This is a genomic window from Sporosarcina sp. ACRSL (assembly GCF_022346605.1).
In the GTDB taxonomy this organism is placed as follows: domain Bacteria; phylum Bacillota; class Bacilli; order Bacillales_A; family Planococcaceae; genus Sporosarcina.
This window is the reverse complement of record NZ_JAKRNT010000007.1, coordinates 173,015-229,613: the sequence shown is the minus strand read 5'-3', so window position 1 is coordinate 229,613 and position 56,599 is coordinate 173,015. Positions and strand designations below refer to the sequence as shown.

72 protein-coding genes (2 of these 72 cut by a window edge) are annotated in these 56,599 nt (G+C 38.8%); 32 read left to right on the top strand and 40 right to left on the bottom strand.

What is annotated here, in order from left to right; all coding sequences use genetic code 11:
* Positions 1-394, bottom strand: the 5' portion of a protein-coding gene (locus MHZ92_RS12350) for a class I SAM-dependent methyltransferase (RefSeq protein WP_239432000.1). The gene continues 233 nt to the left of window position 1, outside the view; the window shows 394 of its 627 coding nt (coding positions 1-394); it begins with the start codon at positions 392-394; its stop codon lies off the left edge, out of view.
* A gap of 35 nt (positions 395-429) precedes the next feature.
* Positions 430-585 carry a hypothetical protein gene (locus MHZ92_RS12345; protein ID WP_239431999.1) on the bottom strand — a complete coding sequence of 52 codons (156 nt, stop codon included), beginning with the start codon at positions 583-585 and terminating at the stop codon, positions 430-432.
* Positions 586-797: 212 nt separating this feature from the next.
* On the opposite strand from MHZ92_RS12345, the gene MHZ92_RS12340 reads away from it, so the two are divergent.
* Positions 798-1,328 carry a hypothetical protein gene (locus tag MHZ92_RS12340; protein WP_239431998.1) on the top strand — a complete coding sequence of 177 codons (531 nt, stop codon included), beginning with the start codon at positions 798-800 and terminating at the stop codon, positions 1,326-1,328.
* 93 nt (positions 1,329-1,421) lie between these two features.
* Here the strand turns inward: MHZ92_RS12340 and MHZ92_RS12335 are convergent, their stop codons facing one another.
* The 4 genes from MHZ92_RS12335 to MHZ92_RS12320 form a co-directional block, all read right to left on the bottom strand.
* On the bottom strand, positions 1,422-1,871 hold the full coding sequence (locus tag MHZ92_RS12335) for a PH domain-containing protein (RefSeq protein ID WP_239431997.1): 450 nt from the start codon (positions 1,869-1,871) through the stop codon (positions 1,422-1,424).
* 85 nt (positions 1,872-1,956) lie between these two features.
* Positions 1,957-2,436, bottom strand: a complete 480-nt coding sequence (locus MHZ92_RS12330) for a GNAT family N-acetyltransferase (RefSeq protein WP_239431996.1) — start codon at positions 2,434-2,436, stop codon at positions 1,957-1,959.
* A 103-nt stretch (positions 2,437-2,539) separates the two neighbouring features.
* On the bottom strand, positions 2,540-3,148 hold the full coding sequence (locus MHZ92_RS12325; RefSeq protein WP_239431995.1) for a hypothetical protein: 609 nt from the start codon (positions 3,146-3,148) through the stop codon (positions 2,540-2,542).
* A 31-nt stretch (positions 3,149-3,179) separates the two neighbouring features.
* Positions 3,180-3,677, bottom strand: a complete 498-nt coding sequence (locus MHZ92_RS12320; protein WP_239431994.1) for an LURP-one-related/scramblase family protein — start codon at positions 3,675-3,677, stop codon at positions 3,180-3,182.
* 229 nt (positions 3,678-3,906) lie between these two features.
* On the opposite strand from MHZ92_RS12320, the gene MHZ92_RS12315 reads away from it, so the two are divergent.
* A complete protein-coding gene (locus MHZ92_RS12315) occupies positions 3,907-4,863 on the top strand; it encodes an acetamidase/formamidase family protein (RefSeq protein WP_239431993.1) in 957 nt (318 codons plus the stop codon).
* Positions 4,864-4,906: 43 nt separating this feature from the next.
* Complete coding sequence (locus tag MHZ92_RS12310; RefSeq protein ID WP_239431992.1) at positions 4,907-5,653, top strand: alpha/beta fold hydrolase; 747 nt, start codon at positions 4,907-4,909, stop codon at positions 5,651-5,653.
* An 89-nt stretch (positions 5,654-5,742) separates the two neighbouring features.
* Here the strand turns inward: MHZ92_RS12310 and MHZ92_RS12305 are convergent, their stop codons facing one another.
* Complete coding sequence (locus MHZ92_RS12305) at positions 5,743-6,759, bottom strand: aminoglycoside phosphotransferase family protein (protein WP_239431991.1); 1,017 nt, start codon at positions 6,757-6,759, stop codon at positions 5,743-5,745.
* Positions 6,760-6,953: 194 nt separating this feature from the next.
* On the opposite strand from MHZ92_RS12305, the gene MHZ92_RS12300 reads away from it, so the two are divergent.
* Positions 6,954-7,844: a DMT family transporter gene (locus MHZ92_RS12300; RefSeq protein WP_239431990.1), complete on the top strand. Its 891-nt coding sequence runs from the start codon at positions 6,954-6,956 to the stop codon at positions 7,842-7,844.
* Between the two features lie 53 nt (positions 7,845-7,897).
* Here MHZ92_RS12300 and MHZ92_RS12295 read toward each other — a convergent pair whose 3' ends face one another.
* The 20 genes from MHZ92_RS12295 to MHZ92_RS12200 form a co-directional block, all read right to left on the bottom strand.
* The gene (locus tag MHZ92_RS12295; protein ID WP_239431989.1) at positions 7,898-8,932 is read right to left on the bottom strand and encodes a copper resistance D family protein; all 1,035 of its coding nucleotides are present in this window, start codon (positions 8,930-8,932) and stop codon (positions 7,898-7,900) included.
* 60 nt (positions 8,933-8,992) lie between these two features.
* A complete protein-coding gene (locus MHZ92_RS12290) occupies positions 8,993-9,550 on the bottom strand; it encodes a copper resistance CopC family protein (RefSeq protein WP_239431988.1) in 558 nt (185 codons plus the stop codon).
* 382 nt (positions 9,551-9,932) lie between these two features.
* Positions 9,933-10,331 (bottom strand): VOC family protein, encoded by a 399-nt coding sequence (locus MHZ92_RS12285; protein ID WP_239431987.1) that lies wholly within the window; start codon positions 10,329-10,331, stop codon positions 9,933-9,935.
* Between the two features lie 29 nt (positions 10,332-10,360).
* Positions 10,361-10,858: an SRPBCC family protein gene (locus MHZ92_RS12280; RefSeq protein WP_239432035.1), complete on the bottom strand. Its 498-nt coding sequence runs from the start codon at positions 10,856-10,858 to the stop codon at positions 10,361-10,363.
* Positions 10,859-10,878: 20 nt separating this feature from the next.
* Positions 10,879-11,256 (bottom strand): ArsR/SmtB family transcription factor, encoded by a 378-nt coding sequence (locus MHZ92_RS12275; RefSeq protein ID WP_239431986.1) that lies wholly within the window; start codon positions 11,254-11,256, stop codon positions 10,879-10,881.
* Between the two features lie 90 nt (positions 11,257-11,346).
* On the bottom strand, positions 11,347-12,276 hold the full coding sequence (locus tag MHZ92_RS12270) for a GNAT family N-acetyltransferase (protein ID WP_239431985.1): 930 nt from the start codon (positions 12,274-12,276) through the stop codon (positions 11,347-11,349).
* 47 nt (positions 12,277-12,323) lie between these two features.
* Positions 12,324-12,857 (bottom strand): lysozyme inhibitor LprI family protein, encoded by a 534-nt coding sequence (locus tag MHZ92_RS12265; protein ID WP_239431984.1) that lies wholly within the window; start codon positions 12,855-12,857, stop codon positions 12,324-12,326.
* A 216-nt stretch (positions 12,858-13,073) separates the two neighbouring features.
* Positions 13,074-13,775, bottom strand: a complete 702-nt coding sequence (locus MHZ92_RS12260; RefSeq protein WP_239431983.1) for an ABC transporter ATP-binding protein — start codon at positions 13,773-13,775, stop codon at positions 13,074-13,076.
* Positions 13,776-13,785: 10 nt separating this feature from the next.
* Positions 13,786-14,562 carry an ABC transporter ATP-binding protein gene (locus MHZ92_RS12255; protein WP_239431982.1) on the bottom strand — a complete coding sequence of 259 codons (777 nt, stop codon included), beginning with the start codon at positions 14,560-14,562 and terminating at the stop codon, positions 13,786-13,788.
* A 3-nt stretch (positions 14,563-14,565) separates the two neighbouring features.
* Positions 14,566-15,855: a branched-chain amino acid ABC transporter permease gene (locus MHZ92_RS12250; protein ID WP_370644699.1), complete on the bottom strand. Its 1,290-nt coding sequence runs from the start codon at positions 15,853-15,855 to the stop codon at positions 14,566-14,568.
* On the bottom strand, positions 15,856-16,842 hold the full coding sequence (locus tag MHZ92_RS12245) for a branched-chain amino acid ABC transporter permease (protein ID WP_239431981.1): 987 nt from the start codon (positions 16,840-16,842) through the stop codon (positions 15,856-15,858). It abuts the gene before it with no gap.
* A 71-nt stretch (positions 16,843-16,913) separates the two neighbouring features.
* Complete coding sequence (locus MHZ92_RS12240) at positions 16,914-18,101, bottom strand: branched-chain amino acid ABC transporter substrate-binding protein (RefSeq protein ID WP_239431980.1); 1,188 nt, start codon at positions 18,099-18,101, stop codon at positions 16,914-16,916.
* 163 nt (positions 18,102-18,264) lie between these two features.
* Positions 18,265-19,659 (bottom strand): S-layer homology domain-containing protein, encoded by a 1,395-nt coding sequence (locus MHZ92_RS12235; RefSeq protein WP_239431979.1) that lies wholly within the window; start codon positions 19,657-19,659, stop codon positions 18,265-18,267.
* 68 nt (positions 19,660-19,727) lie between these two features.
* The gene (locus tag MHZ92_RS12230) at positions 19,728-21,209 is read right to left on the bottom strand and encodes an S-layer homology domain-containing protein (protein ID WP_239431978.1); all 1,482 of its coding nucleotides are present in this window, start codon (positions 21,207-21,209) and stop codon (positions 19,728-19,730) included.
* A 214-nt stretch (positions 21,210-21,423) separates the two neighbouring features.
* Entirely contained in the window at positions 21,424-22,497 is a 1,074-nt protein-coding gene (locus MHZ92_RS12225; RefSeq protein ID WP_239431977.1) for a S26 family signal peptidase, read from the bottom strand.
* A complete protein-coding gene (locus MHZ92_RS12220; protein WP_239431976.1) occupies positions 22,494-22,991 on the bottom strand; it encodes a sigma-70 family RNA polymerase sigma factor in 498 nt (165 codons plus the stop codon). The genes MHZ92_RS12225 and MHZ92_RS12220 overlap by 4 nt, the downstream gene beginning before the upstream one ends.
* A 20-nt stretch (positions 22,992-23,011) precedes the next feature.
* A complete protein-coding gene (locus tag MHZ92_RS12215) occupies positions 23,012-24,277 on the bottom strand; it encodes a polysaccharide deacetylase family protein (RefSeq protein WP_239431975.1) in 1,266 nt (421 codons plus the stop codon).
* Between the two features lie 256 nt (positions 24,278-24,533).
* The gene (locus MHZ92_RS12210) at positions 24,534-25,115 is read right to left on the bottom strand and encodes a hypothetical protein (protein ID WP_239431974.1); all 582 of its coding nucleotides are present in this window, start codon (positions 25,113-25,115) and stop codon (positions 24,534-24,536) included.
* A 32-nt stretch (positions 25,116-25,147) separates the two neighbouring features.
* Positions 25,148-25,744 carry a histidine phosphatase family protein gene (locus MHZ92_RS12205; protein ID WP_239432033.1) on the bottom strand — a complete coding sequence of 199 codons (597 nt, stop codon included), beginning with the start codon at positions 25,742-25,744 and terminating at the stop codon, positions 25,148-25,150.
* Positions 25,745-26,057: 313 nt separating this feature from the next.
* Positions 26,058-26,495: a hypothetical protein gene (locus MHZ92_RS12200; RefSeq protein ID WP_239431973.1), complete on the bottom strand. Its 438-nt coding sequence runs from the start codon at positions 26,493-26,495 to the stop codon at positions 26,058-26,060.
* 180 nt (positions 26,496-26,675) lie between these two features.
* Between MHZ92_RS12200 and MHZ92_RS12195 the strand changes: the two genes are divergently transcribed.
* Positions 26,676-27,596 (top strand): MBL fold metallo-hydrolase, encoded by a 921-nt coding sequence (locus MHZ92_RS12195; protein WP_239431972.1) that lies wholly within the window; start codon positions 26,676-26,678, stop codon positions 27,594-27,596.
* A 79-nt stretch (positions 27,597-27,675) separates the two neighbouring features.
* On the opposite strand, the gene MHZ92_RS12190 is transcribed toward MHZ92_RS12195, so the two are convergent.
* Positions 27,676-28,227, bottom strand: coding sequence for a hypothetical protein (locus MHZ92_RS12190; protein ID WP_239431971.1), 552 nt, complete (start codon positions 28,225-28,227; stop codon positions 27,676-27,678).
* A gap of 251 nt (positions 28,228-28,478) precedes the next feature.
* On the opposite strand from MHZ92_RS12190, the gene MHZ92_RS12185 reads away from it, so the two are divergent.
* The 4 genes from MHZ92_RS12185 to MHZ92_RS12170 all read left to right on the top strand — a co-directional run bounded on the left by MHZ92_RS12185 (position 28,479) and on the right by MHZ92_RS12170 (position 31,788).
* Complete coding sequence (locus MHZ92_RS12185; RefSeq protein ID WP_239431970.1) at positions 28,479-29,492, top strand: C40 family peptidase; 1,014 nt, start codon at positions 28,479-28,481, stop codon at positions 29,490-29,492.
* A 396-nt stretch (positions 29,493-29,888) separates the two neighbouring features.
* Positions 29,889-30,314, top strand: a complete 426-nt coding sequence (locus tag MHZ92_RS12180) for a tetratricopeptide repeat protein (RefSeq protein WP_239431969.1) — start codon at positions 29,889-29,891, stop codon at positions 30,312-30,314.
* A gap of 130 nt (positions 30,315-30,444) precedes the next feature.
* Entirely contained in the window at positions 30,445-31,155 is a 711-nt protein-coding gene (locus MHZ92_RS12175) for a class I SAM-dependent methyltransferase (protein WP_239431968.1), read from the top strand.
* Positions 31,156-31,335: 180 nt separating this feature from the next.
* Entirely contained in the window at positions 31,336-31,788 is a 453-nt protein-coding gene (locus tag MHZ92_RS12170; RefSeq protein WP_239431967.1) for a hypothetical protein, read from the top strand.
* A 119-nt stretch (positions 31,789-31,907) separates the two neighbouring features.
* Here MHZ92_RS12170 and MHZ92_RS12165 read toward each other — a convergent pair whose 3' ends face one another.
* Positions 31,908-32,555 (bottom strand): RNA polymerase sigma factor, encoded by a 648-nt coding sequence (locus tag MHZ92_RS12165; protein ID WP_239431966.1) that lies wholly within the window; start codon positions 32,553-32,555, stop codon positions 31,908-31,910.
* 81 nt (positions 32,556-32,636) lie between these two features.
* Here MHZ92_RS12165 and MHZ92_RS12160 point away from each other — a divergent pair, with 81 nt between their 5' ends.
* A complete protein-coding gene (locus MHZ92_RS12160; protein WP_239431965.1) occupies positions 32,637-33,053 on the top strand; it encodes a VOC family protein in 417 nt (138 codons plus the stop codon).
* A 190-nt stretch (positions 33,054-33,243) separates the two neighbouring features.
* Here MHZ92_RS12160 and MHZ92_RS12155 read toward each other — a convergent pair whose 3' ends face one another.
* Entirely contained in the window at positions 33,244-33,996 is a 753-nt protein-coding gene (locus MHZ92_RS12155; RefSeq protein WP_239431964.1) for an SDR family NAD(P)-dependent oxidoreductase, read from the bottom strand.
* 164 nt (positions 33,997-34,160) lie between these two features.
* Between MHZ92_RS12155 and MHZ92_RS12150 the strand changes: the two genes are divergently transcribed.
* The gene (locus MHZ92_RS12150) at positions 34,161-34,760 is read left to right on the top strand and encodes a TetR/AcrR family transcriptional regulator (RefSeq protein ID WP_239431963.1); all 600 of its coding nucleotides are present in this window, start codon (positions 34,161-34,163) and stop codon (positions 34,758-34,760) included.
* 81 nt (positions 34,761-34,841) lie between these two features.
* Entirely contained in the window at positions 34,842-35,471 is a 630-nt protein-coding gene (locus tag MHZ92_RS12145; RefSeq protein ID WP_370644698.1) for a protein-L-isoaspartate(D-aspartate) O-methyltransferase, read from the top strand.
* 44 nt (positions 35,472-35,515) lie between these two features.
* Here the strand turns inward: MHZ92_RS12145 and MHZ92_RS12140 are convergent, their stop codons facing one another.
* On the bottom strand, positions 35,516-36,067 hold the full coding sequence (locus MHZ92_RS12140) for an NADPH-dependent FMN reductase (RefSeq protein WP_239431961.1): 552 nt from the start codon (positions 36,065-36,067) through the stop codon (positions 35,516-35,518).
* Positions 36,068-36,268: 201 nt separating this feature from the next.
* The gene (locus MHZ92_RS12135) at positions 36,269-36,469 is read right to left on the bottom strand and encodes a cold-shock protein (protein WP_239431960.1); all 201 of its coding nucleotides are present in this window, start codon (positions 36,467-36,469) and stop codon (positions 36,269-36,271) included.
* A gap of 334 nt (positions 36,470-36,803) precedes the next feature.
* On the opposite strand from MHZ92_RS12135, the gene MHZ92_RS12130 reads away from it, so the two are divergent.
* The 7 genes from MHZ92_RS12130 (at position 36,804) to MHZ92_RS12100 (ending at position 40,184) form a co-directional block, all read left to right on the top strand.
* The gene (locus MHZ92_RS12130; protein ID WP_239431959.1) at positions 36,804-37,331 is read left to right on the top strand and encodes a hypothetical protein; all 528 of its coding nucleotides are present in this window, start codon (positions 36,804-36,806) and stop codon (positions 37,329-37,331) included.
* A gap of 57 nt (positions 37,332-37,388) precedes the next feature.
* The gene (locus tag MHZ92_RS12125) at positions 37,389-38,045 is read left to right on the top strand and encodes a Type 1 glutamine amidotransferase-like domain-containing protein (protein WP_239431958.1); all 657 of its coding nucleotides are present in this window, start codon (positions 37,389-37,391) and stop codon (positions 38,043-38,045) included.
* A 78-nt stretch (positions 38,046-38,123) separates the two neighbouring features.
* Entirely contained in the window at positions 38,124-38,525 is a 402-nt protein-coding gene (locus tag MHZ92_RS12120; protein WP_239431957.1) for a group-specific protein, read from the top strand.
* 64 nt (positions 38,526-38,589) lie between these two features.
* Positions 38,590-38,811, top strand: a complete 222-nt coding sequence (locus MHZ92_RS12115; protein ID WP_239431956.1) for a hypothetical protein — start codon at positions 38,590-38,592, stop codon at positions 38,809-38,811.
* A gap of 48 nt (positions 38,812-38,859) precedes the next feature.
* Positions 38,860-39,000 (top strand): hypothetical protein, encoded by a 141-nt coding sequence (locus MHZ92_RS12110; protein WP_239431955.1) that lies wholly within the window; start codon positions 38,860-38,862, stop codon positions 38,998-39,000.
* Positions 39,001-39,458: 458 nt separating this feature from the next.
* Positions 39,459-39,821, top strand: a complete 363-nt coding sequence (locus MHZ92_RS12105; protein WP_239431954.1) for a hypothetical protein — start codon at positions 39,459-39,461, stop codon at positions 39,819-39,821.
* 18 nt (positions 39,822-39,839) lie between these two features.
* Positions 39,840-40,184, top strand: coding sequence for a hypothetical protein (locus MHZ92_RS12100; RefSeq protein ID WP_239431953.1), 345 nt, complete (start codon positions 39,840-39,842; stop codon positions 40,182-40,184).
* A 347-nt stretch (positions 40,185-40,531) separates the two neighbouring features.
* Here the strand turns inward: MHZ92_RS12100 and MHZ92_RS12095 are convergent, their stop codons facing one another.
* Both MHZ92_RS12095 and MHZ92_RS12090 read right to left on the bottom strand, forming a co-directional pair.
* Positions 40,532-41,338, bottom strand: a complete 807-nt coding sequence (locus tag MHZ92_RS12095; RefSeq protein WP_239431952.1) for an aldo/keto reductase family protein — start codon at positions 41,336-41,338, stop codon at positions 40,532-40,534.
* A 116-nt stretch (positions 41,339-41,454) separates the two neighbouring features.
* A complete protein-coding gene (locus MHZ92_RS12090; RefSeq protein ID WP_239431951.1) occupies positions 41,455-42,051 on the bottom strand; it encodes a nitroreductase family protein in 597 nt (198 codons plus the stop codon).
* A gap of 1,248 nt (positions 42,052-43,299) precedes the next feature.
* Here MHZ92_RS12090 and MHZ92_RS12085 point away from each other — a divergent pair.
* From MHZ92_RS12085 to MHZ92_RS12070, 4 genes are all read left to right on the top strand, one after another.
* Positions 43,300-43,812 carry an RNA polymerase sigma factor gene (locus tag MHZ92_RS12085; protein ID WP_239431950.1) on the top strand — a complete coding sequence of 171 codons (513 nt, stop codon included), beginning with the start codon at positions 43,300-43,302 and terminating at the stop codon, positions 43,810-43,812.
* The gene (locus MHZ92_RS12080) at positions 43,796-44,767 is read left to right on the top strand and encodes an anti sigma factor C-terminal domain-containing protein (RefSeq protein ID WP_239431949.1); all 972 of its coding nucleotides are present in this window, start codon (positions 43,796-43,798) and stop codon (positions 44,765-44,767) included. The genes MHZ92_RS12085 and MHZ92_RS12080 overlap by 17 nt, the downstream gene beginning before the upstream one ends.
* Positions 44,768-44,815: 48 nt before the next feature.
* Positions 44,816-45,187, top strand: coding sequence for a topoisomerase (locus MHZ92_RS12075; protein WP_239431948.1), 372 nt, complete (start codon positions 44,816-44,818; stop codon positions 45,185-45,187).
* Positions 45,188-45,454: 267 nt separating this feature from the next.
* A complete protein-coding gene (locus tag MHZ92_RS12070; RefSeq protein ID WP_255723508.1) occupies positions 45,455-46,648 on the top strand; it encodes an ABC transporter permease in 1,194 nt (397 codons plus the stop codon).
* A gap of 240 nt (positions 46,649-46,888) precedes the next feature.
* On the opposite strand, the gene MHZ92_RS12065 is transcribed toward MHZ92_RS12070, so the two are convergent.
* Positions 46,889-47,626: a sulfite exporter TauE/SafE family protein gene (locus MHZ92_RS12065; protein ID WP_239431947.1), complete on the bottom strand. Its 738-nt coding sequence runs from the start codon at positions 47,624-47,626 to the stop codon at positions 46,889-46,891.
* 133 nt (positions 47,627-47,759) lie between these two features.
* Here MHZ92_RS12065 and MHZ92_RS12060 point away from each other — a divergent pair, with 133 nt between their 5' ends.
* From MHZ92_RS12060 to MHZ92_RS12045, 4 genes are all read left to right on the top strand, one after another.
* Positions 47,760-48,332, top strand: a complete 573-nt coding sequence (locus tag MHZ92_RS12060) for a histidine phosphatase family protein (protein ID WP_239432031.1) — start codon at positions 47,760-47,762, stop codon at positions 48,330-48,332.
* Between the two features lie 11 nt (positions 48,333-48,343).
* Positions 48,344-48,838 carry a GNAT family N-acetyltransferase gene (locus MHZ92_RS12055; RefSeq protein ID WP_239431946.1) on the top strand — a complete coding sequence of 165 codons (495 nt, stop codon included), beginning with the start codon at positions 48,344-48,346 and terminating at the stop codon, positions 48,836-48,838.
* Between the two features lies 1 nt (position 48,839).
* A complete protein-coding gene (locus MHZ92_RS12050; RefSeq protein ID WP_239431945.1) occupies positions 48,840-49,190 on the top strand; it encodes a Clp protease ClpB in 351 nt (116 codons plus the stop codon).
* 92 nt (positions 49,191-49,282) lie between these two features.
* The gene (locus tag MHZ92_RS12045) at positions 49,283-49,633 is read left to right on the top strand and encodes a hypothetical protein (protein ID WP_239431944.1); all 351 of its coding nucleotides are present in this window, start codon (positions 49,283-49,285) and stop codon (positions 49,631-49,633) included.
* A gap of 365 nt (positions 49,634-49,998) precedes the next feature.
* Here MHZ92_RS12045 and MHZ92_RS12040 read toward each other — a convergent pair whose 3' ends face one another.
* Positions 49,999-50,487 carry an SRPBCC family protein gene (locus MHZ92_RS12040; protein WP_239431943.1) on the bottom strand — a complete coding sequence of 163 codons (489 nt, stop codon included), beginning with the start codon at positions 50,485-50,487 and terminating at the stop codon, positions 49,999-50,001.
* Positions 50,488-50,608: 121 nt separating this feature from the next.
* Between MHZ92_RS12040 and MHZ92_RS12035 the strand changes: the two genes are divergently transcribed.
* From MHZ92_RS12035 to MHZ92_RS12020, 4 genes are all read left to right on the top strand, one after another.
* On the top strand, positions 50,609-51,439 hold the full coding sequence (locus MHZ92_RS12035; RefSeq protein ID WP_239431942.1) for a DUF2268 domain-containing putative Zn-dependent protease: 831 nt from the start codon (positions 50,609-50,611) through the stop codon (positions 51,437-51,439).
* Between the two features lie 46 nt (positions 51,440-51,485).
* Positions 51,486-51,995, top strand: coding sequence for a GNAT family N-acetyltransferase (locus MHZ92_RS12030; RefSeq protein ID WP_239431941.1), 510 nt, complete (start codon positions 51,486-51,488; stop codon positions 51,993-51,995).
* Between the two features lie 95 nt (positions 51,996-52,090).
* Complete coding sequence (locus MHZ92_RS12025) at positions 52,091-52,486, top strand: VOC family protein (protein WP_239431940.1); 396 nt, start codon at positions 52,091-52,093, stop codon at positions 52,484-52,486.
* Between the two features lie 160 nt (positions 52,487-52,646).
* Complete coding sequence (locus tag MHZ92_RS12020) at positions 52,647-52,907, top strand: hypothetical protein (RefSeq protein ID WP_239431939.1); 261 nt, start codon at positions 52,647-52,649, stop codon at positions 52,905-52,907.
* A gap of 326 nt (positions 52,908-53,233) precedes the next feature.
* Here the strand turns inward: MHZ92_RS12020 and MHZ92_RS12015 are convergent, their stop codons facing one another.
* Both MHZ92_RS12015 and MHZ92_RS12010 read right to left on the bottom strand, forming a co-directional pair.
* Positions 53,234-53,422, bottom strand: coding sequence for a hypothetical protein (locus tag MHZ92_RS12015; protein WP_239431938.1), 189 nt, complete (start codon positions 53,420-53,422; stop codon positions 53,234-53,236).
* 285 nt (positions 53,423-53,707) lie between these two features.
* Positions 53,708-54,223, bottom strand: a complete 516-nt coding sequence (locus MHZ92_RS12010; RefSeq protein ID WP_239431937.1) for a hypothetical protein — start codon at positions 54,221-54,223, stop codon at positions 53,708-53,710.
* Positions 54,224-54,477: 254 nt separating this feature from the next.
* On the opposite strand from MHZ92_RS12010, the gene MHZ92_RS12005 reads away from it, so the two are divergent.
* A complete protein-coding gene (locus tag MHZ92_RS12005) occupies positions 54,478-54,666 on the top strand; it encodes a hypothetical protein (protein ID WP_239431936.1) in 189 nt (62 codons plus the stop codon).
* A 175-nt stretch (positions 54,667-54,841) separates the two neighbouring features.
* Here MHZ92_RS12005 and MHZ92_RS12000 read toward each other — a convergent pair whose 3' ends face one another.
* Together MHZ92_RS12000 and MHZ92_RS11995 are read right to left on the bottom strand one after the other, a co-directional pair.
* A complete protein-coding gene (locus MHZ92_RS12000; RefSeq protein ID WP_239431935.1) occupies positions 54,842-56,437 on the bottom strand; it encodes a long-chain-fatty-acid--CoA ligase in 1,596 nt (531 codons plus the stop codon).
* Positions 56,438-56,530: 93 nt separating this feature from the next.
* A protein-coding gene (locus tag MHZ92_RS11995) for a sodium/solute symporter (RefSeq protein ID WP_239432030.1) crosses the window boundary here: on the bottom strand, positions 56,531-56,599 show its 3' end. It continues 1,494 nt past the right edge of the window; 69 of the gene's 1,563 nt are visible here — the last part of the coding sequence; its start codon lies beyond the right edge, outside the window; the stop codon is at positions 56,531-56,533.

Genomic DNA, 56,599 nt, shown 5'->3' with positions numbered 1-56,599 from the left:
TAATAGGGTCCTTCCAAAAAATAATAGAATTGACTGATAGTACTTTATCAAACAGGAACTCAGATGGTTGTAAACTACTAACTTCCTCAAGTTTCAGAGTGACTTTTCCTTCTTGGATTGCCGCGCTATTTCTTTTTTTCGCTTGCTCTAACATGACATCGGAATAATCAATTCCCACATAATGACCATCGTGAATAAGTTTTGAAATTAATTCCGTTGCAACTCCTGGTCCGAAGCCAACTTCCAAGACATTTTCCGCACTTTGAATATTTAACAACGAAATCGTCCACTTGTTTTTTTCAACACCTGTGGAAGACATTAATTTGCCCGCAATGCTGCCTAAAATGCCTTCTGGCTTCCCAAACTGCAAAGAAAACTTTTTTATAATCCCCACATGTAAACTCCCCTTCAATTCACACTGAAATGTTTTTATTGCTCTCTCTCATGATTCATATTTGTCTGTTTCTCTAGCTCCAGTTTCAATCTCTCAATCTCGAGTTCCTTCAGCCTAACCTGGTTCTTTATTTTCTTCTGGAAAAGGTCATGCGTACACAAGATAGCGACAATCACAATGAAATAAACCATCCCACCTCCCTCCCCCCTGGTTTTATTAAAATCAGCCTCTGCTACGCCCTCCCAATCCGTCTTTAGCTACTACTATACGGCTCACCCGACAGAAAGTTTCGATAATTAAACAATATACTCATTCCCCCAAGACAGGTGCCAATAAAAAATGAAACGTTTTCCGGATATAATACGTAAAATTAGCAAACTGAAAATACAAACGAGGTGAGAGGATGAAGAAAACAATCGCTATATTTCTTACTGCCATCTTTCTTATAAGTGCAGGATGCTCGAAGCCCGATGAGCACGATCAAATAAAGGATACCGTCAAAACGGTTGTCGAACTACAGATGAATGCACCTGATGAAAAAGCACTTTTCCAGAATTATATGTCTGAGGACACAGAGAGCTTCGAGAATGAAGTAGCTCAATACCATTCGTATTTGGAGGAAACGTACGGACCTTACTTTACGGAGAGCACGTTTGAACAATACATTCAAACGAATGAGTTCGTCGTATTCCATTGGGCAGCCAACTTATACGAATATCAGTTAAAGGTAAACGAGGTGAACGTGGAGCAAAACGAAGTGACGCCAACGAATTATAACTTCACTGTGGACCTTGATTATGTGGATAAAAACGGGGAGAAAAAGGAGATCCAAGTAACAGGCGTTGCCATTATGCGCGACGACAAAATCGCGAAAATGTCATACCTCGGGGACAAGCAATTGTTGAGAAGCTTGCTACACGGAGGTTTGGAGTGACAGTATTATGATTATGACTGCCAATCAAGAATGGATGATTGTGAAGCGGTGCTAGGTGGAATTCGAAATCAAATCGGCACCTAGCACATGCATTTACTTACGATCCGTTACATGAACGTCTACTTGAATATGAGGGTTCCTGCTTACTAATTCTCGAATAAACTCATCGACTTTTTTCGGAGATACATTCACTACGTCATATTTGCCGTAAAGGATTTCCAAACGATCCACAGACAAGGACGGAGCAGTAAAGGGACTTGTTGTTTTACGGATTTTCGTAATATCGGAAATGGCTATTTTACTTCTAAATGGGCCATATCGAATTTTCATAATATCCCCTTCAATCCGATAACCCGTGCCAAACCAGACCCACAGAAGCAAAGCTATCATCATGGCACTACCTATATATCCCAAGACACTTTTATACGTGACGATTTGCCAACCGATCGGCTCCCCACCAAAAATATAAATAAAAATAATAAAAAAGATAAAACCCCAAATGGCCAAGAAAAACCAAATGTCTTTTTTACTCGGAAAATACATACCATCACCTCTTTTATAAATGTGGTGCAAAGTTCCCCATAGCTATGCAAAATGGCTACTCCTATTGGAATAGCCAATGCTCCACTTATAAAATCAGCTTCGCCACCATTTCATCCGCTTCTTCATCCATCCCGATCTCCTTAAAACCGAATGTTGCATAAAGACGTCTAGCTGCCTCATTTTGGGGAGCATAGGAAAGATAGACTGCACTCGCTTCTCCCTGTGGGAATGACCGAATATACTCAAGTGCCTTTTGAAGTGCTTTCGTTCCGAACCCTTTGTTTTGATACTTCCGATCTATCATAAAACGAAGGATTCCATAAGCCGCTTCATCGCCATATTCATTCTCTTCAGCAGTGTCATTATACATCATAATAAATCCGATCATCGTTTCATCGTCATAAATTGCAAAAGTCATCGCTGGCCGTTCGTCATTCAGCAAAGCGACATAGGATTGGGCAAGACTATATACATTAGATGCCAAGAAGCCCTTCTGCTCATCTGTCAATTGTAAATGAATGCACTCGTCAAAGTTCTCCCAAGTAATTTTCCGAAATTCGATCATCGTGTACCTCCTGTATAGTTGTTTTTGGCTATATGCGAAAACAAATTACAGGGGGGGCCACGTGAATTGTATCAAGATCAAATCGTCTTAAACACTTGAACTCCTACCTCTCTCTTCTTTTTACTTCATTGTATCGTTCTGAATTCTCAGAATCAACCCATGCATGATTCTCTAATAAACCGGTCAATTTCTCTTTAACCGCTTCCGACGTCACAATACAGCTCACTTCAGTAAACTTCGTCTTAATCTTCAGCTCATGCCCGCTGTTCACTTCAGGAGCATATCCGTAAAAACGGTGATTCGTATCGATCGGCTCGAACTGAAACGATTGAATGCTTTTCCACTGCACAAACCGTCCCCCGCATAACACTCCATCTTCCACGATTGCAAACAGATTCCAAAATTGATTGAAATTGAGCAAAGTAAGGAGAGGGATGATGAAATATGAAGTTTGAATTGTACTGTCAAGCAATATAAAGATAACTACAATTAGTAAAAAGAGAAGCGTCAAACCCATCATTAAAAGGCCAATCTTTTGATGGGAGAGAAGCGGCTTATTAACCGCTTTTTGCGGTTGTGTCCGAATCGCTTTCAGATCTTCCTCCGTGATAGGGAAAACTGCAGGTTGTTTCATTTTTATAGCTAGTCGGAAGAACCGGTAACAGAGATAGCCGAAGACTAACAAAAATAATAGATCCACAATTACTTTCATCTTATTATTCTCCTACCCTCAAAAACTAATTTTACACACTGGACGATGCAGCAGCTGCGTCCTGCTCGGCTTTTGCACAGTCAATCGCCACGACGAGTGCGACGAGAAGCGGTTCCATCTCGTCTTTCGCAATTTGCAGTTCGTAGCTGTCGCCCCATGTAAACCACTTCTTGTGGACAGCTCCGATGCTTTCCCCATTTTGGTACACTTCGAAATTCATGTCCCACCAATTCCCTCGAACTTCTATCCCTGCTGCATCTATCGCATAACGCGCTTTGAAAAAAGAAAATTCCTTCTTGATCATCACTCTCTCCTGGCCGTCCACATCGACAAAGAAAGTAGGCAGGAAGCTGAAGATCTTCTTCGTAATCAACGCCACTTCATGCTGATCCTTGTCCTTAACGGAAAACGTCTTTGGAATTCGCAGAAAGCTCCCTTCGACGAAATACACCTCGTTCTCCCGCTCATCCTTCACTGAAAACTTGCCACTCAAGCTAAACACCTTTTGTTTGATATATAAATAACGCATATAATCACTCCTTTAGTACGGCCACCGCCTATTACTCTTCTACGATTATAACTAAAAAATGTTTCAAAATTGGAAGAACAAATAAAATAGGCGTTCTTCAAAGTAATTTTTTTTACTTTGAAACAAAAAACAATTGACATATTGTGTAATTAGAATTACGCTATAAAGTAATAATGTTATTCTGAATTCTCACTCAGAGTAACTAAACACTATTGTCAGGGGGAATGAAATGGGTGAAATTCATTTTATAAAACCGGATTCAAACACACTTCACGGCTTTTTCAGCAATGAATTGGAACCGGCTTTAGAAATCAATTCAGGGGATACTGTCATTTTTCAAACATTGGATGCTGCATGGGGACTTGAGAAACGCTCTGCATTGGGGAGTGCAAGGAAGAAATTCACTGGATTAAAACCGGATCGTAAAGCTACTGAATTTGGTCACGCATTAGTTGGCCCTGTATTTATTAATCAGGCTAAACCTGGACAGACATTGGAAATCAAGATTAATGAAATCATCCCAGGTTCGTGGGGATGGACGTCTGCAGGCGGATTCCCTAGTTATTGGAACGAGAAGATGGGAATGGTTGAAACGAATGAGGTTCTATTAGACTTTGAACTTGATGTGGAAACTATGGTGGCAAAAAGCCAATTTGGCAATTTCACTTATAGCGTCGGTTTAAAACCTTTTATGGGGATCATGGGAATGCCGCCAAATGAAAAAGGAAGGCATTCGACCGTACCTCCCCGGCCATCAGGAGGAAATATGGACTGTAAAGAATTACAAGCTGGCAGTACATTATTTTTACCAATTCCCGTTGAAGGAGGTCTTTTCTCTACAGGGGACGGTCATGCCGCCCAAGGGGATGGTGAAGTAAGCGGCCCTGCCCTTGAATGCCCTATGGAAAAAGTGAGTTTAACCTTCACAGTAAGGGATGACCTCCAAATCAACATGCCTAGAGCTAAAACAAATGATGGCTGGCTAACGATGGGATTTCATGAAAATCTTGAAGAGGCTATGTGGATTGCTTTACGGGAGATGCTCGATGTCATGTCGTCTTTGTATAACATCTCAACAACGGAAGCTTATGCTTACGCTACCATGGTTGTTGACTTGCGAATCACTCAAGTCGTTAATTCCGTTAAAGGAGTCCATGCATTTCTTCCATTTAACGCGTTGAGGTGACGGAAGATACGATCATAAAAATAATAAAAAGGTGGGAATGGCTATGAGTTACAAAGAGTATTCGGTTGATAATAATGGGGTTAACATACATTTCATCGAAGCATATGCGGGTCTTAAGGAAGAGGCTCCTTTGGTTTTGATTCCTGGACTGTCGGAATCAGCAGAAGATTATATGGCTGTCATCGAAAATATGTCCCCGAGACATTGTATTATTATCACACTCCGGGGGCGCGGCAAAAGCGACACACCGGAAACTGGATATACATTAGCTGATCATGTTAGCGACATTGATGCTGTTTTGAAACACCTAGAATTAAAAGACTTTATCCTATTCGGCTTCTCTAGAAGCGTTTCATATGCATTGCAATATACACTACAAAACAAAAATGCCGTCAAAGGGCTAATCATTGGTGACTATCCCGCCATTCATACACAACTCCCTCAAGGGTGGGTGGAGTTCTTCTCATCCTTACCACCGTGGCGGGGAAAACCACTATCCGAAAGAATGAGTCTTACGGCATTACGCGGTATCCAACAAGAGTCTTCACAAGTAATCTTCTGGGATGAGTTAGCCTTCATTGAATGCCCCGCTCTTATTATCCGTGCCGGAAATCAAGGAGCAGCGTTATCAGTAGAAGCGGCGGAACAATATGTAGAGAAAATGCCTCAAGCAAAGGTAGTTGTCTTCGATGAATCGGATCATAATATATTCGAACCTGATGTAAATAAATTTATCCAAACAATAGAAATGTTTATGGATCAGTGCCAGACAGAAGTTTATGAGAATTGAAGCCCCTTTCTAGGGGTTTCTATCTTTCTGCAGATGTGTTTTATACGTAAAAACAGACCATCGATATGATGGTCTTGTTTAGTTCATTATTAAACCATAATAGGTATGGCTTTCATTTCATAAATTTTTTGGAGAGTCTGTACATACTTCGACTTCTCGTCAGCAGCCTCTGTGTATAGATACCCCTCGATAAGCCTGTATCCAAATACGAGAAGGATGATCTCGTAGATACAATGATCGGAAATATGGGATTCATCCGCATACTCTGAGAAGCCTTTGTAATACGCAGGGATGCATCGTTGGTAGTGTTCAACCATGTTATCGATATCCGGTTCATCCGCGATCAGGCTTGCTAGATCCTCTCCCAAGTACCCCCATCCAGATGTGTCCCAATCGATGAGTGCGATTTTCCCATTGGAATAGATCAGGTTGGTCACCCAGAAGTCCCGGTGGCATAGCACGAGGGGCAATTTTTCAATACGGGCGAATATCTCGTCTGCTTGCTCATCAATGTCGATAAGCATTTGCCGCACGTGCAAGGTCAATTCGCAGTCTTGCGATCGTATATAGTCGTAGACGACCGGCCATGACCGGTAATGCAAATACGTATTCTTCATGAGATCTGGATGGCTCAGGTTTGTCAGGCTCTGCAGCAAGGCTGGTTGCTCCGCATACAGCTTGCCCTGAAAGCGTCCTAACTCTAACGCGGCTTGTTCATACATGTCACTGGTCAAGTCTAAACCGGATACGCCATCGATATATTCCAGCCACAGATAGTATTCATTACCGTTTGGATGGAACTCGGCGTGATAACATTTAGGCCAACGAAGGGCTTGAGAGAAAGTTGTTCCCAATTCAGAAGAATAGAGATCATATTCACGGCGCCATGAATCCGTATCTCCGTAACGCTCCCATTTTTTCTGGATTTTCAGCACTAAACGGTAAGGTAATTTTTCGCCATCCACAGTTTCGGCGGTTCCAGTTACTAGGTAAACATCCCCAACAGTTCCACCTTGTAACGGCGTTGTTTGGTACTCAGTAGAGATAATAGTAGTTTTAAAGTGTTGGTTTAAAGTATAAATTAGCTTTTCAAGTTCGATATTCATGTATTCCTCCATTTTCTTTTTTTGTCGATAAACTAACATTCTGTTATACGAACCACTCTGTTAAAAGTTTCGAAATATTACAGTAATAATGACAAAGTCTATTGTTATTTAGTATAATGAGGACATCTAAAATGGGGAAAGAGATTAAGAATCCGCGAAATAGAAGCTCTTTCGCAGATTCGAAGGAGTAGACAATGACATCTAAAATTCAGTTCTTATTATCAATGATTATCTTTGGCACAATTGGTGTATTTGTAAGATACATTGATTTATCTTCGAGTGAAATTGCATTAGTCCGCGGTTTCATTGGCAGTCTATTTTTAACGGCAGTCATCTTCATCATGAAAAAGAAAATTTCATGGGCAATCGTTAAAGTAAATGCTGTAGTTATCGTTCTTTCAAGTATTGCACTAGGTGGAAACTGGATTTTCTTTTTTGAAGCAATCAAGCATACGACCATTGCTAACGCAACATTGAGCTACTATTTTGCACCAGTGATCGTCCTGATGCTCGCACCGGTTGTACTCAAGGAAAAATTATCAGCTAAGAAAATAATCTGCATTGCTGTAGCCATGCTAGGTATGTTATTAATTGTAGGCAATGGACGTGTCAGTACATCTGGGGTGGATGATTTAATTGGGATTGGTTATGGATTACTCGCAGCTGTCTTGTATGCTTCATTAATGTTGCTGAACAAGTTTATTAAAAACATGGATGGGTTAGCTACTACTGTACTCCAACTCGGAACCGCGACAATCCTTCTAGTGCCGTATGTTTTCTTTACGGAGGGCTTCGGAATTTTGGAGGTATCAAGTTCTTCCATTCCATTTATACTGATCTTAGGGATTGGACACACCGGGATTGGATTCTTGTTATTCTTCTCAGGTATGCAGAAGTTAAAAGGACAAAGCATCGCTGCACTAAGCTATGCGGATCCCATTACATCATTAGTGATTTCTATTATGATCTTGCAAGAACAAACGACATTTGTCCAACTACTTGGTGGAGCATTGCTTTTAGGCTCAACATTTGTTAGTGAAAATAATTCACTGCAGTTCCGAAAAAGATTAAAACCAGTTAACTGACCTAACAAAAACAGTGTGAAGCAATTTGCTTCACACTGTTTGTTTTTAATTAGTTAACGAACCACTACTGTCACCATTAACATCAAATATATACTCGTTACAAATAAACAACTTAGAAGAAAAGACACAGTAATCGATGCTTTTTTGAAAAACGAAATCACCATCAATCCGACCAATAAAATGGAAAGGAAAAAGAAGGCTACCGTACTTATATTCACAACAAAGCCAATTGTGCTACCAGCATCGATGAGGTCATCATGAAACAGACGAAATAAAGGTGACACAGCATCACTCGTCAAATAATGGCCATGTGGTGGTGATTGTATTGCAAAGACAGCTGTGATCATAAAAATCACAAATAAGATAAAGCCTTCTAGTCGAATCCAAGGAATCGGATTGAATGCAGCATCTTTTGATATCTTATATTTCACAATGAACCCATTTACCAATGCATAAAAGACAACTGGCAGTAGGAATAAATGTTTAATTAATAACCCTTGCCCGTACGAAACCATCCACGAATCGATATAGTTATCCACCAATGCATCCGTCATGAGTAGCCCGCTAAATGCAGTCGCGAATAAACAGCCAAAAGCGAGCATGGAGAACCAACTTAAATAGTTAAGCCAATTTTTATGATTGACTGAACACCAGCCAATAATAATCAAAATCCCAACCCAAATACTCACAGCTGCTAAATGAATAAAGTGGCTGATAATCCCCACAATCGCATTAATAGAACTTGCATGACTTGACCAAGCAATTGTTAGCATTATTCCGAATGTTAATAGCGCCCCTAAGATAGCGAAACTGCTCTTTTCAGTAGACCTCGCAAAGGCAATTAATAGTACTAACACAATGGAACCGAGAAGAGTAAAATCCCATGCAGTCCCAACCGTATAGGTTGTTAATACGATTTTTAACGATTCAAATAAACCTAAACGTGGAGCAATATATAACGTAATATCAAGTACAGGAATAAACGCGAAAACAGGCAGCGTAACGGCACTTAATAGTAATAGTCGCTTTGGAATTTTTATGTCAGGACGAGATTTGCTTGGGACAAGTAGAAGAATAAAACTTCCCACTAAGACCGAAAAGCATACATATAAAAGCACCTGACTAATAATCACTAAAATATCCATGTATTATTTCTTTCTTTTGGTAAGGATGACTAAACCAACTGCTACAATTACAGCTAAAAGAACAATGAGAATAACTGTCATAGAAGATGATGTTTCTTCCTCTACTTCTGCTGTTGAAGCTTCTTCTTGACCTTCTGTCGTTTGCGCAGCTTCTTCAGTTGTTTCCGACGGTTCTTCCGTTACTTCTTCCACAGATTCAGAAACAGGCGCATTTACTGCAAATGTGAATTCCCCTTCTAATGGGTGACCGTCTGCACTAATAATACTCCAATTTACTTGATATTCGTCATTTGGGAGTGGTTCAGCAAATGTACCTGTTAAGATACCCTCGCCTATAATAATGTCCCGCACTTCAATTTCTTTCCCACTAGTCGTTGTTACATCTATAAAGCTACCCAGCTCAATTTCACCATCAAATTCAAGTATAATTTCTGTTAATGGCTCCGTTACAACCTCACCTTCTGCTGGATTCGTTCCACTTAAATGCGAGTGAGCAAAAGAGCTAGTAGAAATAGATAATGTAAGTAAAGCTACTACTGCTGCGATAAAAATACGTTTCAAAAATATCTCCTCCTGAATTTATTATTGTATAAAAAACTACTCATTTTCATCTATTAATTTATAATTATAATGTGAAATTGTAATGAAGCTAATAGAGACTGTATTAACTATGTGAATAATTGTTGAACATTTAAAGACAAATAGCCCTCATCCAAAATATTTGACTAGTCTAAGTCTAAACATTAATTCTCTCATCCATTCAATACTTCTAATTTCATTAATAGACCGCCCATTGTAGCTAACAAGGCGGTCTTCAATAGCCGATTCCCTCAAATGGGGCAGTAATCGTTTAAGTCAACAACATATCTCCAAAATAAAAAAGAGCGCTACTCTGTATTCCAGATAAGCGCCACTCAAATATCACACTTCATTTACAACCATGTCACTCCGGCAAGTTCAACTGCCAAGATACGCCAAACCGATCGACGATCCATCCGAATTTTTTGCTGAACCCGTAGTTATTGATCGGCATGAGGGCTGCTCCATCTTGCAGCAGTTTCTCATAAAGGTCGTCAATTTCTTCTTCGGTATCACATGTAAGAAAGATCGAAAAAGAAGGGGTAAAATCAAATTCATGGTCGATATGGCTGTCGATACACATGAACTCCTGTCCCTTTAACGTGAATACAGCTTGTACAACTGTACCTTCTTTGCCCGGTCCATCAGGGCCGTATCGAGAAATGAATTTGATCTCTGAATCCTCGATGAGTGATGTGTAGAAATTCATAGCTTCTTCTGCCGTACCGCCTTGAAACATTAAAAATGGAGTTACCTTTTTCATAAATATCTTCCCTTTCTTCAAATCGGATTTTATCCTTTGTAGCTAATTTCACCAGTCTCTAGTAATTCCTTAAGCCCCATAAACATGTAATACCAGCCATGCTCAGTGCTATCATGCCATTCAACAAGCGCTTTTTTGATGTCCGACTCTGTCCAATTCTCTTCCTCCACAACATGGATGAGTTGTGTGAACGTCATCGCACAGCCTTGCTCGGTTTCTGTTAGCTCAACGGTTATCGTATCTGCTAATTCGCTGAACTGCGGCATTTTAAATGTGAACACTAATTTTTTCGGAGGATCAATTTCAAGGTACTCCCCAATCGCGCGATAATCTTTTCCTTCGCGATGGTCTACAATTTCCCAAGTCCCGCAGACTTGCGGATTGTTTCGTGTTACCTTATTCGTCCCTTCCAATGTGAAAAACCATTTTCGCATCATGTCCGGGTTCAACCATGCGTCGAAAACTCGTTCACGTGTTACAGCAAATTCTCTTTTCATTGTCAAAGTTGTAGTTGAAATATTGTTCATTAAAATGTCCCTTCCACTCATTAGTGTTCCTTCTTTTTGGCTTTCAATAACTCACTTTCCAGAAGATCAAAACGATTGCTCCAAAATTTCTCATAAAAACGGAGCCATTCAGTAGCCCGAGATAACGATTGAGTATTCAGGCTGCAGATGTGCGTTCTTCCATTGACTCTCCTTTCCACAAATCTTGCCCGTTCCAGAACCTTTATATGTTTAGAAATAGCTGCTAACGACATATCAAAAGGCTCTGCCAACTCTGAAACTGTCCGTTCTCTTTCGGCCATCATATGAATGATTCCTCTTCTTGTCGGATCGGCTAATGCATGAAAAATGTCATTTAAGTTATCTTCATATTTGTTAACCATGTAGTTAAATATAGCAGATTGCTCAATTACATTCAACCATTTAGTTAAATATAAAAAACTATACGTAAAAAAATGACCATCGAAATGATGGTCTTTTAACGAAAGAAACTGTTAGGGAATATGCCTTTATTTTTTATTCAATTGATAGTAAGCGTCAAGAAGATCTTCTACTGGAACATTATCTATTTTCATACCAGTCAAATCACTCTTTTGTACTTCCACATTCCTAAGATTACTGTTACTAAATTTACTTCCTTCAAGGTCACATCTTTCAAATGAGATTGGCATATTTTTATCTCCAAGATTTGTATCAATGAAACGAACCCCACCTAAAGTGACAAATATCATCTCACTGTTAGAAAGATTTAAATCGGCATAAAGTGAATTCCTAAGATTTATATTTTGGAACTTTGAGTGGCTAAAATTACAATTGCTAATATGACTTTTCATTAGATTACTGTTACTGAATGAACTTCCTTCTAAATTCACATCATAGTACTCCGTTTTTTCCATATCGCAATTCACGTATTGGGTACTTGAAATGTCTTTATTTTCAACTACGTTTTCTTCTTCTGATGAAGTTTCTATTTTCTTTTGATAACCATATTCATCTTCGGATTCAAAGGTTTTCCGATAACCCATTTTTTCATAAAAATAATGATTGTTCATTTGTTTACTTGATGTCTCAAGGTCCCAAATCCCTACATTAGGAAACTCTTCCTCTACTAAATTTATTATGCGTGAACCAATTCCTTTACCTTGGTAGATAGGGTCAACGAAAATACGGTCTATTCTCCCGAAACTTGTACCAGAAATCGTTATGATAATTCCACCGATAATTTCATTATCCTGTAAGACTTTAAAATACTCCAATTCTCTAATCATATACTTTGTCATTTCAATAGAAGAATATCCTGGCGGTTGAATATTGTAATCAATTGCATCATCTTGATTTGAAAGCCACTTTTTCGCTTCTTCATCAAAAGTCCTTTTCATCATCTCAGTTAATTTTTCAGCATCAGTAATGGTTGCTTTTTCAATAGTTATAAATGACATTAAGTATCCCCCTTGGCCTTCCCCTTGCACTCTTCATTGTTGAAAATTCACTTCATATAAGTTTCAACTAACCCATAGCATCTTTCTTCTGTAAGATTTGCTAGCACAGCCACATATTCTAAATGTTCCTGCGTACCGCCTTTAAATAGTAGTGATGCTTCCAATGCACTATCATCCCTATATTGTATCCATTTCCGTTGTTCCTCTTTTAACTGATTCATCTCTTCCGGCGGCAGTTGCTCCTTTAAAACTCCATAAATTTCATTCAATAATGCATCCCAAACTTCCCATCTATCGTTTTCTACTTTTTTCAAGGTGAATGTAGATGAATCTTCCGCTTCCACTTCTTCCAATTCTTTTTTCGTGTCGTTTAATTTCTTTAGGTAACCATCTTTTTTACTGATCGTAAATTCATTGTCAGAAGTGTTTTCTGTTGTGCTTACTGTTGTATTTTCATTAGAAGAATCCTCTTGAGTCAAATTTGGTTCAGCACTTGACTCATCAGATGTGTTCCCACAAGCCGCCGTTACGCCTAAAGCTAACGTAAACATTACCGTCAAAACGCTTCTGTTATGTATCATTTTCTATTCCTCCTCTAGAAAATTATACCAACACTTTTATGTTCAACCAAGTGATGTAATTAATTTAAAAGGACCGCCCAATGTAATAACATTAGGCGGTCTATTCTCAAGAATAGATTATTTTTTTACGTTCATTTTTCCAATGAATATTTCTTTCCATTCAATTCAATGACTTCCACCGTAGTAGCCGTCAGCTTCATGTCCTTCGCCTGGCTACTAAGCCAAGTAGGCCTCCCGTACCTCTTCATTCTTTATTAAATCAGAGCCATTTCCTTGAAGCTTAATTTCTCCTGTTTGAATGACATATCCTCTATGTGCAATTTGCAGTGCTTGATAGGCATTCTGCTCGACGAGTAGAATCGTGATTCCTTCTCGATTGAGTTCTTTTATGATTTCAAAAATCTGTTCCACGATGATTGGGGCAAGTCCCATCGAAGGTTCGTCCAGCATTAATAAATTCGGCTGCAGCATTAACGCCCGTCCCATGGCAAGCATCTGCTGTTCGCCTCCACTCATTGTACCGCCCTTTTGTTCAATACGATCTTTCAGTTTCGGGAAATAGTGAAAGACCCTTTCCATTCTTTCCTGAACCACCTGTTTATCTTTCACGGAAAATGCACCCATTCGTAAATTTTCCTTGACCGATAGTTTTGGAAAGATCCTTCTGCCTTCAGGGACATGGGCAATGCCTAATAACGTCGTTTCATGGGCGGGTTTGTTTGAAATCTCCATGCCTTTATAGACAATACTCCCCGCCTTTATTTTCACGAGTCCACTAATCGATTTTAGAGTCGTTGACTTTCCCGCTCCATTACTTCCGATCAATGTGACAATTTCCCCTTCATCCACTACGATGTCTACGCCTTTTAAGGCCTGAATCCCTCCATAGTAGGATTCTACATTCGATAATTGCAGCATGTTTCTCCCCCTAACCGGCCTGAACAGCTCCTGATCCTAAGTAAGCTTCGATTACTTTAGGATTATTTCTGATGTCTTCAGGCTTCCCTTCTGCAATTTTTACACCGTGGTCTAAGACAACGATATGTTCAGAGATTTCCATAACGAGCTTCATATCATGTTCAATTAAAATAACGGTCAGATTAAATTCTTGTCTCATCCTGTGAATGAGCTCTGTCAGATCTTTTGTTTCTTTCGGGTTCATGCCTGCTGCAGGTTCATCTAATAATAATACTTTCGGATTTGCAGCAAGCGCTCTTGCGATTTCCAGTCTTCTCTGTGCACCGTAGCTTAAATTAGTTGCTTTTTCATTTAATAGGTCAGCTAGCCCTACATAGTCTAATAAGTGATACGCATGCATTTCCGCCTCTTTTTCTTCTTTTCGGATGACGGGTAGATTGAAGAGAATCCCTAATAGACCTGCTTTTAAATGGGTATGCATGCCGACAAGAACATTTTCCAGCACGGACATTTGATTGAACAAACGAATATTTTGGAATGTCCGTGAAATACCAGCTTTCGAAACATCATGCGGCTTCAATCCGTTTATTTTTTCGTTTTCGAGAAGGATGATGCCCGATGTTGGCTGATAGATTCCCGTAATCATATTAAAGAAAGTTGTTTTTCCAGCCCCGTTTGGTCCAATGACTGCTGTAATGGAGCTTTTTTCTACTGTCATGGACACCTCTTGGGTCGCTGTGAGACCACCAAACTTTTTCGTTAGATTTTGAACTTCCAAAATCGGCAAATGCTACACACCCTTCTGCTCGATCTTTTTGTTTTCCGAAATTGCCTTCCGATTGAGTCGTTGTAATTCCTTCTCATCGAATCGTCGGTTTTTAGCAGGTATTAATCCTTGAGGTCGATATAAAGCAAACGTAATGAGGATCGCACCAAATATTAACCTTTGCATTTTAGCAGGAGAAAGTGCGTATGGAATGGAAATGATCCCCGACAAACTTAGCTGATTCAGCCAATTCGTCAGCTCTGACAATACTTGAAGATTGAGGATTGTCATGACAGAGGCCCCTAGAATGACACCAGGTACGCTTCCCATTCCCCCAAGGACCACCATGACTAAAATCGTAAAGGATTCAAGAAGCGTAAAGCTTGTAGGATCCACAAAAGCTTGTTTTGCAGCGAAAACGACACCCATCATCCCTGAGAATGAAGCACCGATCGCAAACGCTAACAATTTTGTCCGAACTAACGGAATCCCCATCGATTGGGCAGCGATTTCATTTTCCCGAACCGCTTTCCACGATCTGCCGATTTTTGAATGTTCAAATCGACGGACTGTAAAAATGGTAATGAGGAGAATCACAAGGACAATGAAGTAAAACTGGCTCGGATAAAGGAAGTCAATCCCAAATAATCGGGGCGGTGTGACAGAAGGGATGCCCATTGCACCGTTTGTAATATTGACGGGGCGATCTAGATTATTAAAAATGATTCGGATAATCTCACCGAATCCTAACGTAACAATCGCTAGATAATCCCCTTTCACCCGAAGGACCGGTATGCCGAGCAGAATGCCAAATAGAGCAGCTACTAAACAACCAATAACGATAAATATCCAAAAGCTTTCCCCCGATAGCGGGAACGTACCGAATGGCATAAAATGAGAGGCTTGACTAGACGCAAAAATACTATAGGTGTAGGCACCTACGGCGAAAAAAGCGACAAATCCTAGATCGAGAAGGCCCGCCATTCCGACTACAATATTGAGACCTAATGCCATTGCAATGTAGATGCCAACAAGTGTAGATACTTCCATATACGACTGATAAGCATCGCCATGACTTGCAGTGAATGGCAATAAAAACACGAGTACAATTCCTGCAACCAACCATTTTGTCAGGTTCGTAAACTTAGTATAGTAAAGTAGTAACAAAGAAGATAAAAGAAGCAAGAAAGCAGTAACCGACTTTTGTGCCAAGTAGAGACTAAGTGATGTGACGCCAATGTAAATCAGAAGAAAGATTCCATGTGCAAGTTTGTTATGTTCGTATTTTTTCCAGATCTTTTTCACTCTTCTCACCTACACTTTCTCAGTTGCCGGTTTGCCTAATAAGCCTTCCGGTTTAAAAAGTAATACGGTGATCAATATGGCAAAGGCAAATACATCTTTATATTCAGCGCCAAACACGCCACCCGTTAACAGTGTTAAATTAGCAGATGCGAACATTTCCAATACGCCAAGCAGTAAACCTCCGAGCATTGCACCGCGGATATTTCCTATGCCTCCTAATACTGCAGCCGTAAAGGCTTTTAATCCGAGAATAAAACCAATATACGGATCGATCGTGCCGTATTGGACTGCAAATAATACCCCCGTCGCACCACCAAGTGCAGATCCTATAAAAAAGGTAATGGCAATAACTTTATTCACATTCACGGTCATTAAGGAAGCGGTCTCCCGATCTTGTGCGACAGCCCGCATGGCCATTCCCCATTTCGTCCGGTTCACAAATATATCTAGACCAATCATCATGACGACCGCCGTTACGAGAACAATGACAAATGATGCTTTAATAGACGCATCGTTAAAAATGGAGCTGATGGATGATGTTTTGAGTAATAGTTGATTTGTAAAAAGGTTAGGTCCAGTTACAATATAGCTTCCCTTTGATAGCTCTGCTATGAATCTCACAATATCTTGAAGCACAAAGGAAATACCAATTGCAGTAATGAGGGGAATCAACCTTGGTGCATGGCGCAATGGACGATACGCCAACCTTTCGATCCCCATTCCTAATAACCCCGTCAGAACAGCTGTTATAATGAGTACAGTTAGTAACATGACAATGGCAGGCAGCGCCGAAATCCATCCGATCCCCGTAAAGAGGAGCAAGAGGGTTGTCCCAATAAATGCCCCTGTCATGAAAATTTCACCGTGTGCAAAGTTAATGAGTTCCAGAATTCCATAGACCATTGTGTATCCTAAAGCAATGACTGCATATACAGTCCCTAACGTAAGGCCATCTATCAACACTTGCGGGATTGTTTGTATTATTTCGTTCAGCATAAGTTACCTCCTTACTCCAGGGGTATAAGAATAAGGGGACAAGAAATCATACTCATCCCCCTTCCAACTACTTATTTTTCTACTTCGCCTTCTAATTGAGGTGGATATTTTGCTTCATTAAAACTATAAATGAACACTTTTGCATAATCATTATCGCCAATATCGTCAAAGCTCACTTCTGTCAGAACCCCTTTGTAGTCTTTTATTTCACGTATTGCATCGCGAACTTGCTCACGGGTTGGCAACTTGTTGTTATTGGCTTTAATCGCATTTTCGATCGCCTGTAAGACAACGCCCATCGAATCATAGCCGTACACTGAATAGGCTTCTGGATCTTTCTTATTGATCTCTTTATATCTTTGCATGAATTCCTTCCCAGCTTCTGATTTCGTAGAATCCCCAGCTGCGGAAGTAATGTACGTATTTTTTATCGTGTCACCGGCGATTTCAACCAATGTGGAGGCATCCATGCCGTCTCCTCCCATGAATGGGATGTTTATTCCTTTTTCACGTCCTTGTTTAATTAACAATCCACCTTCAGAATAGATGCCGCCGAAATAGACCAAATCTGGTTTTTTAGAGAGTACTTGGTTTAACACACCATTAAAGTCTTTTTCACCAAGTGTAATTCCTTCATACCCAACAATTTCAGCTCCCGCTTCTTCAGCGGCTTTTTTGAATGCATCTGCAATTCCCGTACCGTATGCGGTTTTATCTTGAATGATAAAGATTTTCTTCGCTCCTAATGTCTTCACCGCATATTCCGCACCGGCTGGACCTTGAGAGTCATCGCGAGCGACGATCCGATTCACTGTTTTTAACCCTCGATCGGTAACATCTGTTGCCGTGTTCGCAGGCGAAACCATTGGGAGGTTGTATTTTTCATAGACTTCCGATGATGGAATGGCAACACCGGAGTTATAATGCCCAACAACTGCGAGGATCGCTTGATCTGCACCAATTATTTGGGCATTGGCCACTCCTTTTTTCGGATCGGATTGATCATCGTACGGAACAAGTTGTAATTCAAAACCCATTTCTTTAAACTTTTCCTTTTGATCGTCTAATCCAAGCTGCGCACCTAACTTAATGGCTTCCCCGATGGTTGCACTCCCACCTGAAAGTGGCGTTTGTGTTGCGATTTTAATTACCTGCAATCCATCTTTTGAACCCGTTTTGGACTTTCCACCACACCCAGCTAGCACACCAGCCAATAAGACCCCCGCTGCCAATATCATTAGCGTTTTTCGAAACCTCATTTTGCCCCTCCCCTTTTCAAAACGTACAGTCGCTTATTTAAATGTATTTATCCTACATGAGAAATAGGACACATTATTCTGTTTTATTTTTTAGATGGGTCATATTTCATCCAACGCAAAAAGCAGACATGCACAGCATGCCTGCTCCCCCGATTATTCCTGTTCATTTTTTCCAGGAATGTTTCTTCCCGTTCACGTCTACAATTTCCACCGTCGTATCCGTCAGCTTCATGTCTTTTGCCTGAATGCCAGAAAGCTTTTTCGTTTTCCCGTCCAGTAAGCCGTATGAAAACACGCCTTTTTTATTGAAGTAAAACATAGTGCTCGGATCGAATTTGACGGACTTGTTATTTTGTGAAACATTTGTTGGAAATCTCGTGGATCCTTCCAGTCTTTCAAAAATGACGCGCGCATCGAACTCGATCACTTTCACCGGATCTGCTATGAAAGGACTTTTGTGATAAAGGATTAACGTCTGGTCCGTATTCACGGAATCATCAAAACTGTTATAAGAATACCGGATGTTCTTCTCTACTGTGTAATAGTAGTCATGCCCGTAGACGTTGAAATTCCGTATGCTTCTTATATTGGCCGGATCAATCTCCAATTCGGTATACTTCGTATTATTCTTCCCACCCTGTGTACTCGTCTGGAATACACCATACGCATATGGATAATCCTCCATTTGGTGAACAGCAGCCCAGTATGGAACGTAAATCATGCTGTTTTGAAGAATGATTGGAAATCCTGTTTCTAAGTGGACCTCCCACAATCCATCTTGTGTCGGGAAATCCCGTTCCGTCAGCAGTACGGTCTCTTCTTTAGTCTTTTTATTAATCTTCACGAGCTTTTCGCCTTTGATCGTGTACTGGAACCCATCCTCTTCCACGACGATTCCCTTCTGGCTGACGTAGGAGAATGGATCTGGCAATTTCATCTTGTCATCAATGGCACGTGCAAGAAAAGACGAGAATTGAGCGCGTGTCACAGGATTCCCAGGCTTGAACGTGCCGTTTTGGTAACCGCCCGCAATCCGATTCAGCGCAGCACTATTGATATCCCCGTACGCCCAGTGAGCCGGCGAAACATCTCTGAACATCGGCTTCTGTTCCAAAGGAAGTTCAAATGCCCGGCGCAAGATTGCTGCCATTTGGGCACGCGTCGTCTGCTCCGCTGGTCGCATATAACCGTTATCCCCGCGCAAGATGCCCTTTTCATTAATCGTTGCAAGCGTCCGATAATGTGTCGAACTTTTGGACACATCTTTGAAAGTAGCAGTCGGGTTTTCCTGCACCGGAATGTCCAGCGCTTTGAGGAGCATAGCAGAAGCTTGTGCACGAGTAATCGGTTCATTCGGCCGGAACGTGCCATCCGGATAGCCCCCGATAATCCCCTTTTTGTACAGGAACATGATGTCCCATGAGGCACCATTCCCTTTCTGCAAATCTTTGAAAGGGATCGGGTCGCTATAGGGCGGATATTCCGTCTCTGCCTGGGCTATAGATGCGAACGAAAACAGAAGAAATATTGTTAGCAATGAAACGAGGAACTTTTTCAATGTGTACACCTGCTTTCTATGAAAGTAGTTATTTATTGAAAGACCTTTTCTCTTCTCGTTAAAATCAATCACATATGAGTGTCGATCATTTCATAGATTTGGACATTAATAATAGGTCCCAATGTCTCGACACGGACACCTATTGCTATTAAATCAGTCTTGTTATGGTCCGGCAGTTTAATAGTGAAAGAACCTTTTTTCTTACCCTCAGCATGGAACAAGTTCGTTCCTGGCTCCCTAGTGATTGCTGCAATTTGATCGGCATCTTTTGGCAGTACATGCCTTCCTATGTCGTATGCTGCTCCGAGGTCCACTGAGGCAGTCGGTCTTTCCTCTAGTATCCTCATACTATAAGAAAAATGGGGAGTTAAACTTACCGCTTCGATACCGTACCGCACTTCTTCTCCGTCATCAAAACGGACAGTGGCGATATATTGACCTGGTTTATCAATCATAATACGGACATTATTATACTTTCCTTCACTATCGGTTTGATCGCTATCACGGCAATCGGATGGACTGAAAGAGAGACATTTCCTGAACTCCACATTATCAGATAGCTTCTTTCCGTCCATTGTAGAAAGGGAAATGTTTTGAACCTGGTTTTTCCCCCTTACGTCGAGCCCAGCTGGTGTAGGTAAAATATCTTCTGTCCTTTCTAGCGTCAACTTCAGTTTGCCGTCGACTTCTTTAATGTGTACGAAATATTTCCGATAATATTTCTGATCCGGATTCCCTGAATACACCAAAGCGACTTGGAATGTCCCCTTCCCTTCTTTAAGCGGGACTAAGTGTATTTTATCCACGGGACCACCAAATTTCTCTCTTCCTTCTACCGCATGGAACAAACCAGAATCCCGATGATTGGAATCAAACATCTTAAACTCTTCCCATTGGTAATCGCTTGCCCGTACCGTAACGATCGGCGCCTTTGCTTCCTCTGACGCTTTCAACATTTTGGCCGCTTGCCCTCTTGTGATGGGCGCGTTCGGGCTGAATGTCTCCGGAGACGTCCCTGCCGTGATGCCAAGTCTGTAGATGGAAAGTATGCTTGAATCATGACCTGTCCCTCGTTTCACATCTTCGAATGGACTTTTATACGACGTGAAATTATATCGCGGTAGATCGAACGCTTTCACAATTATCGAAGCCATTTGCCCACGTGTAATCGGATCGTTCGGACCGTAACGTCCATCCCCATAACCACTAATAATGCCTTCTTGCGCCATGGCTGCAATTGCTTCGTAGTAACCGTTCGCCGTCGAGACATCTTTGAAGCCCGGATTTTTCACATTCGTAGTGTCCAAGCCAACCATCTTGGTGATAATAGCGGCCGCCTGCCCTCTTGTGATGGAATTGCCCGGCTTGAATGTGCCATCCGGATAGCCTCCGATAATATTGCGATCTGCCAAGTCATAAACGGCTTCAGCGTAGTGCTTTGATGATGGTACGTCTGTAAATCGTTCCGTGCTTGCGGCGGATGTGCCGGATAAAGGCAGATTGCAGGCGAGCAGCAATGCGCCAAGTACCATCAGTAGTTTCTTTCCCACTTGCGTTCTTCCTTTCTATTTATAGATTGATAGGCCCTAGGTCGCAAAATGACAATACAACTCAGGAAATGATCGATATTAAGTATTCCGCAGCAATACGTGTTTGGAAAACCAGGCTGGCGTCCCTATATAGTCAGCGGTTGGTTGACGGCTTCATTCTGGGAGTGTTACCAACCTGGTTTCCAAACGTCAGGGTTCCCATACCCCTCTTGTATTATTCTGCGATCACCCAACGCCCCGAGTCTGCATCCCGCTTCATCGTAAACACTTGTTCCGCGACACCTTCGCGCCCGTACTCGTAACGGATTTCCACTTCGTTGTCAGAGACAGGAACCGTTCTTCGATACGAGGCCTCTAAAAACAGTTCACCTAATCGGCTAACTTGTGTAAATGCAGGCGTCTCCAGCAGATTGCCGTAGCCTAACAGATCATCATACAAATACAAATCAAAATATTGCTCTGGCGTATAGTCACCCGTCACCTGGCCGGCTAAATAATCCAAGTACATCGATTCGGTGCGTTCCTCGGTTGCTACACCTACCACCTGCCCGAAGATTTTATGCACTGGCGTAATCGTCGCCCCTTGCACTGTCCCACTTGCCGGGAAATGGTTCAACAAGAAATATTCCCGCGCATTCAACACCTGTTCGTACCCACCTAAAATCCTGATTCCCTGCTCTTCATACCGATCCATCAGACCGGATTTCACCGGCTTTCCGTTAATCCGCAATTCTCCATCTCTCAGCACGACACGATCTCCTGGAACTGCAAGCACTTCGTAATAAACATCGGTGTACGTCGGCAAATGGCTAGTCGTATTCGTCATCGTCCGTACGATGTCCCCCGTCTCATACACAACTTCATCGAATAAATTCTCCTTACGTTCAATGACGGTATGGAACGTTTCCGAACTCCCTTCGATCGAAAATGGTACTTTATCGACATAATGCAAGCCGTCCACATTATCGAAATGCGGCAATGTCGCAAATTCTTCGTAATCAACGGCTGACAGCTGCTGCTTTTTTTGCAGTGCTGAAATTTGCGCCAAGTCATCGAGCGGATCATACGGAACCCCGGGTCCCAAATCCGAAGAAAGCTGATTTGTAGGGTTCATTGTGAAGAAAAGCATCAGTGCCACTACAGGAATGGCCGCACTGACAAAAACCACTTGCCAGGAAAACTTTCTCACCGGTGTTTGCAGCTTTTCATGTACACGCTGCTTGATCCGTCTTTCCTGCATCGTCGTATCGCCCATCATTTCGTCGAGCTTACGCTTAAAATCGCTCAATTGTCCTCTACCTCCTCTTCCTCAAAAAATTCCTTCAGCTGCTGTTTTGCCCTTCGCAGCCGCGTTTTCACGGTGTTTTCATTCAACTGCAGATACGTTGCAATATCCGCTATCGATTGCTCGTCATAATAAAATAAGATCAAAGGCTCGCGGTATTTTAACGGAAGCTGAAATAGATTCTTTTCAAGCGAAGCGAGCCGCTCTTGCTCTAATACGACTTCTTCTGTGCCCTTTTCCGAAGCAAAGATCGTATCGAACAAGACATCTTTTTTATGCTTCCACGAGCGCAAATAATCTTTTGCCCGATTGGCTGTTATCTTCGTTAAATACGTCTTCAAAGACGCCTCGCTGCGAAACTGGTCGCTCTTTTGAAAATACGTCACAAACACTTCTTGTACGATATCCTCTGCAGTCGACCAATTTTTCACGTATAAATAAGCGATCCGCACTAAATAACGCGAATGCTCATCCATAATTTTATCAATGCTATTCATTTACGAACCCTCACCCTCTTTCACGGCCACGTCATGTCCCCCTCCACATACGTAACAAATTGCTCAAACGACCTTTTCTCTGTCATTCCAAATCGAGATACTTCGTAGTTGGAAGACTTCATATTGGCATACCCCTCAATGATTGTAAAGCCGATCAACAACCCTGCCTCTTTTGCCGCCTCGATGAAATGCTCATTATAATGCCCATATGGATAGGCGATTGAAACGGCTGCCGGCACTTGCTCCAAGTTCCCTTGTAAATCCAAAAGAATCTCTTCTTGAGAACGTTGTAACGCGACACCCGAATCCCCATTCAATGAATGCAATTCATTTGTATGTGCCTCAAACTGGAACACATCCGTCAGCTCACTTAAATCGGCAGCAGTCAAATACTGCAACGGTCCATCCGCATCAAACAGCTGTGCTCCCTGTCCACGATCTGTACGTGAGGAAATGATGTGCTGAATCGCACTGAACCCGTACCGCTTTAAAATGGGATGCGCATATTCCTTCGTCGATAATAAACCGTCGTCAAATGTAATAAGCACTGCTTTTTGCGGTACGACTAGCCGCCCTTCCAAATAATCATAAAGCTGATGTGCCGTCAGTGTCTTAAATTGGCGGCTCGCCAAGTATTCCATCTGCTTTTCAAACAGCTCCACAGAAATTGTGCTATTCATCGTTGTCATTGATTCAAGCGGCAGGATGTGATGGTAGACAAGCACTGGGATTCCTTCATCCAAAACAACGGACTGTTTATGAATATAGCCCGGCCGTTCTCCTATTGTAAGGATATACCAATCCCCTTCCTCCTGCACGACCGGATAGCGATACCCTTCCTCGAGCTCCAGTATAACGGTACTCTCCATGTTCGCTTCTTCGTAAACTACAGTTTTTTGCAATGAATGAACAGCTGCCAACCGCTCGGTATGTACAAGTGTCGCAAGCTTTTGTTTTTCAACCTTCCCCTGCCCCTTACGGACAAAGGCACTCATATTGCCGAGTCGCATCTCATAATACACCTCATCCTCACCGATGATTGCAACAGGCTGATTCGCAGCAAGCTCGCCAATCTGATTTAACGAAGTGCTTTTCATATAAATTGGCTGGCGCTCCTCTAACGTGAGCACACGGTCAAATTCTCTCTTTGTAATAAACTGCTCACCATCTCCAACTTTTGCGAACGCGATTCCTTCTGACTGAATGAACATCCATATTGCACCGAACCCTAGTAGTAAAACAATCAAACACAGTAACATCGGCGCTTTATTATCTCTTTTTCTCATCATGTACCCCCACTGTTAGCAATCTAGCACCGTACAGACGGAGATTTTCAGAAAAAGTTTCAAAGTTTTTTTAAAAAGTTTTTGAGGTGTTTTTAAAATTCATTCCAGATAGGTATAAAGTAATAAAATGACAATATATCTTGGGAAATGACCGATATCCTTCGCGAATTGACCGATATCTTCCGGGAAATGAACGATAACCCGCAGGAAATGATCGATAAAAATGTTTACACATAAAAAAGAGTAACTATACTGTCTACTTACTCGTAGCAGAGATAGTTACTCTTAATCGTTCATCCAGCAACCCGGTTATCTTCTCCTTCACAACTTCCGACGTAACAAAACATTTGGCGGAAGAATACTTCGTCTTTATCTTTAGCTCATATGCGCAGCTTATCTCAGGTGAATGATACGCAGGGTGATTCGTATGAAGTTCCTCGAAGTGATACGATCGAATTCTTTTCCATGGTAAAAACCGTCCGCGGCATAATACCCCGTCATCGACAATTACAAATATTCTCCACAAGTATTGATTAATCAAGAGTAAATTTGTTACAAACATGGCATAGGGACCCCATCCCACCGCGCTATCGTATATATCCAACACTACTATTAAAAGTAAGAAGAGAAGCAAGACCCCCATCCACATAAAGAACCTTTTTGTTAGGGAGTGGATCGGCAACTCCAGTGCTTTTTTCGAATGATTCCAGATCGCTTTCAGGTCTTCCTCTGTGTCTGGGAAAAAGACTGGTTGCTTCATTTTTCTAACTATCCGAAAGAAGGTAATAAATTGAGAACCCAAGATTAACAACAATACTCCGATCACAATAATTTTCATCTGCGATATCCCCCAACTCTAGCCATGCAGATTTACATTAAATGCTCCAGTTTATTCAGAAACTTGATGACACGCATGTCTTCCCTTTGTTCAAGCAGATGGATTCCTGTATCCCCTGTAAAAAATCTAAAATCGCCGTAGGGCTGTTTGAGAAATGATTTGAGTAGATTGGAAATCATCCCGCCATGCGACACAATCGCAATTCTTTGATACTCCCGATAATCATATAAAATCTCCTGGAAGATCCGTTCGGCTCGATAACGAAATTCAAGTTCGGACTCTCCATCTTGGATTGGTATATGTAACGGCCTGCCCCCTTTCGGCAACGGATACTTGATTGCCGCTTCCTTTCTTGGCATCCCTGCCAACACCCCATTATTCCTTTCCCTCAAATCATCATAAAACCGGATCTCACATCCGATGGCCTCCTGCAATATCCTCGCTGTGCCACTTGCCCTTTTCAAAGTGCTCGACAAGATGATTTCAGGAGGGTATTGTTTCGCAACGGACATGGCCATCTTTCTTGCTTGCGCTTCTCCTAACTCAGTCAACGGGAAGTCCGCCCTTCCTTCATGAACGTCCAAAAGATCCGCCTCCGATTGGCCATGTCTGATGATTAGTATTTCCATCGGATGAGAAGTTGTTGTTTGATTCACCATAGATTCCTCCTGCATTTACATTTATATGTAAATTCTACCTGTATATGTAGTAGTTCACAAGAGCTTCACCCAGCCACCATGTAAAATATAAGATAAGCGGGATGTCAAACAATTTTTATACCCTTAATAAAACTAGGTTAAAAGTCACAAAATGACAATAACACTTGGGAAATGAACGATAACTTTTGGGAAATGAACGAAATCCTTCACGAATTGATCGATAACTTCTGGGAAATGAACGATAACCCGCGGGAAATGTTCGATATAAATTCAGCCTCCCCATTTACCCACCCACCTCCCCAACATAATACGGAAATTGCAGTACCTCTCTCTTGATTTCCCAAAACGACTGCGACCTTTTCGTCACCTCACAATAAATCGACATGACCATCTTGTGGCTCACGTCGTTCACCCGCCTAGCAACCCCACCATATATAGTACGATGCTCTACCCTCACCTCTTCAGGAGTTTCCGCCAAGTAAAACGCAAACCGTTTACCTCCCAACGGCACAACGAACAGCTTGACCGTACACATCCGCAGCCAATTATCGTCCTTCATTTTCGTAATCTCGTCGTAATCCAATTCCTTGTAAGGTATCCGACTTTCAGGATCATCCAGATGCACAAGCCCTTGTTGTAATGCGTAATAAACGGTATGCGCCATTAGAGGCAAATCGTACAAAAACGCGTCATGAAGCAACTCTTTCACTGTCAGTTCCAATTCCCATTCCCTCCCCTATGCTGACCAGACCTTTCATACGTTATATAGGCGGGATTTTATGAAAAGGATACTTTTTGGATAAATTAATTTTAAAAGCATTAAAGCGCAGGTTCACCATGATCGTATTGAGACTGTTTCGCGTGTTAAACTACTAGCAACCATAACCGATGGAGGTACGTCATGTCACGGAAGCATCGTTTTGCAAATCTAGATCAAGTGGAAACGACAAAAACATTTGCGGACTTTCGCCGTTGGCAGAAGGAGCACAGGCAGAATAAAAAGGATCTTAGCATTCGTATCGAGCAAGCGCCGCACAAGGAAGTCGAAAAACTAAAGAACAATCGCACAGGCATCTCAATCACATGGATTGGACACTCTACATTTTTGATTCAGATGAATGGTTTGAATATGCTCACCGATCCTGTCTGGGCAAACTGGATGGGCATTTCAAAACGACTGACAGCGCCTGGAATCGTATTGACGGATCTGCCAGAAATCGATGTTGTCTTCATTTCCCATGGGCATTATGATCATTTGGATTTCCCGACGATAAAAAGGCTGAAAGGAAACCCTACGTATTACGTTCCAAACGGGTTGGGACATGCGTTTAAAAAGCGGGGATATGAAAAAGTGTTTGAGGCGAATTGGTATGATTGGTTCGAGATGGCTGACATGACGTTCTCGTTTGTCCCTGCGCAACATTGGGTGAAACGGACACTCACCGACACGAATACATCCCATTGGGGCGGCTGGATCATCGAAAATGAGGAGCACTCCATTTATTTTGTCGGAGATACAGGATATTTTCGCGGATTCAAAGAGATTGCCGAGAAGTTCAACATCCAAACAGTGCTAATGCCGATCGGGGCCTATGAGCCGGAGTGGTTCTTGAAAGAAAGCCATATCAACCCGGAAGACGCGGTAAAGGCCTTTTTGGAGTTGGAAGCTCATACATTCATCCCGATGCATTATGGCACCTATCATTTGGCGGATGATACCGGCCCGGAAGCCATAGCTAGATTGGATGCAGAGTGGAACAGATTGCAATTGGATCCTTCTAAATTAAAGAAACTGCTCGTCGGGGAGACTTGGTGGATGTAAAAAAATGTCCGGATCTGTTTTCAACCTCAGATCCGGGACATAAACTTTTCGCCAATAATCTTTCATGGTTGTAACCCGTTCATTTACGCTTCACTTCAATTTCTTCATTCTGAAGAGTCTTGCGTATCATATTGTGGAACACGCGCACATTCCGATTTTCGGGCAACGTAACCATATCCCCATCCTTAAAATAGAAATCGAACTTCGGAAACCCTCCCCCTTGCGGATTCTCACGATAAACGACGTGCTGAATGTTGCTCCACGCATAGTGCTGACCTGTCTCTGCCACTCCCCTTTTGAATGAAATACCATCCGTCGACACGCCTATATAACGCGCGGATCCATCCGCCATTAATGAAATCGATAGGAGGACGCATATTGCCGCTAGCCATTTCGATGTTTTATTCACAGACATAATCCAAAGAAAAAAAGTGGCCATGAATAGAAATAGCATACCAAGCCCGTACAACACATACACCTTCGCCGGAACAACAACGACCCAAGTGTTAGTTACTTGGTAAAGATTATTGGCAATAAACGACGGCAACAGCACAAGAAATACAGGAGAAATTACAATAATTCCAAACGAAAAAGCCATGAAAATGTGTCGTGGTTCATTTTTATCTAACAATTCTGCCCACCTCCCCAAATGGTAATACGGAGAGGACAGCACATAGGTTTCGTATTGGTTGTTAATATTTCCATGGAATTCCTATTGTTGGTGTTTCCCCCGGTTCTAGTTGAAAACTCTTAAAATAGTAATTTGGTTATATATTCAGGAAATGGTTATTTTTCATCTATTAACTCTATAAGGCTTGGACATATACTGGTAGTGTATGAGGGATTAATGTGTCAATACCAACTAAAAGGGGGATGGTTGAAATGAAGAAATGCATCAAGTTCTTGCTCGTAGTTGTATTAATTTTATCAGGTTCGTATTTATTCCCAACGGGCGGTGTGTCAGCAGAAAGCAAAGAAGTCGGCGGTATGTACTATATTGATGTTACTGCGGCAACAATTTGGACAGCACCAAATTTACTAAGAGAGGTTGACAAGTATTCCGCGACGAACCCTGTTGATTTAAGAAAATGGACAACCAGTATGACGTATCAAGACAAACTTGGTCTAGTCGGAAAACTGGAAACGCAAGCTTTATACGGTGCCAAAGTAACAGTGCTTGAAAATAATGGTGATTGGGTGAAGGTTGCTGTCCACACGCACCCTACCCCTAAAAGTGAAATAGGATATCCTGGCTGGATGCCCGCAGTCCAATTAGCTAAGGATCCAAGCTTTGAAAACCAGCTGCACCGACCGTTTGCCCTCGTCACTTCACCTACAGCTTGGTTATATAATGAAAAAAGAACAGAGAATGAATTCCTTGAGCTAAGCTTCAACACCAGGTTACCCGTTTTGCAAGAATTCGAAAACGAAGTGTTGGTCGCTACGCCAAGTGACGGCAAGAAGTGGCTAAAAAAATCAGATGTAACTATCTATAATCATGAACAAGATATCCCATCTCCAACGGGTAATGATATCGTCGAGACCGGCATGAAGTTCTTAAACCTTCCTTATTTATGGGCAGGGACATCTGGCTTTGGATATGATTGCTCAGGATTCACACACACGATCTATCATGCGCACGGCATTGTCATCCCAAGAGATTCTTCCGTTCAGGCTACACATGGCACACCTGTCGACAGAGAGGATCTTCAAGCTGGAGACCTCGTTTTCTTCGCTTACCAAGAAGGGAAAGGAAGAGTTCACCATGTAGGTATCTATATTGGTGACGGCAAAATGCTACATTCTCCAAACTCATCAACTCACGTACGTATCGATGTAATCGCTGCTACTGGATTTGCAAAAGAGTATGCTGGTGCGAGAAGATACGTAAAATAAAAAATTCAGAAGAAAATAGCAAGCATTCAAGCCCTTCCACTGTAATATGGAAGGGCTTGAATGCATTCGTGCGTTATTAAAGGTGCAGTTGATTATTTTGTGCTACTAGGTCAAGAGGAAAACCTTACTTTGCAGTTGGCAGACTTCCAGACCGCCCTCCTCGCATCAGGTGAATTCGGAAGGACATCGAAGTAGTTTTTATATGATGTATCAGAAAAGTACTGTTCATCTTTCTTCTTAAACTATGGGAAAGATTACTTCAATAAGAATAATATAATTATAGTTGTAAATATTCACAATAAACTTTACAATAAAGTGGATTAGAGTGAATTAGAGAGAACAGAGGAGATTACTATAAAAAAGAAAAATTTCATCTTTATTGTAGCCTTAATTTCAGTGGTTGGTTTGTATCTTCTATTAGATCTGGAAAAGGATTATAGTCAGCTATCAATTGAAGAATTACATGCTTTGGCACACAAAGAAGATGCAGAGGCACAAGGAATGTTAGCTTACTATTATCAAGAAGGAATACATGTAAATGTTGATTATGAAGAAAGCCTAAAATGGTATTTAGAAAGTGTTAAGAATGGAAATACAACAGCTATGGTCAACTTAGGTTATCTTTATGGATATGGAATAGGTGTAGAAAAAGATTTAACAAAAGCATTTGAATTGAATTTAATGGCTGCGAATAGTGGAGATTTAAGCGGGATGTTTAACGTAGGTAAGAAATACGAGATGGGTATTGGAGTAGCTAAAGATACTGCTAAAGCAAATTATTGGCTGGAGAAATCCGAATCATCAAAGTGGATATTAAATTAATAGTCCTGTTGTGGAGCTGCTTAGATGGCTCTTTTTTCTTGTTCAACTAAAACGGCAGCTTAGTTGAACAAGGTATTAGGTATTTAGTAGAGAATATTAAACTAAATATATTTTTTAGGAGGATTAACGATTGAGTAGAATTGGTTTAATTCGTAAAGAAGAAAAAAAGTATCACGATTTTTGTTATGAAAACTACAAATTATTTGAAGAAGGTTCTTGGTTATACAAACCAGTAAAAACAGTAATGGATTTACTGCCTTTATTTAAAAGTAAAGAAAATATTCGGGTCTTGGATTTAGGTTCAGGAGTGGGAAGAAATAGTATCCCAATTGCCCAAGAGATAAAAGAAAAAAATGGGCAAGTTGTTTGTGTAGATTTATTAGATTCAGCATTAGATAAATTAAAGCTATATAGCGAAGAATATGAAGTAAAAGAAGTGATAAAACCTCAAAAAGCAGATATAGGACATTACAAGATTAAAAAAAATGAATATGACTATATTGTTGCTGTATCGACTTTAGAACACGTTGAATCAGAAGATATTTTTGAAAGTGTAATTAGACAAATGGCATTAGGAACAAAAAATGAGGGAATAAACTGTATTATTGTTAATTCAGAAGTAGAAGAAATTGATATAAAATCCAACCAAAGATTAGATGTTATGATGGAAATCAATCTTAAGACAGAAGATATGATAAATAGATTAGATAGAATATACGATGGGTGGGAAATATTAAATAATTGGGTTAAGCCGTTTGAATATAAAATTGTACGTGATGAAAAAGATGTTTTATTGAAAACAAATGCTATAACTTATGTTGTTAGAAAAATTAGTATTTAACTATTAGGAGCTTGGTTAAGGAACAACTGCCAATTTAGGTGGTTTTGCTTCTTCAACTAATGGGTGCTGTACTTGAAGATCGGAGTTGCTTAGACGGCTCTTTATTTCTTGTCCAACTGACGGGCAATTTTGATTAAGTGTGAACCAATGGAGTGATAAACAATAGAAGGAGGTTACTAAATGGTAAATGAAATAGTTAAACGAATCTTAATAGGAGTTATTGCGACAGTCTTATTTTGTGTTTCGATTGCGATATTTGCGTACACGCCTGTTTCTAATAGAGAACCGAATTCTTCATATATCTCTCTAACAGGAATTTTTGTTATTTTCGCTACATACTCAGGTCCTGTCTTTATTATTGCAGGTGTTATTTGGTCATTTGTGATTGATAAAATAAGCGTGAAATATCAACTTGACTCAAGAGGTAAAAGATACTTGAGAAAATTTATATGGTATATATTAGCGGGTATAGTTAGCACATTGATTTTCTTGTTTATAATTTCAAATGGGGATATTGTATATAATACAGAGACATTTAGTTTGTTATCTGTTGGAATAATAGCTTCACTCCTTTACTATCATTTGCAAATTATTATGCAGCCTTTGTTTAACAAAAGAAGTAGTGAAGCGTGACACTTAAACTTGCGGGTGCTTCAATAAAAAGCGGACTGCAAAATACAATGAGCTTGGAGAGAGGTTTCCCCAGCTCATTTTTTGCATTTTTAATCCCTAATAAATGACCAAAGAATAATTTACCGAGACAGAAGCTCTAATATATTTCCATCTGGATCGATCACATGGATGACAGATTGTTCGGGGCTTCTTTTCATTTTAAAATTTCGTGTTTCCAATAGTCGATAATAATAAAAAACGTGCATTGGTTTGGATTCCTTAATGGCCCTTGATAATCCTACAATAATTTGGTGGTTAGGAAGTGCAACCTCCCTGTCTATTTCAGTGGCTGATGTAAGCTTCTTCCTTGAACGATGAAGTGCTGTTTTAATCGATTCATTACTCACTCGCAACATGGCTGCGATTTCCTTTGTGGTGTATCCAAAAACATCCTTCAAGGTGATGAGCATCGCTTGTTTTAACGGTAAGGAAGTAAATAAAACCTCAAGAAGACTATCGTATTCTAATGAATCACACGCTTCACCATAAAAATCTTCAATAAAATGAATGGTCTCTTTCATTTTTCTTTTATCATCAATAAAAAGGTTTTTAGCCACCGTACATAGAAATGAAAAATTGAACTGTCGTTCTGGTTCTGCATTCTTTAGTTTATACACCTTTAACATCGTCTCTTGTACTAAATCTTCGGCAACCCATGGTGACCCTGATAACTTTAAACAATATTTGTATAGTTTTTTAATCTCAAGCTCTACATCTTCAAAAATCATTTTAGTCACCTCATTTTTATTTGTAACTTTTACGCTATTTCAAACGTTGTAAATAGGAATTTCAATTAAAGGAGGAATTTTATGTTTAAAATTGGTGGTATCTTTATTCCAGTAACAAACATTGAAAAATCTGCAGAATGGTACGAAAAGAATCTCGGTGTGAAGAAAATTGATAGTTGGAAAGATGGAGTTGGCTACTATTTACCAACTGGTTCAGCACAGCTAGCCTTAGTACAAGTTGAAACTCCGCAGCCTACCGAATTTACGATCAAAGGGAATCAGAAAAATTCTTATTATAACTTTGTAGTGGATGATATTGAAGCTGCCTTTACTCACTTTAACAACAATGGCGTTGTCACTACCGAAATAGATGATTTCGGTGGCATGAAATTCTTTGACTTCTTCGATTTAGATGGCAACCCATATAGTGTCGTAAATGAAGTTGAAAATTCTCCATTCCATTCGGACAATGTGAGAAAAATGCAAGAAGCTAACTAAATTTTATTCGTTCATGCATGTAAACCGATCTTCTAGTCAATCTGAAGATCGGTTTTTCTTATTGTACAAGTTAATGACTTCTCTTTATTTACTATTCGGCCACTATGCCTAAATCCCTTTAAACTTCGCTTACTTCAATGAAATGCAAAAAAAGCTGCAATTGACGATTGCAGCTTTTTGATATCTTCTATTATAATCTCATCGCACCATCAATGATGTTCGCAGTACCAGAAATGTAGTTTGAATCATCACTTGCTAGGAACAAAACTAGTTTGGCTACATCGACAGGTTCGCCAACTCGGCCAAGCGGTATCATACCGATAACACCTTGCATTGCCTCATCTGTAGTGATTGTATCAGTTAACATTTTAGTAGCGATTGCACCTGGATGAACAGAATTTACACGGATATTATCTGGTCCAAATTGTACTGCAGCTGCACGTGTAAGTGCTTCAACTGCACCTTTACTTGCAGTATAAACGTTGAAACCGCCAGAGTTATCAATACTTGCCATAGAACCAATATTCACGATTGATCCGCCACCTGCTTCTTTGATATAAGGAGCAACAGTTTTCATACCAATAAATTGGCTCCAAGCATTAATATTCATGCCTAAATTCCAATAGTCGATAGTGGTTTCTTGATACGGCTTCGTAGCAAGAATACCAGCATTATTAACTAATATATCTATTTTCCCGAAACTCTTAATTGATTCTTCAACTACTGTTTGCCATTGTTCTTCAGAAGATACATCATGTTTAAGAGCAATTGCACTACCAGGATATTCTGCATTAATTTCTTCTACAACATTTTGTACATTTTCAAATGCAACATCTGTCGCGATAACTTTTGCTCCTTCTTGTGCGAACAATTTAGCTTCAGCAGCACCTTGTCCAGCACCTGCTCCAGTTACAATTGCAACTTTACCTTCTAATCTTTTCATGTGATTACCTCCAATTTGCATTTCTGAAATCGGTTTCAAATCAATTCTTCCTACAATTTAAGTTTAATGCTTTAGTATAATTAAAACAATGTATAGAAAACCGAAAAATGTTCACTAATAGACATACCTACTAAGAATGTCTAAAAAAATTGTGAGGGAAAATGATGGTTGAATTTCAGTATTTAGATAAGAGAGTACAACGAACAAAGATAAATTTATATAAAGCATTACTGGAATTACTTGAACAAAAAAAGTATGAACAGATTACGATAAAGGACATCATCGATTTTGCAGGATATAGTAGGGGGACATTCTATATTCATTACAAACAAAAAGATGATCTGTTAAATGAAATTATTGACTATCTATTTAATGAGGCTATCAAGGCACAGAGAAGTTCCTATATCAATGAGGACTCAATCAATATTCAAAAATTAGATAATGAACCTATCTTTATCATTAAACATTTTCAACAATACGGGAAATATTATAAAATCTTATTGGGAGAAAATCTGCAAATTGATTTCAGTCGTAAATTGACGAATTTATTCGTTAATCTATATTTAGAGGATTTTGAAATGCAGGACCCAACTGATGAGAATGCAATCGATAAGAATTTAATAAATAAATATTATGCATACGGATTAATCGGATTAATAATGGAGTGGGTTATTGCTGATTGCCCTACTGAACCAGAAGTATTCTCAGAAGAGCTAGTAAAAATCTTTAAATATTCACTTGGAACCATTCAAATAATAAATTAGAGACACTTATTATTCTAACGAAGGCGTTGATCCATCAATGGATTAAGGCCTTTTTATGTTTGCGAATATGCGTTACAGGAAATGATGAATATACAAGGTCAGCTACTATTACACGAAGGGGTATATGAAATGGCCAATCATAGTGAAGACATCATTACTTATTTCCAAAAACTAGATCGTTCCTTTTTCATGGATGAACTGAAAGAATTCGCCTATATGGACGAGGCCATTCCAATTGGGTATGAACAAACCATTTCCCAACCTTCCCTCGTACTCGAAATGACATTGGCGCTCGATTTGCAACCCGAAGCAAAAGTGCTGGAAATCGGAACGGGCTCTGGCTTCCAAACTGCCCTACTCGCCGCCTTCTCGAAAACCGTTTATACAATCGAACGAATTGCCGAGCTGCATGAACGGGCAAAAGAAAGATTGGATGAAGCCGGTTTTACTAACATCCATTTCAAGCTGGATGACGGCAGCACTGGTTGGGATGAACACGCGCCTTACGACCGAATTATGGTGACCGCCGCCGCTGCTCAAGTGCCGATTGAACTCGTGGAGCAATTAGCGATTGGAGGAAGAATGATCATCCCTGTAGGCACACCCCTTCATCAGGAATTGTTGCTCCTGGAAAAAGAGGAAGACGGGGACATCGAGACGACCGTGTTGGATGAAGTGAGGTTTGTTCCGTTGAAAGGAAAGTATGAATAAAAAAAGTTGGAGCATTAGAAAGTCTAATGCTCCAACTTTTTTAGTTATCTTTGATATCTAATAATTAAATCAATGAACATATTCACGAAGGATTGTAAGTATTCTGTTGTACCTTCATTCAGCTTTCCGTTCTCATCAAATAGTTCTGGGGAATTTGCTAGGTACACTTCAGGCTGTTGGACGGTTGGCATATTTAAAAACACAAGGCTTTGACGTAAATGATGGTTTGCACCAAATCCACTTAAGTTCCCAATCGATTGACTAATGATCGCTGCGGGTTTACCATCCCAAACACTTTTTCCATAAGGACGTGAACCAACATCTAATGCATTTTTTAATGCGCCCGAGATGGAACGGTTATACTCAGGTGTAACAAAAAGGACAGCATCACATTCTTTAATGGTGTTTCGGAATGCCGTATATTCTGCTGGGACATTGCTCTCTGTATCAATATCTTCGTTGTACAGAGGAAGATTTCCAATTTCGACGAATTGTGTTTCATATCCAGCTGGAAATAGTTCTCCTACACTTTTAGCAATTTTTGTAGAAAACGACTCTTTTCTTAAACTACCACTGATGATTGCTACTTTAACCATGTTTTGATCACCTATCCTTTGTGTTAGTAAAATCAGAAAGTTCCCTTCCATCTATTAGTCTATACATCACGTAATAGGGAATCAATTACAATGCTTGGTAAGTCTCTCTTACCTTTTTGAAAAAGCTTGAAGACAACGGTTTAATTCACCTAATGAAAGCACAAAAAAAGACCCTACATGTAGGGTCTTTTAAAAGCGTTATTAAGCTTTTTGAACGTTTGCAGCTTGTAGGCCACGTTGTCCTTGTTCAACTTCAAATGTTACAGTTTGACCTTCGTCTAAAGATTTGAAGCCTTCACCTTGGATAGCTGAGAAATGTACGAATACGTCTTCTCCACCTTCACGCTCGATGAATCCAAAACCTTTTTCTGCATTAAACCACTTAACTGTACCTTGTTCCATTATTGTTGCCTCCTCGTGCGGATATCCCACACAATATGATACTATCCTTGCTCAAACCCTTAGACGAAAAACAAAATATATTCAGATAAAATATATTTTCGATCTGAAATAGAACAAAAATAATTCTTATTAAGAATAACACGTTTGTGAGGAAATAGCAAATCGGACGATTGTTAAGTTGAATGAAGTGTTGAGGAAACTTTGAATAACATGTGAGGTATCAGTCCCCCACTCAAATCGGAATTGTGTGAACCTGTTTTCATTCGTCCTTCTTTTAATTTTACTTAAAGGTTGTTGGAATATTATGCTAATATGTGAGTAGAGGGGGGTTCATATGAAAAGAAAAGGGATGAGTCTTTATTTCACATGGTTACTTCTTCTACTAGCACTATCAGCTTGTAGTCCAAAACTGGAATTCAAATTGTATGAGGGGAAACCTTTAAGCATAGCAGTAGTTGGGGATCCGCCAGTTGTGGGAGAAGAACAGGTCACGTTCGAGAGTGTTTCCTTCGATGAATTAACAAGTGAAGCGATCGGTTCGTATGATGCTGTCATTATTACAGAAGAAAACCTTGTCGAAGCATCAGAAAGCCAGTATGCGGATGTGTACTTACAGTCCCCCATCCCCATCTTTTTCATTTCAGCTAGCAACCCTATCCCTTTTACAGTGAAAGACGTGGAATATGATGCCAGTTGGGGCTGGGCAATCGGGAAGAGCTATGCTGTTGGGGTGCTGACAGTAAAAGAAGAGGAAGAAGATGTTGTAAAAAATTGGGGAATTGGTTTATATAACAGTGAAAAGACGGAAGAGCATATAAAACACGTGTATTCACTTATTTTTAAGACGATTGAGGAAGCGTAACTATACGAAAACAGAACGAGTGACGCGCTTTGCTTAGGAGGTACTTAGGAGGTACTTATGAAAACTCACTATTATTTAGGTTGGTTTAACAATTTCTTTCCAGAGAATTTGGCTAGGGTATTACAGGAGGATATAACTGATAGAAAATCGCTTGCTATGATTAGCTCGAATCCATCTATTTTTGAAGATGATGGTGCCACTGAACGCTCGTGGCTTGACCAGGCTGGCATTATGTTTGATGAATATCATTTTATTAATTACCGCGTACAGAAGGAAGATGCCCAATCGATCCTTCAAAATGCTTCCGTCATTTTCTTGTTGGGTGGGAATGCACTTAATCAAAATGGTTTTTTGAAGGAATATGAATTAACGGATTCGATTAAAAAAAGCAGCGCCGTTGTGATGGGAGCAAGCGCTGGTGCAATCAACATGTCCGCTAAATGGTTATGCTCGAAAAAATTTGGATTTGAAGTTGAAATGAGCTCTGTTTACGACGGAATCGGTCTAGACAATTTTTCCCTTCTTTCTCATTTTGACCTTGAAAATAACATGACAATGGTTCAAAGCGAACTATCTCCCCTATCGGAAGAAATAAATATTTATGCGTCGAACAAAGATTGCGCTGTACGTGTAAAGGGAGACAAAATCGACATTTTGGGCAATGTTTTTTTAATTTCCGACTCAAAGATTCAGAAGTTAGATGAGACGCTCTAGTAGTAGCCGACAAGAAGGAAAACCATTTTCCTTTTTTTAAGCTTAAGGGCAGGCTTTTTATTAAGGGGGAAACAAGAATTGAGAAAGTTTTATGTTGCTTCGGGTTTCAGTAACATTGAAACAGTTCGTTTGGTTAGTATGCAATTAAAAGATAAAGGCTTTATTCAAACTTATGATTGGACAGGAAACGATAGAGCATCAACAATTGAGGATTTAAAAAACATCGGAATAAAAGAAAAGGATGCTGTAATGGCAGCAGACTTTGTAATAATCTTATTACCAGCAGGCAAAGGAAGCCATATTGAATTAGGCATTGCTCTCGGACTGGAAAAAAGAATATATCTCTATTCACCAACTGATGAAGTAAATAAATTTGAGACGACCAGCACGTTTTACCATCTACCAGAAGTCCATAAGTGTATTGGTACTATTGAAGAATTAATGGAAAAAGTCATATCAGACCAAGTGTTATTATCCTAACGGGTGCTTTACTTAGAGATTGGAGTTGTCTTATCAAAACAGAATAGAGGGAGGTAAGTATTTTATGGAAGAAGAATATTTAAATAAGAAAAAAGTTGATACAACGAAGTTAGAAATGAAAGAGATTGGCTTTACAGTATTAGTCATACTATTTATTGTTCAATATACGAAAATACTTGGATATGTATTTAACCGTTGGATATGGAACGGTACTAACGATGGTTTTGAAATATTCCTATTGATATTCGGGGTACTTCCTGCGTCTACTTTTCCGCAAAGTATTTAGTTAACGTAATTAAGAAAGCATGGTGAATAGCGAAGGGGTGGAATGATGATGGAGTTTATTTTAGGCCTACTGTTCGTGATTGTAGTGATAATACATCTCCTTTCTATAGATGCACTTCTTCAAAGAGGAACAAAACAAAATGAAGAAATAATAGAATTACTGAAACAAATAAACGAAAAAATTAAATGAGTTTCAAATCTGGCGCGATAGCTGAACTGTCGTAAGTGATTCAGTAGGAGGCGTCATTATTGGACTTATATTTTTACATCAATATGTATAGAAATATAATTGCAACTTTTTTTCAAAATGGCATTTGGGTAATCGGCTTTTTTTACTTGCTAATTAAGACCTTCGAGAATGATCGACTGAAGCATTTTTCTAAATATGCTATCGGTATTATTTTGGCAATATTACTCATTTACTCGGTGATAGTAAGTATATAAACTTTGTTCTTATTTAAGTAACTAAGTTCTTCTGTGGTACTTTGCTTGATATTATACTCTCTTTGATAGTTGCAGAAATAACTGCGAATAAAACAGTTATTGCAAAGGGTAGGTGAAAAAGTTGAAAAGAGTGATAACCCCATTACTTTTTATAAGTGAGTGGGCTCTATTCTTGGCGGTTCTCCTCTTCTTTTTTTATTTAATATGATCAATCTCTTTAACCTAATTTATATCGACATGCCTTGGGAAGAGCCGATTCCTTTAACTTCAAGCTTCATGAAGTCATTGCTACTAACAGTAGGACTAGGAGTTGTCATCTTCCTTTTGATAAGGAAATTAACTCGTAATAAAGTGTATAACATGGTCAAGCAAGCCCTATGGGGAGTTCAATTCGGGGTACACACATTATCTTCTGCATTCTGGCTGTTGCTCAGTTTTTCGTCTAACCTGTCTGCGGATGATCGTATTTTACGACTACTCATTTCTTTGATTTGTATAGCGCTGACAATTCAAACCATCTTACTTTTTCGGGATCAAATGAAGAAAAGCTCAATAATCTCTAACTAAAGGGAGACGACAAACAATATGATAAATCTATGTGGATGTTACGAAACACATGATTTAAAAGTTGAAGCAGATATAGGAGCCGACGCCATTTGGTGTAATAAATGTTTTTCCAACTTTGACATTGAATATGTTCCAATTTCTAACGAGTTGAAGTCTGAACTATTTGAGTGGTTGTCGAAATATGGTGAATGGATCGATTGGGATACTGATGGAATAGTCCTTAACGGAGCTGAACTTGAAGAAGAACATAATAAACAAGGATTGAAACTAACTGAAAAAGTACAAAAAGAACTTGAAGGAAAATACAAAGTATCATTTTCGCCTTCTACATATGCAAAAAGATGTGCAGCTCAGAAACAGTAACCCTTATGCACTAACGGGTACATTATTTTATGTATGGGGACGGAGGTGTAATTAAATGTTCAACGATTTTTACGGCAGCTTCAATTCAGTGATTATCGCTTTGTTATGTTGGTGGATCGTTTTACTTGTATTTCAAAGAATCACAAACCGTTACCCTAAAAAAAATGGTTGGAAAAAAGATATCACTTTTACTTTTTTTCAAAGTGTATTCGTCATAATTTCACTTCCTATACTTGCCTATTTTATTGGGCCTAAATAGATTTGTGTGGAGAAGGAAACACTCGATAAAAAAAAGCATTTCATTTTAGAAGAATCCTTCAAAATGAAACGCTAAAACCTATCTTTACTTAAAGGGTAGCAATGCGTTCACGATCGTTTACTGTTAGTTCAAAGTCAAAGATATCTAAACTTTGTGCTTGACGATCTTTATTATGAGACTTAGGAATGACAATAACATCACGTTCAATTTGGTAACGCAATACTACTTGCGCGTATGTCTTTCCGTATTGGTTGCCGATTTCTTCTAGAACTTGCTTAGCATTTTCATCGATACCGCGTAATGGAGACCATGCTACAGTCGCGATATCATTACCTTTATTATAAGCAATTAATTCTTCATTCCATTTTCCAACGTAAGAGGCAATCTGGTTAACGGCTGGTTTAATTTTTCCGTTTTTGAGAATCAGATCAAGATGTTCTTTCGTAAAGTTCGAAACACCGATTGATTTAAACACGCCACGGTTATAGTAGTCTTCCAAAATACTCCAAGCCTCTACTATTTCATCATGATGATCCCATGGGAAATGGATGAGGAATAAATCAACATAGTCAGTTTGTAATTTCTCTAAACTTTTTTCGATTTCTGCATGCGCCCAGTCTGCACCACCGAAACCTTTATAAGTATTTAGCTTAGTAGTGATAAAGAATTCTTCACGAGGTAGAGAGGATTTTTTCAACCCTTCTCCGAGAACTTGTTCATTGTTATAAACTTGAGCAGAGTCAAAATGACGGTAGCCATTTTCAATTGCCCAGTCTATTTCTTGAGTGTCTCCTCTTAAGGGTCCAGAATATTGGTTTCCCTCTTTGCCGTACGTATTTGTGCCACTACCGATAATTGGAATTTCGACGTCATTATTTAATGTAATATTTTTCATCCTAATTTCTCCTCTGCTATATACCTTATCAAAGATAAAGCCTAGTTGGTCTTTTTAAGATTACCTAGGCCTTATTGGCAGTAGATTTATGTTCCTTCGAGTCTAAACGCTTTTCATTAAGAAAAAACTTTTACTTGAACGTCTGTATCGATATGTTCTTTTTCATCAATATCTTGTTCAATTGAACCAAATGGCATTTGTGCAATCATTTCGTATGTTTCTGGTAGATTGAACATTTCTCTAGTTGCTTTATCGAAACCTTGTTCATAGCCAACATTAAAGTGTTGTAAGCTTGCCCCTAAGTCCATTTCTGCTAAGGCTAACCAAACAGCATATTGTGCGTTTGCATTGTTGTTTTGTTTATAAGCTTCTGTACGTGCTCCTTGTGTCGGCATTTGTTTAGCTGCATCAAGATCTTCAAAGAACAGTACTGTACCAATCCCATTTTTAGCACCCGTTACAACACCTGACATCCACTCCTGCATGCCACCTTCAAGAATATTTTTTTGAACATCATAAATGTGATCCCAAAATTTATTCTTTGCTTCATCGAATAATACAACAACACGTGTTGTTTGGCTGTTGAAAGCTGTAGGTACTTGTTTGACAACCTCGCGAATTCTATTTTCAATATCCTTTTTTGAATACTCGCTATTCGTTCCTAATGCGTAAATCGAACGGCGCTTTTCTACTAACTCTACAAATGTTGACATATTCATTCTCCTTTAGTTCTGAAATATATATTTGGCTGAACTTGTGCTAGCCACATATATAGTGTAGAAGAAATAAAACTGCAAATCAAAATAAGCCAATTTTGTTTCATTAGGTGAAACTACATAAAATTATTAACTATTTTAAGAGTGTCCTTATATTGTGAAACCGTTTAACTTGTCATTCGTATAGATGGAACTAGATGGAAACTATTTAAGTAAGCTTCAAGTAATTGAAGGGTTGGTAATGAAGATGAGCACCAGTTGCGGAGTGGAGAAACAAGATATTTTCCTCGGTTATAATCATTGAGCAGAATTATTAATGATCGTTGAGCTCCATGGGGCTAGTGAATAAATAATTTACAAAATCAAGCGTTTTTTGGCGTAATATTTTACTATCCTTATTGAGCACCAGTTAATGTAAGAAGAATCTAAAGGAAAAGGGATTTCAAAATGAGATATTTAATGTTCTACAGGGGGCAATGCTTTGAACAGAATTCGCAAATTAATAGGGGTTATATTTTTTATAATAAACTTCTGCTTTATATGGGTTTCTACTAAAATCGCTGAAATTATTGTTTCGCTAAGTAGGCTTGACGAGAGTAAAGGGTACATGATCACCGAAGCTGAGGAATTTATGCTTTTTCTTGTTTTCAGTATCCCAATGTTATTGATACAATTTCTTTTCTTACTTTTCATTTTTATATATTTGAAAAAAAAGCTATACAAAAAAGCTTCAATTATACTGAGCTTAGTAGCACATTCTCTTCTATTTTTGTGGTTTGTCTTTAACGTATATCAATTCACAATAAATGGTTATTAAGCGATCGGATGATTTACTTAAAGTTCGTTAAACTGCCTAGACGGCTCCTTTTCCTTGTTCAACTAACGCGGCAGTTTAGTTGAAGAGTGTTGTTTAACTGTTGTTCAGCAACCGGGCCAGATTGTGGAGGAAGAGTTCAAGTGATTTGTTGGTAATTCATATAAAGGTTGTTTAAGATTAATTGGAGTGAACACACAAATAGTGGTAAAACGAACATAGGGTAGAACTAACTATAAATAGCCAGTGGCTGTCGAAGATTAATTAATTGTAATCAATATATTTTCTAAACAATATCTTCTAATGAATTTGGCGAGAAGCGAAAACTTTCTTGCCAAGTTCTTTTTTATTTCTCAACTAAAGAAATATACGTTGTAATTGTTTTGTTAACCTTTTTATTATTGAAACGTTTTAAAGGTGGGAGGTTTGAAATGAATGATTCCATGATGGGGGAAAAACTAAATGAGATACTAAAATTTGTTTACTCTTACCTAATAAAAATGGGTGCTTCAAAGGAGGATGCAGAAGATATTATTCAAGATACTGCTTATAAATTTTTACAATATATAGACTCAGTCCAGTTTAATAATACTCAAAGTTGGCTTTTTAGAGTAGCAGTAAATCAATACTATGATATGTCCCGTAAGAAAACTAGACGAAGAGATATATTATTGAAATTCAATGTACAAGAGCTATTTGAGGAAGAAACACCTGAAAAAGCCTTCATGCAAAGTGAACTAGAAAGAGATATTCATGAAATCTTAACTAAATTAAAACCGAAATACAGGCAATTGCTTCTTCTGAAATATAGTACAGGATTAAAAATAAAAGAGATAGCAGAGCTTTATAGCATGAAAGAAGGATCTGTTAAAACTATTCTCCATAGGGCAAGAAAAGAATTTATAGAACAATATAGGAGGTATGAAAATGGACACAGAAAATGAGTTTTTTCCAAAAGATTTTGAGTTTGAGAAATTAGTAAAACAAGCAAAGAAACGGTCAATGATTAAAATGGTACTTATTTCATTCGTTATTAGTGTCATAGTATTATTTGGACTATATTTTATTGGCGATACAGTAATGAAAATAAAAATGGTAAAGGAGACCGACTTAGATTCGGCTTGGAACGGGGTTATGGGCGCCAACGTCGAAGAGCGAGGAGGCATATTTAATTATTCTCTAACTTCTGCAACAGCAAAAACGAAGTTAGTAAAAATCGTTGGAGGAGTACCAATTCCATGGGGGGAACGGGAAAAAGTTTTTACTATTTTCGGTTCATCTCGACTTATTTCAAATAACAGTCCTTCTGGCTTTGGCTACTCGGATGATGAGCGAATTCCTATGTATTATGAGGGAAAAAGAGTCGTTGAATTTTTTCAACCACAAGTAAATTATAAGCAAATATTTGACGACAGACAGTTACTTAATGTGATTGGTGATAACAAAGTTGTAGAGATGGCTTTTTCATTTGATGATGGATACTCCATCGAGGAAGTAAATGAGATATTTAAAGAACAATTAGCATGGTATTGGGTAGATACTTTTAGTAAAGATCAAATAGAAAAAGATAATAATTTTAACAAAGATGAGGATTTCCGAGATGCTACTATCCATGGTTTTCAAGCATATGGCTTTTCATATAACCGGTTTGCAGAAACCTATTCTGCCTCTAATTTTATTTCGACCTTAGAGAAGGTAAAAGAAGATGGCGGTGATTATCAAGAAGATGCAGAGAGAATTATTACTAACATAACTAATCAGGGAGAAATAAAACTAGAACCGCAGAACCTCAAAATTATTGGTGTGATAGTTACAGGGAAACCAAGTGATTTAATAAAGTTTAGTGATGAATCTATGATTCGGGGAGCTACATTAGGAGCAACAACAGATCAATATTAAACTGTTGTGGAATGTGCAATTTATTTTTGAAAGGGGAATTTAGAAACGATGAAAAGGGCTATAATTTTTAGAATTTTATTTTGTTCAATCTTGTTAGTTGGATGTAATACAACCGAGGTATTAGAAAGCGAGATGGAAGTAGTATTTTCACAGAAAAGCGGGTTATTATCTGAATTACAAAATGAAATAATAGTATCTATTACAGAGCAAACAGAACTTGCAAGTGATTCACTAGCAATAATGTTAGATGGGGGTACTGATGAATTAACAGTATCAGTAGGTTTCCCGAAAGATGCAAAAATTGATGATAAGTTGATTCAACAAATAGTTGAAAATTCTATTAAGAACATTTCTGAAACAGATACAGGAACAACTAGCGAGGAAAAAATAAAGGTGAAAATAAAGATAGAGAAATACTAACAGTGAATTTCTTGAAGGATACAAACTTCCTTAAAAATGAAGTAGTTTTATAAGTGTGTGAAGAAATGTGCTTAAACTAACGGGTGCTTTACTTCCAGATGGAGTAAAGCCTTTTTCTTATTGAACTAAAGAAGGGATATACGACTCGAATGGAGAATATTCAGTCATGAGTTGTATTGGAGCAATTAAGACAGGGGCAATTGTAAAAAAAGGGAAAGATAATAATAGTGCCATTAAGCTAGTATTCAATGAAAGTATGGTGTACTAATGGATATAAAATCATTATGGGGTTTAAGGGTTCAGGAATTTTATAAAAAAATGTTCAGATACTATTCAATCATTGGTGCGAATGTTGTTTATTTTTTTATATTCATTAGCATTATCTTTATTTATTATTTTAATTTATTTTTTCATTGGATACCTCCTCAAATATCTGTTGAAGTAATCTTATCACTGTTTGTAACCTACATTTTAATACAGACAAAAGTTCGTACGTTTTTTAAAAGGGCAGATATAATCTTTTTGTTGCCATTAGAAATGAAATTAAAGTCATATTTTATTAAATCACTTATATATAGTTTGGTTATTGATGTTATTAAATTGGTAAGTTTCATAACTGTTTTTTTATCCCTATTTTTGCACACAGATAATATAAATCTTCCCTTTCTTTTTTTTATAGTGGGGATTGCTGCTTATAACATTTTAATGAAATGGACTGAACAATGGTTAGAGGACTATGTACAACTTGTGTTACATAGGTTAAATAGGTTTCTTTCAATATATTTTATGTGTTACTTTTTGTTTGAGAATGAATGGATTTTTGAGCTTATTTTAATGAGTATAAATGCCATCTTTTTAATTTATATTATAGGAAAAAAAAGAAATATAAATTGGCAATGGTTAATAGTCGAGGAAGAAAATGCCTTATTAAAAAACTTTAAATTTATTAACTTTTTTATGGATGTGCCTAATCTTAGCCGTTCTTTTAGGAATAGACGTTTGCTTACTATGATACTTAAAAGGTATATCCCATATAGTCAAAGCAACACATTCGTATATTTATACTCACACTTGTTTGTAAGATATAATGATTATTTTTATCTTTATTTAAGATTAACTTTGATTGGAATATTTGTTAATTATGCTATACCAACAAGTGGTTGGATTTTTAATATCCTAATTTTACTTATGACTGGACTTCAAGTAATTCCTTTACAACATGAAATTAAACAAAGTGCATTACTTTACCCTATTTCTAAATCCCAGATAAATAATTCTTTCTTAAAGTTTGTCTTGGTTATATTATATGGACAATTATTTATTCTATATTTTGCTATGTTCATTCATACTTCTACTGCTAAAATATACTATCTTGTAATTGGAAGTTTATTTGTTTATGTATTCGTGTATTTCTTTGTATCAAAGAGGGTCAATGTCTCAGGAAGCACCTTAAAAGAATAGCTTGGTATTCAACTAACGGGTGCTTTACTAAAAAATCGGAGCTGCTTAGAAAGCTCTCTTTTCTTGTTCAACTAACAGAGCAGGATTGTTGAAGAATAAGTTGAATAGAATTTTATTTTTTTATGAGAACCCCTTTAAATACTATCTTACATCAAGGAGGCGTCGATCTAAAAGTGTGAGGGACGCCTTGTTTGTCTGGTCAGAATTGTAGTACAAATAGCATCTTCAAAAAAGATACTTTTAAAAATTAAAGTAATCTACAATCATTTGTAAGATTAACAGCACTGTTACTAATCTAAGAAGTGGTTTTACATGTTCCGTTTTTAATTTACGAGCTAATCTTACTCCGAACTGTGCACCAACAATGGATCCAAGCATTAAGGCTATGGTAAGTGGCCATAAAATTTTACCCGTTGATATGTAAGTGATGGCAGAACCAAAACAACTTGCAAAAACCCCAACTCTTGCTAAGCCAACTGCTCGGATATAGGCAATTTTTTGGCTTGCATATAAATACATCGCAAGTGTACTGCTTCCCGGCCCAAACATTCCGTCATACATTCCTATGCCAATTAGTGCAGTTCCTGATTTTTTATTTGCATGAAACTGTTCAGTTCCATCAAAATTACCTGTATTCATGAAGGAAGTTACAAATGCAAAGCTTAATAAAATGATTGCAATAACCGTTAATGTATTTCCGCTTAACAAGGAAGCAATGAGTCCACCTAAAATACCTCCTCCAAGACAAAACATGAGGACTAATAATGCTTCTTTCGTGGAAACTTCTTTTCTCTTTAATATGACAAGGAAGCTTGAGAGTGAACTGACAGTATTGGAAACCTTATTTGCACCGATTGCTGAATGCACGGGTAACCCCATCAGTAACATAGTGGGTAAGCTAATCAGTCCCCCTCCTCCGACCAATGTGCCGACTACATTACCTATAATTCCAATCATAAAAAAGATGACAAATTCCATTGAACAACCTACTTTCAGAATTACACAATAGATTCAGTTTACCACGTATCATCTTATGTATGAATCCTATAAGAAGGAATTCAATTGCTAATATAGAACTTATTAAAGAAGTAACTTAAAGGGGTGAATTAAAATTACTTCAATACGCTTGATTAGACACGGAGAAACTGACTGGAATGCATTGGGAAAGCTTCAAGGAAGAACTGATATCCCCTTGAATGAGACGGGTATGCTGCAAGCAGAGGAATGTCGTGAGTTCCTTAACACATCGCATTGGAATGTGGTGATAACGAGTCCACTAAAAAGAGCTAAACAAACAGCAGAAATTATTAATGGAAATCGCACTGTACCTGTTGTTGAAATGGAAGAGTTTTTGGAAAGGGGTTATGGAGACGCTGAAGGAATGACATTCGAAGAAAGAATATCTAAGTTTCCAGATAAACAATATCCCAATCAAGAAGACAGAGCATCCCTTAATCAGAGGGTAATGGAAGGCATTGAGAAGATCAATCAAATGTATGGCGACCATCAAATATTGCTTGTCGCACATGGTGCTGTCATCAATGCTATTTTAGCTGTTTTATCTAACGGTGAGATAGGATCCGGGAAAACGAAGTTACTCAATGCGTGTATGAGCAATATATACTTCCATCAAGGTACATGGAGAGTAAAAGACTTCAACCAAACATCCCACCTTTCCAAGTAAGGAGGTTTCAAATGGAACTGATTATCGAAAGGGCAAAACATGCCGATGCCGAAAAATTAGTGGAGATTTATCATGACGCCTACTCGGAAAATGAGAAATTGGGGTTTCCTTCGAGTGCGTCCAAAGTTGGGGCTGAAGAAGTTAGAGAATGGATCGACAACATGCTCATATACATAGGGAAAGAAAAACATACAAACAACATCATTGCTACTATACGGTTTAAATACAGTGAAGAGTGGCAGTGTTATGTGCTAAGTAGATTGGCTGTTGCGTCATCTTACAAGGGAAAAGGCATTGCCACAAAGTTAATGAAGTACGGGGAATATAAGCTTTCAGAGATGGGAGAAAAAAGAGTTAGGTTAACGGTAGCTAAAACTCATCCTTATTTACCCAATTTGTACAGAGAAAAAGGATATGAAATCGTGGAAGAACGCTTATTACAAGACCTTCCCTATGACGAACTTATTATGGAGAAATTGTTGAAACAATTTGCCAGGGGGCTATAATTTGAAACAAACAACATATTTAATAGGAGTTCTCATCCTAGGATTATCAATCGTACTATCTGCTTTTATTCTAAGTAATTCATCGTCAAAATCAACTAGTAAAGAGAACGAGTCACAAATGACTAATTCAACACCTGATTTGATGACAACCACTCAACTTGCTAACTATCTACAAATAAGCGAACAAGCATTAGAAAACATTATTTTAAGGGATGATTCGGAAAGAGCAGAACTAAGTAGTTATGACACATACCGGTTTGTCCCATATTTAAAAATCAATGATGAGAAAAGATTTATGAAAGTAGAAATTGATGAGTGGTTAAAGTATTTGAATGATCACAACTACCGCTAATTCACTATCGAGGGCTTTACTTCAAGAATGAGTAAAGCTTTTTTTATAGAGCTTTCGAGGCAATTGATTTAAACCTGAAACTGTAATGGGATGTGAAATGTATTTGTGGAGGAGAGTCTTATGATGAAAACGGTATTTTATATACCTGCAATTTTGTTCGCAGTTTTTATGGATGGTTGGCAATTTCTTTTGGAATCAGTTCCATCTCTACGATTGTATTTGTTTGGATAGCTTTGTTTTTAGTGTGTGGTTTCCTTTTAAGTAAAGAAAAGTTTTGGGGAGGCATTTTGGGCATATTACCTGGAATCCATTTGATTTATATGAGTACGAAGGATTCAGGACAGGTGATCAATATAGAATTCCCCTTAGGTGTTATCATTTTGATTTTCTATATACTTTGTAGTGGTCTTGTTTTCTATAAGAAAAGGAAAACGGGAAATTGAATTCGAATTCACATGTGAAAATCCCATATTTGATATGGACTGGACTACTCATTCTTTGCTTCATTCAATGGAGTGTCGGACTTTGGATTGAGAAAGTATCTAACGATGCAGGAACTGCTTTAATAATTATTGTATTCCTATCCTTTGCTCTCTACCCTATCTATTGTTTCATAGTCATTACTTACATCAGAAGAAAAAAGATGATCAGTCAATTTAACAGAAGAATTGTTTATAGTTTTTTACTTATTGGGTTTGTTACCAACCCAGCAGTTCTACAATTATTGAAACAACTGTTTTAGTCGTTAAAGGTAACTTCTTTAGGCAAATAAAAAACCATCTAAAAAATAGATGGCCGATAAAAAAACTTAGGGCTGGCAACATAAATTCCCCTCGTCTTTTTCGAGTGCAGATTTTAGACTCTGAAGAACTCCTGACCAAGCCATTTGGTGCCAGTTAATTGCTTCAGTCCAGTCCTCATGATCTTTAAATCCAATATGTTCAACAACCACCTTTGTCGAATGATCATTGATTGATTTGAAACTAACATTAACAATTGTTAATTCATCTTCTTTGTTCATCAATGCCTCAAATGGGTCTGGCCCTTTCCAAGTAAAAGATAGCTCTTTGTCATTGATAAGTTTTGTGATTTTACAGCCCTTCGTATTCATATTTGTATGATTTCCAGGTATAAAATACAGTTCGTATGCTCCGCCTTCCCTCAATTCTACTACCGTTTCAGGAGCAAACCATTCAGAAACTCTTTCAGAGATTGTCCAGGCATGCCAAACTAAATTTAACGGTGCATGAATCGTTACCTCTTTACTAATGGCTTTATCATTTGTGGCAGTTTTCAAAAGAACCTCTCCCTTTGTATGATTATTTCAAATAAATAATACCATTATTGAAAATATTTAGAAACAGGGACATGAATTATTGTAGAATATAACTTAGAGGACAAAAAGGAGGGGATAAATCGTGACCCTTGTTAAACAAATAACGCCATCCAAACTCTTAGTAAACCGTAGTCGAATCGAAGATTATTTAAAGGAAGAGTTTAGTAATTTAGTTTCCGAAACTTCTTGGATGACCGAATCGGAACAATTAATTCAACGTTTTCAGTTACTCAAATGTAAGGAGCTATCCGAAACTGAAATCAAAAACCTCGAATGGGATGTTGATGAAATAGAGAGGATTGTCCATGAAACTTTTCAAAATGTGAGCTGCTATTTGCCCTTTGAGGAAATGCGAATCACAGTAGTCCCTGCTCTACTGTTACCTTTTTTTCGAGATCAGCCACAATCAATGTGGACCAACGCTTTTACGAATGGGCCAGGCAATATAATTATCGCGATACCTCCTCGACCCGATATTGATTTTCTTCAATATTTACTAGCCCATGAATGTCATCATGCAAGTCCAGAAAACCCTATTTATCAATTATCACTAGATACATTTACGTTAGAAGAATGGTACAAAATGGAGGGGACGGCAGAGTATTTTGCCCTTTCATTGTACCCCGATAAGAGATGGTGGAAAGATAACCTTCCGATTGAGATGGAGGTCAGGTATTGGAATGAATGTAAGGATCATCTCAAATCGACAGACGATCATCTAAAAGCATCTTTATGTTTCGGAAACCCTCAAAAAGGAATACCCGTTTTCGCGGGATATTCATTCGCATTACAGGTCGTATCAACTTATGCATCGACTCACCATCTAGAAGATATAAGAGACCTGTTTTCTGTTAGGCCTTCTGTATTATTAGAGTGTTATGCAACCTCTATAAGCAAGTGCACTAGTAATTGATCATGGATTCTTGAGACGAGGTTAGTAAAAAAGTGGAGGTAGCAAAGTGTTAAAAGTTCTAGACGTAGCAAGTAACGAAGTAATACAACAAATATCCGAACTTTATAAAGAGGTTTGGAATAGTGAGGATAACTCCATGAAAGAACGAATTCTAAAACATAGCACATATAAAGGTTTTAAAGGGTTTGTAATCAAGTCCAATGATTATAAAGTGATCGGTTTTGCTTATGGATATACTTCATTACCTGGACAGTTTTATCACAAGTTACTCGCAAAGGAATTTAATTCAGAAGAATATCATAAATGGTTACAAGATTGTTTTGAGTTTGTCGAATTAGCTGTCCATCCGTCATATAGAAAACAAGGGCTTGGTAAGATGCTAATTACAAAACTATTGAAAGGAGTTGACAATAAGACCGCGATATTAACAACTCAGGTGGGTAATCATTCTGCACGTTCACTATATGAGTCCTTACAATGGATGGTCTTGAAAGAACCTTTTTACCCAAATAATTCGAACCTGCCATATGTAATAATGGGTAAGCTTTTATTGTAAGTCCTTCTTTAACGGGTACTTTACTTGAAGTTCTTTAAGTCTCTTTAACGGATTTTTCCTCTTGTTCAACTAAAAATAAAAAAGGTGGAGAGGCAATGGTTGAAAAAATGAAAAGCAGTCCAGTTAAGTGTGAAGTTTCATCAGTAATTTTGTGGAGCAGAGATATTGAGAAATCTATAGATTTATATAGTAAATTACTTGGTTTGCCAATAGAAGAAAAGGATAATTACGGAGCTCTACACATATTCCGTTTACCGAATGGATTAGAGATTATGATTGATTCTAATGGAATGGATAAAATCCCAGTACCTCAATCTGCCCCTCCACTATTCTTTATGCCAGCTGATGATATTGATAAAGCTGCTGAATATGTTCAAGAACTGGGCTTTGAAATTATTTATGGTGGTATTCATAGAAACCACGCAGTATCTTTCTTTAATATGAGGGATGAAGACTTTAACGTTATTACGATTTGTCAGAGTCATAAATAGAGTAATAGAAAAAAAGAAAATGCGAACAATGTACTTAAACTAACGAGTGCTTTACTTCTAGAAGGAGTAAAGCTTTTTTCTTATAGAACTATCGGGGCGGTTGATTTAAATCTGAAACAGTAATCGGTAGTGAAATGTATTTGTGGAGGAGAGTCTTATGATGAAAACGGTATTTTATATACCTGCAATTTTGTTCGCTGTTTTTTATGGATGGTTGGCCATTTCTTTTGGAATTGGTTCCATCTCAATGATTGTATTTGTTTGGATAGCTTTGTTTTTAGTGTGTGGTTTCCTATTAAGTAAAGAAAAGTTTTGGGGAGGCATTTTGGGCATATTACCTGGAATCCATTTGATTTATATGAGTACGACGGATACAGGACAGGTGATCAATATAGAATTCCCTTCGGTGTTATCATTTTGATTTTTTATATACTTTGTAGTGGTTTTGTTTTCTATAAGAAAAGGAAAATGGGAAATTGAATTCGAATTCACATGTGAAAATCCTATATTTCGGTTGAAGGGGAGAAAAGTGCAATTAACAACGTAAATAACAGGTTAATCAGCATATATTTCAACAGTGAAATATATATATATAAAGCAAAAGCGCTTAGAAATCTAAGTGCTTTTTGGCGAAATATACTACTATCCTTATTGAACTATCTATAGCGCACATTAGCTGAAGAAGCTTCACTTCATTTGTTAATTGTCTAGAGAAAAACAGTATTAGGCAATGATTCTCATACTCTTTTATTCATTACAAGCATTAGTTGGTTCATCACCTACTACTTTGGCAATCGAGTTAGAAATCCCCTGTGCCTGCAAACACTTTTTATATTTCGCTTCTTCAGATAATTGATTTTTGTAGTACATACCTCCTATACCTACTATTCCTACTATAATTACGACCGCTACTACTGCTGATAATATCTTCTTCACATCGATATCTCCTTTATATGTAGTAAATAATTCTATAATTAGCATAACAAAGATTTATTTAGTCGTAAATACAGTGATAGTCTAATAAAATATAAGACCTAAGCCGTAGCTGCCTCGCTATTATTAGATATGTTCCATCTTCTAATTCCGCACTATACTATTTTTTAGTAACCCGCCCGTTAGGTGAACAAGAATAAAGAGCCGTCTAAGCAGCTCCGCTCTTTAGTAAAGCACTCGTCATTTTAATTGTAATAATTCACAAAACTAAAGAATAACATACTCAATTTATTCTCTATCTGTTCCATCAGCAGAACGGGAACGTAAATTGATGGACTCTGTTGCTTGTGTAGCGCCATCATTTCCCAAAGCCTGAATAGTAATGTAGTCGAGAAATATCCTATCACCGAATTCCCATGTTATGGACCAACCATCACTTCCATCTATGTCGTAACCAATAAGTGTTCTTTCCGCCCAAGTCCCTGTTCCCGTTTCGGTTACCCAAAAGAGTATGGTTTCAACATTTTCTGCTTCCACAGAAATCGTCATTGTACTAACACCTTCTGGAACAAAATGCCAAACGTGTTCCTTTTCTAAATCTGTATCAACCTTTAGAATTCGAGCTTCGTAATCTCTATTTTCTGTCTGATTGATTGTTGCTTTTATACTTTCTTCTCGTTGATTTTCTTCTTGATTGGTTGAAGCATCTACATTTTCTTCTTGTTGATTCTCGACTTCAATATTACAGGCAGAGAGAAATAGTATACCGAATAAAAAACACACAACGATTGCATTCTTTTGCATATGTATCCTCCATTTAATCACTCAAGATCAGCCATATAGTCTTCACTAACCTCCACTTTAATTGAAGAATATGATTTCATAATCTTTAATTTATTTTAGCATATAAATGGTTCAACAAACGAGGCAGGCTTGTTGAACAAGAATAATCGTAATTGCGTTTAATTACCATTGCAAATTGTTTTCCAAATGCCGATAATCAATATAGAACTCGTCAACGTCCCTGCTATAAGGGAAATAGTAAAGGGGTTAAAGGCATGAAAACAAAGGTCACTGTAACTCTAAATGATTACGAAATGAAAAAGCTCAAACTAGTAGCAGAAATGTACGGAAAGAACGTTTCAGCAATCGCAACATTAGGCGTAAAGCTTTACCTTGATCGATTTCTCGATTTTGTTTTAGAAGAAGTAGAAGAAGAACAAGAACGTTCCTCCATTGTGCATTAACATCTCTTTTCCCTGCGGTTTCATAAAGCTAGGTGAGTATACATAGTTTTCTTGTGCAATTAATAGGTAATAGGTGCTTTTGTCAAACATGATTAATACACGTCAAAAAACGCTCAAATTGAGCGTTTTATTGACGTATATAATTGAATTAGACACCACTGCCCTGACTTACCTTTTAGTTGACCATCTTCTCTTTCGTCTTCCAAAACTCACTTCGCAAATGGGCTTTTTGGATTTTGCCTGAACCTGTCTTCGGCAGTTCGTCTACGAAGCTCACAGACGTCGGGGCTTTGTAGTGGGCGATCCGTTCCCTTGCGAACGCAATGATTTCCTCTTCCGATACCGTTGCACCTTCCCGGACAACGACGACGGCATGCGGGGTCTCTCCCCACTTTTCATGAGGGATGGAAACGACGGCTGCTTCCACTACCGCTGGATGCTCGTAGAGGATATTTTCCACTTCAATGGACGAAATGTTTTCTCCCCCGCTAATGATCACGTCTTTTTTCCGGTCGACAATTTCGATATATCCGTCACTGTCGACGACTCCCATATCTCCGGTATGGAACCAGCCATTCCGGATGACTTCATTTGTCGCCTTTTCATTTTTCCAATAGCCTTCCATGACACCGTTGCTCCGGATGACGAGTTCTCCGATTTCCTTACCGTTCGGCGCCACCTCTTCCCCATTTTCATCGACCACTTTCACGTTCGTTAAGCTCATTTGATAGCCGGCCTTAGATTTCATCCGGTATTGGACTTCTTTTGGCTCATCCAAATGTTGAGCACGGATCAAGGATACGAGAGTCAGAGGGGACGTTTCGGTCATTCCATAAATCTGAATGAACTCCCAGCCGATTTCTTCCTCCACTTTTTCGATAAACGTAATCGGTGGTGCGGAACCCCCTACGACAATCCTTACATTTTCGTTTTGACTAAGATTCGATTTATTCTCATCGTAATATTGGATCAGTGAATTCAGTACTGTCGGAGCCATGTGCATCACCGTCACGCCATGCTTTTCCATCTTCTCGAAAATAATATTCGGACGGGTTTTTCGTAACATGACCTGAGTTGCACCGTTGCTTGTGTAATAAAATATCGAACCCCACCCATTGACGTGAAACATTGGCAACACATGAAGCAGCACGTCTTGATCACTGACTCGTAAATGATGCATCACCTGAAGGGCTTGCAAATAATTGTTCCGGTGCGTTAGCATAACGCCTTTCGGATCCCCCGTCGTACCGCTTGTGTAAAGAAGGCTGGCAATATCTTGTTCGTCCATATCTGCACGGGCAAACGGCGTTGCCGGAAATTGGGCGAGCCACTCTTCGTAGTTCAGATCGTGTTCTTCAAGTTGTACGTTGCTTCCGCCGTGGACAATGATTTGTTCGACATGCAACTGATCTCTGACTGGGCCGATAACATCATACAATTCCCAGTCCACTAATAACACTTTCGTTTCGCTATGGTTTAAAATGAACAAATACTCATTCGGCTTTAACCGAATATTGAGCGGGACGGTAACCGCTCCCAATTGAAACGCTCCGTAGAATCCTTCTAGCATTTCCAACGTATTCGGTGCCAAGATTGCTACCCGGTCCCCTTTTTCGACACCCAGTTCTTTCAGTCCGTGGGACAGCCTGTTGACTCTATCATTCAGTTCGGAATACGTGACAACCTTGTCGTCATCGATCACCGCCGTCTTATTCCCATATAATTTAACGGCTCGGTCTAAAAAGTCGGTCAGTAGTAACGGTACATACATATTAACTCCTCCTATCAAACTCGTTGTAAGGTATCTAATAGTCTCTTCTATCGTTTCGCTACTTTGGGCTTGATCAAAAATCGCCCATACCTATTACGAGGCTCCTTCTTTCGCATGAACCTTCCGCATGAACAAGTTCACGTCTGCCGGCACTTTTCCATC

Coding starts and splice junctions, on each gene's coding strand:
- MHZ92_RS12345 (WP_239431999.1), bottom strand. CDS start 585: ATGGTTTATTTCATTGTGATTGTCGCTATCTTGTGTACGCATGACCTT.
- MHZ92_RS12340 (WP_239431998.1), top strand. CDS start 798: ATGAAGAAAACAATCGCTATATTTCTTACTGCCATCTTTCTTATAAGT.
- MHZ92_RS12335 (WP_239431997.1), bottom strand. CDS start 1,871: ATGTATTTTCCGAGTAAAAAAGACATTTGGTTTTTCTTGGCCATTTGG.
- MHZ92_RS12330 (WP_239431996.1), bottom strand. CDS start 2,436: ATGATCGAATTTCGGAAAATTACTTGGGAGAACTTTGACGAGTGCATT.
- MHZ92_RS12325 (WP_239431995.1), bottom strand. CDS start 3,148: ATGAAAGTAATTGTGGATCTATTATTTTTGTTAGTCTTCGGCTATCTC.
- MHZ92_RS12320 (WP_239431994.1), bottom strand. CDS start 3,677: ATGCGTTATTTATATATCAAACAAAAGGTGTTTAGCTTGAGTGGCAAG.
- MHZ92_RS12315 (WP_239431993.1), top strand. CDS start 3,907: ATGGGTGAAATTCATTTTATAAAACCGGATTCAAACACACTTCACGGC.
- MHZ92_RS12310 (WP_239431992.1), top strand. CDS start 4,907: ATGAGTTACAAAGAGTATTCGGTTGATAATAATGGGGTTAACATACAT.
- MHZ92_RS12305 (WP_239431991.1), bottom strand. CDS start 6,759: ATGAATATCGAACTTGAAAAGCTAATTTATACTTTAAACCAACACTTT.
- MHZ92_RS12300 (WP_239431990.1), top strand. CDS start 6,954: ATGACATCTAAAATTCAGTTCTTATTATCAATGATTATCTTTGGCACA.
- MHZ92_RS12285 (WP_239431987.1), bottom strand. CDS start 10,331: ATGAAAAAGGTAACTCCATTTTTAATGTTTCAAGGCGGTACGGCAGAA.
- MHZ92_RS12280 (WP_239432035.1), bottom strand. CDS start 10,858: ATGAACAATATTTCAACTACAACTTTGACAATGAAAAGAGAATTTGCT.
- MHZ92_RS12270 (WP_239431985.1), bottom strand. CDS start 12,276: ATGTCATTTATAACTATTGAAAAAGCAACCATTACTGATGCTGAAAAA.
- MHZ92_RS12265 (WP_239431984.1), bottom strand. CDS start 12,857: ATGATACATAACAGAAGCGTTTTGACGGTAATGTTTACGTTAGCTTTA.
- MHZ92_RS12260 (WP_239431983.1), bottom strand. CDS start 13,775: ATGCTGCAATTATCGAATGTAGAATCCTACTATGGAGGGATTCAGGCC.
- MHZ92_RS12245 (WP_239431981.1), bottom strand. CDS start 16,842: ATGCTGAACGAAATAATACAAACAATCCCGCAAGTGTTGATAGATGGC.
- MHZ92_RS12240 (WP_239431980.1), bottom strand. CDS start 18,101: ATGAGGTTTCGAAAAACGCTAATGATATTGGCAGCGGGGGTCTTATTG.
- MHZ92_RS12220 (WP_239431976.1), bottom strand. CDS start 22,991: ATGAATAGCATTGATAAAATTATGGATGAGCATTCGCGTTATTTAGTG.
- MHZ92_RS12215 (WP_239431975.1), bottom strand. CDS start 24,277: ATGAGAAAAAGAGATAATAAAGCGCCGATGTTACTGTGTTTGATTGTT.
- MHZ92_RS12210 (WP_239431974.1), bottom strand. CDS start 25,115: ATGAAAATTATTGTGATCGGAGTATTGTTGTTAATCTTGGGTTCTCAA.
- MHZ92_RS12205 (WP_239432033.1), bottom strand. CDS start 25,744: ATGGAAATACTAATCATCAGACATGGCCAATCGGAGGCGGATCTTTTG.
- MHZ92_RS12195 (WP_239431972.1), top strand. CDS start 26,676: ATGTCACGGAAGCATCGTTTTGCAAATCTAGATCAAGTGGAAACGACA.
- MHZ92_RS12185 (WP_239431970.1), top strand. CDS start 28,479: ATGAAGAAATGCATCAAGTTCTTGCTCGTAGTTGTATTAATTTTATCA.
- MHZ92_RS12170 (WP_239431967.1), top strand. CDS start 31,336: ATGGTAAATGAAATAGTTAAACGAATCTTAATAGGAGTTATTGCGACA.
- MHZ92_RS12165 (WP_239431966.1), bottom strand. CDS start 32,555: ATGATTTTTGAAGATGTAGAGCTTGAGATTAAAAAACTATACAAATAT.
- MHZ92_RS12160 (WP_239431965.1), top strand. CDS start 32,637: ATGTTTAAAATTGGTGGTATCTTTATTCCAGTAACAAACATTGAAAAA.
- MHZ92_RS12155 (WP_239431964.1), bottom strand. CDS start 33,996: ATGAAAAGATTAGAAGGTAAAGTTGCAATTGTAACTGGAGCAGGTGCT.
- MHZ92_RS12150 (WP_239431963.1), top strand. CDS start 34,161: ATGGTTGAATTTCAGTATTTAGATAAGAGAGTACAACGAACAAAGATA.
- MHZ92_RS12145 (WP_370644698.1), top strand. CDS start 34,842: ATGATGAATATACAAGGTCAGCTACTATTACACGAAGGGGTATATGAA.
- MHZ92_RS12140 (WP_239431961.1), bottom strand. CDS start 36,067: ATGGTTAAAGTAGCAATCATCAGTGGTAGTTTAAGAAAAGAGTCGTTT.
- MHZ92_RS12135 (WP_239431960.1), bottom strand. CDS start 36,469: ATGGAACAAGGTACAGTTAAGTGGTTTAATGCAGAAAAAGGTTTTGGA.
- MHZ92_RS12130 (WP_239431959.1), top strand. CDS start 36,804: ATGAAAAGAAAAGGGATGAGTCTTTATTTCACATGGTTACTTCTTCTA.
- MHZ92_RS12125 (WP_239431958.1), top strand. CDS start 37,389: ATGAAAACTCACTATTATTTAGGTTGGTTTAACAATTTCTTTCCAGAG.
- MHZ92_RS12115 (WP_239431956.1), top strand. CDS start 38,590: ATGGAAGAAGAATATTTAAATAAGAAAAAAGTTGATACAACGAAGTTA.
- MHZ92_RS12110 (WP_239431955.1), top strand. CDS start 38,860: ATGGAGTTTATTTTAGGCCTACTGTTCGTGATTGTAGTGATAATACAT.
- MHZ92_RS12105 (WP_239431954.1), top strand. CDS start 39,459: ATGATCAATCTCTTTAACCTAATTTATATCGACATGCCTTGGGAAGAG.
- MHZ92_RS12100 (WP_239431953.1), top strand. CDS start 39,840: ATGATAAATCTATGTGGATGTTACGAAACACATGATTTAAAAGTTGAA.
- MHZ92_RS12095 (WP_239431952.1), bottom strand. CDS start 41,338: ATGAAAAATATTACATTAAATAATGACGTCGAAATTCCAATTATCGGT.
- MHZ92_RS12090 (WP_239431951.1), bottom strand. CDS start 42,051: ATGTCAACATTTGTAGAGTTAGTAGAAAAGCGCCGTTCGATTTACGCA.
- MHZ92_RS12085 (WP_239431950.1), top strand. CDS start 43,300: ATGAATGATTCCATGATGGGGGAAAAACTAAATGAGATACTAAAATTT.
- MHZ92_RS12080 (WP_239431949.1), top strand. CDS start 43,796: ATGGACACAGAAAATGAGTTTTTTCCAAAAGATTTTGAGTTTGAGAAA.
- MHZ92_RS12075 (WP_239431948.1), top strand. CDS start 44,816: ATGAAAAGGGCTATAATTTTTAGAATTTTATTTTGTTCAATCTTGTTA.
- MHZ92_RS12070 (WP_255723508.1), top strand. CDS start 45,455: ATGGATATAAAATCATTATGGGGTTTAAGGGTTCAGGAATTTTATAAA.
- MHZ92_RS12065 (WP_239431947.1), bottom strand. CDS start 47,626: ATGGAATTTGTCATCTTTTTTATGATTGGAATTATAGGTAATGTAGTC.
- MHZ92_RS12055 (WP_239431946.1), top strand. CDS start 48,344: ATGGAACTGATTATCGAAAGGGCAAAACATGCCGATGCCGAAAAATTA.
- MHZ92_RS12025 (WP_239431940.1), top strand. CDS start 52,091: ATGGTTGAAAAAATGAAAAGCAGTCCAGTTAAGTGTGAAGTTTCATCA.
- MHZ92_RS12020 (WP_239431939.1), top strand. CDS start 52,647: ATGAAAACGGTATTTTATATACCTGCAATTTTGTTCGCTGTTTTTTAT.
- MHZ92_RS12010 (WP_239431937.1), bottom strand. CDS start 54,223: ATGCAAAAGAATGCAATCGTTGTGTGTTTTTTATTCGGTATACTATTT.
- MHZ92_RS12005 (WP_239431936.1), top strand. CDS start 54,478: ATGAAAACAAAGGTCACTGTAACTCTAAATGATTACGAAATGAAAAAG.
- MHZ92_RS12000 (WP_239431935.1), bottom strand. CDS start 56,437: ATGTATGTACCGTTACTACTGACCGACTTTTTAGACCGAGCCGTTAAA.